General features: G+C 67.7%; 54 protein-coding genes and 2 tRNA genes (1 of these 56 only partly in view). 37 read left to right on the forward strand and 19 right to left on the reverse strand.

What is annotated here, in order from left to right; translation table 11 throughout:
• Positions 1-492: 492 nt before the first annotated feature.
• Positions 493-1,230 (forward strand): Stp1/IreP family PP2C-type Ser/Thr phosphatase, encoded by a 738-nt coding sequence (locus ACFSXZ_RS34080; protein ID WP_378269897.1) that lies wholly within the window; start codon positions 493-495, stop codon positions 1,228-1,230.
• Positions 1,231-1,280: 50 nt separating this feature from the next.
• On the opposite strand, the gene ACFSXZ_RS34085 is transcribed toward ACFSXZ_RS34080, so the two are convergent.
• Entirely contained in the window at positions 1,281-1,529 is a 249-nt protein-coding gene (locus ACFSXZ_RS34085) for a S1 RNA-binding domain-containing protein (protein ID WP_378269898.1), read from the reverse strand.
• A gap of 723 nt (positions 1,530-2,252) precedes the next feature.
• A complete protein-coding gene (locus ACFSXZ_RS34090) occupies positions 2,253-3,329 on the reverse strand; it encodes a LacI family DNA-binding transcriptional regulator (RefSeq protein ID WP_378269900.1) in 1,077 nt (358 codons plus the stop codon).
• 136 nt (positions 3,330-3,465) lie between these two features.
• On the opposite strand from ACFSXZ_RS34090, the gene ACFSXZ_RS34095 reads away from it, so the two are divergent.
• Complete coding sequence (locus ACFSXZ_RS34095) at positions 3,466-4,677, forward strand: MFS transporter (RefSeq protein WP_378269902.1); 1,212 nt, start codon at positions 3,466-3,468, stop codon at positions 4,675-4,677.
• 1 nt (position 4,678) lies between these two features.
• The gene (locus ACFSXZ_RS34100) at positions 4,679-6,706 is read left to right on the forward strand and encodes a cytochrome c oxidase assembly protein (RefSeq protein WP_378269903.1); all 2,028 of its coding nucleotides are present in this window, start codon (positions 4,679-4,681) and stop codon (positions 6,704-6,706) included.
• Positions 6,707-6,731: 25 nt separating this feature from the next.
• Here ACFSXZ_RS34100 and ACFSXZ_RS34105 read toward each other — a convergent pair whose 3' ends face one another.
• Positions 6,732-7,457, reverse strand: a complete 726-nt coding sequence (locus ACFSXZ_RS34105) for an AfsR/SARP family transcriptional regulator (RefSeq protein ID WP_378269905.1) — start codon at positions 7,455-7,457, stop codon at positions 6,732-6,734.
• A gap of 453 nt (positions 7,458-7,910) precedes the next feature.
• Positions 7,911-8,165, reverse strand: coding sequence for a hypothetical protein (locus ACFSXZ_RS34110; RefSeq protein ID WP_378269906.1), 255 nt, complete (start codon positions 8,163-8,165; stop codon positions 7,911-7,913).
• A 195-nt stretch (positions 8,166-8,360) separates the two neighbouring features.
• Between ACFSXZ_RS34110 and ACFSXZ_RS34115 the strand changes: the two genes are divergently transcribed.
• From ACFSXZ_RS34115 to ACFSXZ_RS34165, 11 genes are all read left to right on the forward strand, one after another.
• Positions 8,361-8,555, forward strand: a complete 195-nt coding sequence (locus tag ACFSXZ_RS34115; RefSeq protein ID WP_378269908.1) for a hypothetical protein — start codon at positions 8,361-8,363, stop codon at positions 8,553-8,555.
• Positions 8,556-8,695: 140 nt separating this feature from the next.
• Positions 8,696-8,866: a hypothetical protein gene (locus ACFSXZ_RS34120; protein ID WP_378269909.1), complete on the forward strand. Its 171-nt coding sequence runs from the start codon at positions 8,696-8,698 to the stop codon at positions 8,864-8,866.
• Positions 8,867-8,959: 93 nt separating this feature from the next.
• Positions 8,960-9,145: a hypothetical protein gene (locus ACFSXZ_RS34125; RefSeq protein ID WP_378269910.1), complete on the forward strand. Its 186-nt coding sequence runs from the start codon at positions 8,960-8,962 to the stop codon at positions 9,143-9,145.
• 266 nt (positions 9,146-9,411) lie between these two features.
• Complete coding sequence (locus ACFSXZ_RS34130) at positions 9,412-9,615, forward strand: hypothetical protein (RefSeq protein WP_378269911.1); 204 nt, start codon at positions 9,412-9,414, stop codon at positions 9,613-9,615.
• A gap of 242 nt (positions 9,616-9,857) precedes the next feature.
• Positions 9,858-11,318: a hypothetical protein gene (locus tag ACFSXZ_RS34135; RefSeq protein ID WP_378269912.1), complete on the forward strand. Its 1,461-nt coding sequence runs from the start codon at positions 9,858-9,860 to the stop codon at positions 11,316-11,318.
• A gap of 205 nt (positions 11,319-11,523) precedes the next feature.
• Complete coding sequence (locus ACFSXZ_RS34140) at positions 11,524-11,997, forward strand: single-stranded DNA-binding protein (protein WP_378269914.1); 474 nt, start codon at positions 11,524-11,526, stop codon at positions 11,995-11,997.
• 171 nt (positions 11,998-12,168) lie between these two features.
• A complete protein-coding gene (gene ettA, locus ACFSXZ_RS34145) occupies positions 12,169-13,845 on the forward strand; it encodes an energy-dependent translational throttle protein EttA (protein WP_378269915.1) in 1,677 nt (558 codons plus the stop codon).
• A gap of 55 nt (positions 13,846-13,900) precedes the next feature.
• Positions 13,901-16,396, forward strand: coding sequence for a hypothetical protein (locus ACFSXZ_RS34150; protein ID WP_378269916.1), 2,496 nt, complete (start codon positions 13,901-13,903; stop codon positions 16,394-16,396).
• A gap of 186 nt (positions 16,397-16,582) precedes the next feature.
• On the forward strand, positions 16,583-21,553 hold the full coding sequence (locus ACFSXZ_RS34155) for an NAD-glutamate dehydrogenase (RefSeq protein ID WP_378269917.1): 4,971 nt from the start codon (positions 16,583-16,585) through the stop codon (positions 21,551-21,553).
• An 89-nt stretch (positions 21,554-21,642) separates the two neighbouring features.
• Positions 21,643-22,032 (forward strand): acyl-CoA thioesterase, encoded by a 390-nt coding sequence (locus ACFSXZ_RS34160; protein WP_378269919.1) that lies wholly within the window; start codon positions 21,643-21,645, stop codon positions 22,030-22,032.
• Positions 22,025-22,663 carry a hypothetical protein gene (locus ACFSXZ_RS34165; RefSeq protein ID WP_378269921.1) on the forward strand — a complete coding sequence of 213 codons (639 nt, stop codon included), beginning with the start codon at positions 22,025-22,027 and terminating at the stop codon, positions 22,661-22,663. The genes ACFSXZ_RS34160 and ACFSXZ_RS34165 overlap by 8 nt, the downstream gene beginning before the upstream one ends.
• Before the next feature lie 28 nt (positions 22,664-22,691).
• On the opposite strand, the gene ACFSXZ_RS34170 is transcribed toward ACFSXZ_RS34165, so the two are convergent.
• The 3 genes from ACFSXZ_RS34170 to ACFSXZ_RS34180 are packed head-to-tail and all read right to left on the reverse strand — an operon-like array spanning position 22,692 to position 24,981.
• The gene (locus tag ACFSXZ_RS34170; RefSeq protein WP_378269923.1) at positions 22,692-23,507 is read right to left on the reverse strand and encodes a glycerophosphodiester phosphodiesterase; all 816 of its coding nucleotides are present in this window, start codon (positions 23,505-23,507) and stop codon (positions 22,692-22,694) included.
• Positions 23,508-23,531: 24 nt separating this feature from the next.
• Positions 23,532-23,921 (reverse strand): globin, encoded by a 390-nt coding sequence (locus ACFSXZ_RS34175; protein ID WP_378269924.1) that lies wholly within the window; start codon positions 23,919-23,921, stop codon positions 23,532-23,534.
• Between the two features lie 28 nt (positions 23,922-23,949).
• Positions 23,950-24,981 carry a mechanosensitive ion channel family protein gene (locus ACFSXZ_RS34180; protein ID WP_378269926.1) on the reverse strand — a complete coding sequence of 344 codons (1,032 nt, stop codon included), beginning with the start codon at positions 24,979-24,981 and terminating at the stop codon, positions 23,950-23,952.
• Positions 24,982-25,124: 143 nt separating this feature from the next.
• Here ACFSXZ_RS34180 and ACFSXZ_RS34185 point away from each other — a divergent pair, with 143 nt between their 5' ends.
• The gene (locus ACFSXZ_RS34185; RefSeq protein ID WP_449224300.1) at positions 25,125-25,841 is read left to right on the forward strand and encodes an HNH endonuclease; all 717 of its coding nucleotides are present in this window, start codon (positions 25,125-25,127) and stop codon (positions 25,839-25,841) included.
• A 110-nt stretch (positions 25,842-25,951) separates the two neighbouring features.
• On the opposite strand, the gene ACFSXZ_RS34190 is transcribed toward ACFSXZ_RS34185, so the two are convergent.
• On the reverse strand, positions 25,952-26,275 hold the full coding sequence (locus tag ACFSXZ_RS34190) for a hypothetical protein (RefSeq protein ID WP_378269927.1): 324 nt from the start codon (positions 26,273-26,275) through the stop codon (positions 25,952-25,954).
• A gap of 255 nt (positions 26,276-26,530) precedes the next feature.
• On the opposite strand from ACFSXZ_RS34190, the gene ctaJ reads away from it, so the two are divergent.
• Positions 26,531-26,779 (forward strand): aa3-type cytochrome oxidase subunit CtaJ, encoded by a 249-nt coding sequence (gene ctaJ, locus ACFSXZ_RS34195; RefSeq protein WP_378269929.1) that lies wholly within the window; start codon positions 26,531-26,533, stop codon positions 26,777-26,779.
• Positions 26,766-27,251: a DUF5130 family protein gene (locus ACFSXZ_RS34200; protein ID WP_378269931.1), complete on the forward strand. Its 486-nt coding sequence runs from the start codon at positions 26,766-26,768 to the stop codon at positions 27,249-27,251. Before ctaJ ends, ACFSXZ_RS34200 begins: the two co-directional genes overlap by 14 nt.
• An 80-nt stretch (positions 27,252-27,331) precedes the next feature.
• Here ACFSXZ_RS34200 and pepN read toward each other — a convergent pair whose 3' ends face one another.
• The gene (gene pepN, locus ACFSXZ_RS34205; protein ID WP_378269933.1) at positions 27,332-29,908 is read right to left on the reverse strand and encodes an aminopeptidase N; all 2,577 of its coding nucleotides are present in this window, start codon (positions 29,906-29,908) and stop codon (positions 27,332-27,334) included.
• 141 nt (positions 29,909-30,049) lie between these two features.
• On the opposite strand from pepN, the gene ACFSXZ_RS34210 reads away from it, so the two are divergent.
• Positions 30,050-30,655, forward strand: coding sequence for a DsbA family protein (locus ACFSXZ_RS34210; protein WP_378269934.1), 606 nt, complete (start codon positions 30,050-30,052; stop codon positions 30,653-30,655).
• Here ACFSXZ_RS34210 and ACFSXZ_RS34215 read toward each other — a convergent pair.
• Positions 30,642-31,445 carry an MBL fold metallo-hydrolase gene (locus ACFSXZ_RS34215; protein ID WP_378269936.1) on the reverse strand — a complete coding sequence of 268 codons (804 nt, stop codon included), beginning with the start codon at positions 31,443-31,445 and terminating at the stop codon, positions 30,642-30,644. The two genes, ACFSXZ_RS34210 and ACFSXZ_RS34215, sit on opposite strands and share 14 nt — an antisense overlap.
• Before the next feature lie 133 nt (positions 31,446-31,578).
• Between ACFSXZ_RS34215 and ACFSXZ_RS34220 the strand changes: the two genes are divergently transcribed.
• Positions 31,579-32,052 carry a ribose-5-phosphate isomerase gene (locus ACFSXZ_RS34220; protein ID WP_378269938.1) on the forward strand — a complete coding sequence of 158 codons (474 nt, stop codon included), beginning with the start codon at positions 31,579-31,581 and terminating at the stop codon, positions 32,050-32,052.
• 61 nt (positions 32,053-32,113) lie between these two features.
• A complete protein-coding gene (locus ACFSXZ_RS34225) occupies positions 32,114-32,923 on the forward strand; it encodes an Fpg/Nei family DNA glycosylase (RefSeq protein ID WP_378269940.1) in 810 nt (269 codons plus the stop codon).
• An 11-nt stretch (positions 32,924-32,934) separates the two neighbouring features.
• Here ACFSXZ_RS34225 and ACFSXZ_RS34230 read toward each other — a convergent pair whose 3' ends face one another.
• Positions 32,935-33,756, reverse strand: a complete 822-nt coding sequence (locus tag ACFSXZ_RS34230) for a hypothetical protein (RefSeq protein WP_378269942.1) — start codon at positions 33,754-33,756, stop codon at positions 32,935-32,937.
• 116 nt (positions 33,757-33,872) lie between these two features.
• On the opposite strand from ACFSXZ_RS34230, the gene ACFSXZ_RS34235 reads away from it, so the two are divergent.
• From ACFSXZ_RS34235 to ACFSXZ_RS34250, 4 genes are all read left to right on the forward strand, one after another.
• On the forward strand, positions 33,873-34,745 hold the full coding sequence (locus tag ACFSXZ_RS34235; protein ID WP_378269944.1) for an LLM class F420-dependent oxidoreductase: 873 nt from the start codon (positions 33,873-33,875) through the stop codon (positions 34,743-34,745).
• On the forward strand, positions 34,742-35,188 hold the full coding sequence (locus ACFSXZ_RS34240; protein ID WP_378269946.1) for a nuclear transport factor 2 family protein: 447 nt from the start codon (positions 34,742-34,744) through the stop codon (positions 35,186-35,188). The genes ACFSXZ_RS34235 and ACFSXZ_RS34240 overlap by 4 nt, the downstream gene beginning before the upstream one ends.
• Positions 35,189-35,273: 85 nt before the next feature.
• Positions 35,274-35,510: a hypothetical protein gene (locus ACFSXZ_RS34245; protein WP_378269948.1), complete on the forward strand. Its 237-nt coding sequence runs from the start codon at positions 35,274-35,276 to the stop codon at positions 35,508-35,510.
• A gap of 92 nt (positions 35,511-35,602) precedes the next feature.
• A tRNA-Gly gene (locus tag ACFSXZ_RS34250) sits at positions 35,603-35,673 on the forward strand.
• A 307-nt stretch (positions 35,674-35,980) separates the two neighbouring features.
• On the opposite strand, the gene ACFSXZ_RS34255 is transcribed toward ACFSXZ_RS34250, so the two are convergent.
• From ACFSXZ_RS34255 to ACFSXZ_RS34265, 3 genes are read right to left on the reverse strand one after another with little or no spacing between them, the layout of a single operon-like run.
• Positions 35,981-36,394, reverse strand: coding sequence for a Zn-ribbon domain-containing OB-fold protein (locus ACFSXZ_RS34255; protein ID WP_378269949.1), 414 nt, complete (start codon positions 36,392-36,394; stop codon positions 35,981-35,983).
• 11 nt (positions 36,395-36,405) lie between these two features.
• The gene (locus tag ACFSXZ_RS34260; RefSeq protein WP_378269950.1) at positions 36,406-37,569 is read right to left on the reverse strand and encodes a thiolase domain-containing protein; all 1,164 of its coding nucleotides are present in this window, start codon (positions 37,567-37,569) and stop codon (positions 36,406-36,408) included.
• Positions 37,566-38,975, reverse strand: coding sequence for a 3-oxoacid CoA-transferase (locus ACFSXZ_RS34265; protein WP_378269951.1), 1,410 nt, complete (start codon positions 38,973-38,975; stop codon positions 37,566-37,568). The genes ACFSXZ_RS34260 and ACFSXZ_RS34265 overlap by 4 nt, the downstream gene beginning before the upstream one ends.
• Before the next feature lie 247 nt (positions 38,976-39,222).
• Between ACFSXZ_RS34265 and ACFSXZ_RS34270 the strand changes: the two genes are divergently transcribed.
• From ACFSXZ_RS34270 to ACFSXZ_RS34320, 11 genes are all read left to right on the forward strand, one after another.
• Entirely contained in the window at positions 39,223-40,257 is a 1,035-nt protein-coding gene (locus ACFSXZ_RS34270; RefSeq protein WP_378269953.1) for an ABC transporter substrate-binding protein, read from the forward strand.
• 32 nt (positions 40,258-40,289) lie between these two features.
• On the forward strand, positions 40,290-41,213 hold the full coding sequence (locus ACFSXZ_RS34275; protein WP_378269955.1) for a hypothetical protein: 924 nt from the start codon (positions 40,290-40,292) through the stop codon (positions 41,211-41,213).
• A gap of 34 nt (positions 41,214-41,247) precedes the next feature.
• A complete protein-coding gene (locus ACFSXZ_RS34280) occupies positions 41,248-42,099 on the forward strand; it encodes a DUF6282 family protein (RefSeq protein WP_378270097.1) in 852 nt (283 codons plus the stop codon).
• A gap of 74 nt (positions 42,100-42,173) precedes the next feature.
• On the forward strand, positions 42,174-42,890 hold the full coding sequence (locus ACFSXZ_RS34285; RefSeq protein ID WP_378269957.1) for an HpcH/HpaI aldolase family protein: 717 nt from the start codon (positions 42,174-42,176) through the stop codon (positions 42,888-42,890).
• Positions 42,891-42,910: 20 nt separating this feature from the next.
• Positions 42,911-44,041 (forward strand): ABC transporter ATP-binding protein, encoded by a 1,131-nt coding sequence (locus ACFSXZ_RS34290; RefSeq protein ID WP_378269958.1) that lies wholly within the window; start codon positions 42,911-42,913, stop codon positions 44,039-44,041.
• Complete coding sequence (locus ACFSXZ_RS34295; protein ID WP_378269959.1) at positions 44,028-45,752, forward strand: ABC transporter permease; 1,725 nt, start codon at positions 44,028-44,030, stop codon at positions 45,750-45,752. The genes ACFSXZ_RS34290 and ACFSXZ_RS34295 overlap by 14 nt, the downstream gene beginning before the upstream one ends.
• A 17-nt stretch (positions 45,753-45,769) precedes the next feature.
• On the forward strand, positions 45,770-46,546 hold the full coding sequence (locus ACFSXZ_RS34300) for an enoyl-CoA hydratase/isomerase family protein (protein WP_378269960.1): 777 nt from the start codon (positions 45,770-45,772) through the stop codon (positions 46,544-46,546).
• Positions 46,547-46,550: 4 nt separating this feature from the next.
• Positions 46,551-48,644, forward strand: coding sequence for an acetate--CoA ligase family protein (locus ACFSXZ_RS34305; RefSeq protein WP_378269962.1), 2,094 nt, complete (start codon positions 46,551-46,553; stop codon positions 48,642-48,644).
• Entirely contained in the window at positions 48,607-49,545 is a 939-nt protein-coding gene (locus ACFSXZ_RS34310) for an IclR family transcriptional regulator domain-containing protein (protein WP_378269964.1), read from the forward strand. The genes ACFSXZ_RS34305 and ACFSXZ_RS34310 overlap by 38 nt, the downstream gene beginning before the upstream one ends.
• 438 nt (positions 49,546-49,983) lie before the next feature.
• A tRNA-Pro gene (locus ACFSXZ_RS34315) sits at positions 49,984-50,057 on the forward strand.
• Between the two features lie 329 nt (positions 50,058-50,386).
• Entirely contained in the window at positions 50,387-50,659 is a 273-nt protein-coding gene (locus ACFSXZ_RS34320) for an SHOCT domain-containing protein (protein WP_378269965.1), read from the forward strand.
• Between the two features lie 59 nt (positions 50,660-50,718).
• Here the strand turns inward: ACFSXZ_RS34320 and ACFSXZ_RS34325 are convergent, their stop codons facing one another.
• From ACFSXZ_RS34325 to ACFSXZ_RS34335, 3 genes are read right to left on the reverse strand one after another with little or no spacing between them, the layout of a single operon-like run.
• Positions 50,719-51,591 (reverse strand): helix-turn-helix domain-containing protein, encoded by an 873-nt coding sequence (locus ACFSXZ_RS34325; RefSeq protein WP_378269967.1) that lies wholly within the window; start codon positions 51,589-51,591, stop codon positions 50,719-50,721.
• Positions 51,592-51,626: 35 nt separating this feature from the next.
• Positions 51,627-52,334 (reverse strand): SDR family NAD(P)-dependent oxidoreductase, encoded by a 708-nt coding sequence (locus ACFSXZ_RS34330; protein WP_378269968.1) that lies wholly within the window; start codon positions 52,332-52,334, stop codon positions 51,627-51,629.
• 36 nt (positions 52,335-52,370) lie between these two features.
• Positions 52,371-52,661 carry a winged helix-turn-helix transcriptional regulator gene (locus tag ACFSXZ_RS34335; RefSeq protein ID WP_378269970.1) on the reverse strand — a complete coding sequence of 97 codons (291 nt, stop codon included), beginning with the start codon at positions 52,659-52,661 and terminating at the stop codon, positions 52,371-52,373.
• A 70-nt stretch (positions 52,662-52,731) separates the two neighbouring features.
• Here ACFSXZ_RS34335 and ACFSXZ_RS34340 point away from each other — a divergent pair, with 70 nt between their 5' ends.
• The gene (locus ACFSXZ_RS34340; protein ID WP_378269971.1) at positions 52,732-53,103 is read left to right on the forward strand and encodes a hypothetical protein; all 372 of its coding nucleotides are present in this window, start codon (positions 52,732-52,734) and stop codon (positions 53,101-53,103) included.
• A gap of 10 nt (positions 53,104-53,113) precedes the next feature.
• On the opposite strand, the gene ACFSXZ_RS34345 is transcribed toward ACFSXZ_RS34340, so the two are convergent.
• Together ACFSXZ_RS34345 and ACFSXZ_RS34350 are read right to left on the reverse strand one after the other, a co-directional pair.
• Positions 53,114-53,518 carry a VOC family protein gene (locus tag ACFSXZ_RS34345; RefSeq protein ID WP_378269973.1) on the reverse strand — a complete coding sequence of 135 codons (405 nt, stop codon included), beginning with the start codon at positions 53,516-53,518 and terminating at the stop codon, positions 53,114-53,116.
• Positions 53,519-53,628: 110 nt separating this feature from the next.
• Entirely contained in the window at positions 53,629-55,998 is a 2,370-nt protein-coding gene (locus tag ACFSXZ_RS34350; protein ID WP_378269974.1) for an HAD-IC family P-type ATPase, read from the reverse strand.
• 324 nt (positions 55,999-56,322) lie between these two features.
• Here ACFSXZ_RS34350 and ACFSXZ_RS34355 point away from each other — a divergent pair, with 324 nt between their 5' ends.
• Positions 56,323-56,394 carry the 5' end (the start) of a hypothetical protein gene (locus ACFSXZ_RS34355; RefSeq protein WP_378269976.1) on the forward strand. The gene runs 318 nt beyond the window's last position, so only the first 72 of its 390 coding nucleotides appear in the window; the start codon lies at positions 56,323-56,325; the stop codon falls past the right edge of the window.

Below are 56,394 nucleotides of genomic sequence, written 5' to 3' on the forward strand. Positions count from 1 at the left end.
GGCGACGGCGAGGGAAGTGAAGGAATGAATGTTTACTCCGAAACGTCGCCCGACGCGCTGGGCTCCGTGGTCGTGAATAATTCACGCCGGCGCTCGTCGCATGTGGACGGGATTTCCGGACGCGGGCGCTCGTGCGCGCGGTGTCCGAGCGCTCCTTGCGGTCGGCGCATGCCGGTCGCATCAACTCGCACGACCTGCCAAGAACGGTCGACCACGATGGCGCAGACGGCCGGTTCCGCTGTTCGGCCGATAGCGCGCCGACAACAAGATCACCCGATCGGGGCAAATCGTGGCAGGTAAGACAATCCACAGCGGACGAGGGCACCCCCGCCACCCTTGCCGGGACGGCACGAGCCCGTAACTTGCCCGCACCTGGCCGACGCTGTTCGCGGGGTGACCACGGGGGGAGCGAAAGACGAGATCATCGAGCCCGTGCGCGTGTCGTGGGGTGAGGCCGTGCCGTGCTCCACGCACCACTGCTTTACTTCTCCTATGGAACTGACCCTCCGGTACGCCGTGGCTTCCGATGTCGGGCAGCGGCGGGAAGCGAACGAGGACTCCGTCTACGCCAGTCCGCGCCTGCTCGCCGTCGCGGACGGCATGGGCGGACACGTCGCCGGCGAAGTCGCCAGTTCGGCGGCCATCGCCGCGATCTCGGACCTCGACAAGAGGCTCACCGCCGACGCCGACCCGTTGGAGGAGTTGTTCGGCGCGGTGCGGGACGCGGTCGTCCGGCTGACCGACCTCGCGGAGGACGACCACGCGTTGCGGGGGATGGGGACCACGCTCACCACGCTGCACTGGAACGGAAGCCGCCTCGCGGTCGCGCACGTGGGTGACTCCAGGGCATACCTCCTGCGCGAGGGTGAACTCGAGCAGATCACGCGTGACCACACGGTCGTCCAGGAACTGGTCGACCAGGGACGGATCACCCCCGAGGTCGCCGCGTCCCACCCGAGCCGTTCGGTGCTGACCCGTGCGTTGCAGAGCGGTGGGGAGGCCGATCCGGACCTGTTCTTTCTCGAAGTCCGCCCGGCCGACCGCTATCTGATCTGTTCGGACGGGTTGTCGGATGTGGTGCCCGCCGATGCCATCCGGGAGGTTCTGGCTACCGAGACGGACCCAGAGCAAGCCGCCCAGCGGCTTGTCGAACTCGCCAATGCCGGTGGCGGCCCGGACAACATCACCTGCGTCATCGCCGACATGGTCGAACAGCACGCCGCCCAGTAGGTTGTGGGTGTGCGGGGCAGTCTCAACCTACCCCGCACACCTTCGGCCCGTCAGGCCGGGGTGAAGCTCATCCGCCGGTTTTCGACGTCGAGATTCGCGATCCGGACCGGAATGGCCGAACCGGTTTCCGGTGTGGTGGACCAGGCGGACCGGGGAAGCAGCCCGTGAATTCCTGGCGCGGCCTCCAGCAGGGCACCGAAGGGAAGAACCTTCGTCACCCTGACCGTGAGCACCCCACCGTCGCCGTGCTCAGCGAGGAATTGCTTCCAGCCGAGCGGGGATATCTGTGATTCGGACATACGCGTTTCACCTCCTCTCGCCATTACCCGAAATACGGAACAATCCGCACAAGGACGAAAATGGGAGAAGAGAGGGGCGGGCCTCGGGCCCGCCGGGTGATCACGGCGCGGCCGGGAACCCTATCCGCTCGCGGCTGTTCGCCGACCCGGCAGTCACGGGATGACCGTACCAGCGCGTTCACGGACTGTCGACCACCCGCGAAACCACGCTGCGGGCAACCCGCGGGCGCGCCCGGGTTGGGGGCGGTGGCGCGCCCGCGGGCGGGGCCGGCTGGGGTTCCGGCCCCTCAGGCACCCGGTCGCCTTCCCCAGGAGGGACGGCCGGTGCCCTGGTTCACGAGACCGCTGCGCACGAACGCGCTGCGCACGAACGCGCTGCGCACGAACGCGTGGCGTCGAACAGCGATCGCCTCCGATCCGCGAAACTCAGATCGAGCAGGACGCCGCCTCGGCGACTCCGGCGCCGGCGAAGAGGCCGAGTACGGTAAGGACGAGCAAGCTCGGCAGATAGGCGCGCAACTTCGAGTTCACGACTTCGACTCCCTCGGAAATGGTTGTGCGGCCGAATGGCGGCCGCGTGTGCTCACGCGATCCACAATGACGGATCACGTACCGGTGTGACAGCCCTGTTTTTCTTTCTGTGGACAACTCGGTTCAGACGTTCGACGCGGGACTTGCTGTCCACAGAAATCAGAATAGTGTTGCGTGTTCTGAAGATTTTTGCTATCGGGCAGGGCCCGACGAACCGCGCACGACGAGTTCGACGTCCAAAGTGGCCGGCTCGGGCGGTCGTTCTCCCGCCAGCAGGCGGAGCGCGAATTCGCCCGCCAGTCGCCCCTTCCGCACCAGGTCCTGCCGGACCGTGGTCAGTCCGGGTTCGGCCCAGCGCGCCGGGGGAGTGTCGTCGAAGCCCACAATGGACAGATCGGCGGGAACCGCCAGGCCGTGCCGATGAGCCGTGGCCAGCGCCGCGAGCGCGAGTTCATCGGACATGCACAGCAGGGCCGTCGGCCGTGGCGTGCGGTCGAGCAGGCCCCGGACGCCGGCCATCGCGTCCTCACGCGAGAGTCCCGACGTCTCCCAGATCGGCACGTGCGTGCGCGGTATACCCGCTTCGGTGAGCGCGTCCAGGTAACCCGTCAGCCGTTCGCGGTTGTCACGGAAACGGGAACGCAAAGCCTCGTCCGCGTCCAGCGGGCCGCCCCTCGGGGCGGACAGACATTGCGCGGAAAGGACACCGAAACGCCGGTGCCCGAGTGCCAGCAGATGCCGTGCGGCGGCTGCCGCGCCCCCGCGATCGTCGATGCCGACCCTGGCCGCGCCCGGGACCACGGGATGGTCGATCACCACCAACGGAAGCCCTCGCCGGCGGACGGCCCGCAGTGCGGGCGCGCCGTCCGCCAGTGAATAGGCGACCGCGAGATCCGCCTGTGCCGTGAGCACCCGGTCCGCCCGTGGTCCGCCGTCGTCACCACCGGGAAGCAGGAGCAGCGCGTGCCCGGTCGGACCCACTGTGGTGGCGAGCGCGTCCAGCGTGATGGACAGTGCCGGGTCGGAGAAGGCCGCGGACAGGCCCGTGTCGAGCATGAACGCGATCGCCCCGGTGCGCTGGGTGGCGAGACTGCGGGCGACCGGGTCCGGTCCCGCGTAGCCGAGGCGGTTGGCCGCGCGGAGAACCTCCTCCCGTAGGCCGGGGGAGAGTTGGTCCGGGCGGTTGTAGGCGTTGGACACCGTCGCGCGCGACACCCCGACGGCACTCGCGACATCGTCCAGGGTCGGCCGACGGCGGTTACCGCTCATGGGATTTTCCCGGCCTGCGCGCGTGCCGGCGCACGAGGGACGTCATGTGCCCAGCATATCGGTGGACTTTCTGAAGCGCTTAAGCCATTGTGGGGCTTGGAAAGCGAGACGCACCAGCCGAAATGGGGTGGCGGGGGTGGCCGGCGCACGGGTGGCGGTTTTCGTGGTCTTCGGCCTGTGCGGCGCGGTGAACGCCTCGTGGGCGCCGCGGGTGCCCGCGCTCGCCGCGCAACTGCGGGCAGGTCCGGGCCAACTGGGCCTGAGCCTGCTGGTGATGACGGCCGGCATGTTGATGACCGCGGCGGTGTCCGGCCGCATGGTCGAACGCTTCGGTTCCCGCTCGGTGATCGTGGGCTCGGTGCTGTTGTCCTGTGTGGTCCTGCCGATTCTCGGGACGCTGCACTCGATGATCGGGTTCGCGATCGCGATGGCGGGCGTCGGCGCCGCCAGCGGCGCGCTGGACGTATCGATGAACGTGGCCGGGGTGGGCGTGGAACGCAGGCTGGGGCGGCCGATCATGCCGATTTTCCACGCCGGTTACAGCTTCGGAGGCCTGGCCGGTTCCGCCGCCGCCGGGCTGGCCGCGGCGGGCCACTGGTCGCCCACCCGGCATTTCCTGGTGGCGGCCGTCGCGGTGGCGGTGGTTCTGGTCGTCGTCGTGCGTGGCCTGCCGCGCTCCGCGTCGCGGGCCGGCGGGCCGGCGCCCGCGCCGCGGGTCGCGCCCGGGCGCCGGCCGGTGCTGTGGCTGCTCGCGGCCATCGCGTTGCTCTCGGCGATCGCCGAAGGCGCGAGTTCGGATTGGTCGGCTCTGCTGCTGGTCACCGCGCACGGGGTCGGGCAGGGCACGGCCGCGCTGGCGCTCTCGGCATTCTCGCTGGCCATGGCACTCGCGAGGCTGGGCGGAGCCTGGGTACAGCGCCGGTTCGGCGCGACCCGGAGCCTGGCCGTCGGCGGGCTGCTGGCGGCTCTCGGCCTGGTCACGGCGGCGACAGTGCCGGTCACCGCGCTCGCCATCGCCGGTTTCGGCCTCGCCGGTGCGGGCCTGGCCGCGTCGTTCCCGATCGCGCTGGGGCTGGCCGGGGCGGCGGGCAGGCGTGACGACGGCGGTGGGGGCGAACGGGAAGTCGCGTTCGTCACCACGATCGCCTACACCGGTTTCGTCGGCGGGCCGCCGATGATCGGCGGCATCGCCCAACTGACCTCGCTGTCCGCGTCGTTCGTCGTGGTCGGCGCCCTGGCGGTGCTGATCGCGCTCGCGGCAGTGGGGGCCGAGCGGGCCCGCCGTCGCGAACTCGCCGCTAACCTCGGGCGGGAGCACGGAGTCCGTGGTACGGGCCTAGTCTCGTAGCGTGGCCTCCGAAAGTTCTTCCCAGCGCAAGGTCGGTCTGCTGCCACTCCTGGTGGTAGCCGTGCTCCTTGCCGCCGTAGTGGCGGTCGCGCTGCTGGCGCTTTCCGGCGGCGCCACCTACTTGATCGCCGGGCTGCCGGATCCCGGGCTGGTCACCCATTACGGCATCGGTGTGGTGCGGGTACTCGCCGACGCCGCGTCGGTCGTGTGCGTCGGTTCGTTGCTGCTTGCCGCGTTCCTGGTGCCACCGCAGCGCTCGGGGGTGCTGGCCCGCGACGGCTACGCGGCCCTGCGTACCGCCGGGATCGCGGCGTGGGCCTGGTTCGCGACCTCGGTCGGGGAGGTCCTGTTCAGCGCCGCCGACGGAGCGGGCAAACCCGTCGGCGAGCTGTTCTCACCCCAGACGCTGATCGCTCTCGTCGACGCCATCGAGCAGCCCAAGGCCTGGCTCATCACCGCGGCGATCGCGCTGCTCCTCGCGTTGGGTTGCCGGGTGGTGCTGACCTGGGGCTGGACGGCGGTGTTGTTCTTCGTCTCCGTCGTCGGGCTGGCTCCGGTCGCGCTCACCGGCCATTCGGCCAGCGGCGGATCACACGACCTGGCCACCAACAGCCTGCTCTACCACCTCGTCGCCGTGGCCCTGTGGGTCGGTGGCCTGTTCGCCCTGCTCGCCCACGGACGCCGGAGGGGCGAGCACCTCGCGCTCGCCGCCACCCGGTTTTCCAAGCTGGCGCTGGTCTGCTGGACGGTCATGGCGGTCTCCGGCGTCGTCAACGCGTTCGTCCGGGTCCCGCTGGACGAGTTGCTGACCACTGGTTACGGCCTGCTCGTGCTGGCCAAGATCGCTGCGCTCCTGGTGCTCGGTGTGTTCGGTCACCAGCAACGCACCCGTGGTGTGCGGGCGCTGACCGACGGTCAGGGCGGCGGGCAGTTGCTGCGGCTGGGCGCGGTCGAGTTGCTGATCATGTTCGTCACCATCGGCATCGCCACGGCGCTCGCCCGCACCCCGCCGCCGCCGGGTGCGCTCACCCAGCCCTCCAACGCCGAGTTGCTCATCGGCTATGACCTGCCGGGGGCGCCCACCACGTTGCGCCTGCTTTTCGACGGCCGGTTCGATCTGGTCTACGGCACGCTCGCGATCGTGCTGGCCGTGCTCTACGCGGTCGGTGTACGCCGGCTGCGGCGCCGTGGCGACAGCTGGCCCGCGGGCCGCACGGTCGCGTGGCTGGCGGGATGTTTCGTCCTGTTGCTGGCCACTTCGTCCGGCATCGGGCGGTACGCGCCCGCCATGTTCAGCGTGCACATGGCAACCCACATGCTGCTGTCCATGGTCGCCCCGGTGCTGTTCGTGCTGGGCGCCCCGGTCACCCTCGGGCTGCGCGCGCTGCCGGTGGCGGGCAGGGGCGCACCGCCGGGCCCCCGGGAATGGCTCCTCGCGTTGGTGCGCTCGCCAGTGGCGAAGGTGCTCACCCATCCGGTCGTGGCGCTCCTGCTGTTCGTCGGCTCCTTCTACGCGCTCTACTTCTCCGGGCTGTTCGACACCGCGTTGAACTACCACTGGGCCCATCTGCTGATGAACGCGCATTTCCTGCTCGCGGGGTACGTGTTCTACTGGCCGGTGATCGGGATCGATCCGGCGCCACGGAGGCTTCCGCATCTCGGCCGGCTGGGGTTGCTCTTCGCGGCGATGCCCTTCCACGCGTTCTTCGGTGTCATCCTGATGTCGAAGCAGACGGTCATCGGTGAGACCTTCTACCAGTCACTGCGGTTCCCGTGGCTGGCCGACCTGCTCGGCGACCAGCGTCTCGGCGGAGGAATCGCGTGGGCCTCGGGTGAGATCCCCGTGCTGCTCGTGCTGATCGCGCTGCTGGTGCAGTGGGCGCGCGCCGACGACCGCGAGGCCCGGCGCAACGACCGCCGCGAGGAAGCCAGCGGTGACGCCGAACTCGCCGCCTACAACGCCATGCTCCGGCAACTCGCCGAAGGTCCGCGATCCACGACGGGGACCGCGGACACCGCACAGCAGTGAAGCCGCGCTCACGGGCGGACCGGGTTCAGCTCACGATTCCGGTCAGGTGCGGGTGGATGAGCTCCTGCAGTGCCGGTGACGGCTCGACCCCGAGTTCTTCGACCAGTTGAGCGCGGTAGTGCCGGAAATGCCGGATCGCCTCGGCGGTGTTGCCCTCGCTGAGGTACGCGCGTACCGCGACCGCGTGCGCACTGTCCCGGAAGGGCTCGAGCGTGGTCGCCGTGAGGGCGGCGCGCAGCGCGTCGCTGGGCCGTTGATGGTCGAGCAACTGTTCCGCGAGGGCCTCCAGGGCCCGCACGTGCTGCAGCCGGACCCGCTCGCGTTCCATCAGTACCCAGTCGTCGTACCAACCGGGCAACAGCTCGCCGGGTGAGGCGAGGACGTCGAGGACCGCCTGCGGGTCCAGAGGAGGAGGCTTCGGGCCGTTCCCGTCGAGGAAATATTGCGCTATCTCGGCGAGTTGCTGGATGTCCACCACGACGTCGGCGTGCAGGTCCACGTCATGCCGGGTGGGGGCGAGTACTTCGGGCGCACGGGATCGCACCCGCCAGAGGGTGGTCCGCAGACTGGCCAGCGCGTGCTCCTGCGACTGCTCCGGCCACAGCATGCTGGCCACGTAGCCGCGGGGATGGCGTTGATGGAGTGCGAGGAACGCGAGCAGGCGCTGGCCGCTCGGCGCCAGCCGCACCGGAGATCCACCACGCCGCAACGAAAAACCCCCGAGGAGGGTGAGCTGGAATCCTTCGCTCACCGTTTCCGCCCTCGGCCATCCGCTCCGTTGACTCGGAATCCGTGTCATTGTCTCCCTTTCATGACGTGTTCAGGCCGCCGCGCACGGAGCCGGGGGCGAAAGGAACATGCGAAGCCGACCGTGAACGCCGGCCCGGCGTGTCTGGCGGCGGGCGGCGGCGCACGCCGTCACCCGTGGCACCGCCGGTCAAGACAGGAACTCCAGGCGCATAGACCCTCGCACCGCCGTTCGAGCACTGTTACATGCCGGGGCCGACTGTCGAGGTCCAGGACGCTGTTAGCCGCCGAATTCCTTGCCACATCCAGGGAAAGCGTCTCGGCGAAGTGATAACCTTCGCTCACGCTACCTCCCCGTCGGGCCCGCTTCAAACGGTTGGGACCACCGGTCCGCCGCCCGGCCGCGACTTCATCCTTTTGGTCGGACCGGATTCCCTTTCGGGCGGCCCTCGTCCGATCATTGGGTGGCGCATTCCTGCAGCCAGGTCTCGACGAGGTGACGTACCTCGTCGATGGACGAGACCAGACTGCTGTTTCGTGGTTTGCGGGCGACGTCGGCGGTTCTGCTGACTCTCGCCCGGAAGCCACCCGGCCCCTGGTACTCACGCCAGAACCGGATGACCAGAACGCCATTCGAGCTCGCCTCCGGAATGTGGGCTCCGTCCGCCCCGAGGTCCTTCGGCTGATGTGTGTTCGGTTCGATCCGCGACATCGGTCCACCTCTCGCCGGGCGAATACCCACGCTCTCAAAAATCCGCGGGCCGCGGGATTCACTAGATGGAGCCAGGATAGGCAGGCATCGTCTCCGTTTCGGGGGAATCGTGACGACTTGGTGACGCCCGAAGCACTTAACTCTGACCGTGCGGTACTCGCCGTGCGAACCAATGATTGGAGAAAGGAGAACCACATGCGCGTGCAGTCGTCCGATCTTTCCGCGCAGGAGGTGGATCTGCTGCCCGAGCGTGAGGCGTTGCAAACGTCGCCGTACAACTCGGTTTTCCAGGCGATCCAGTCCGCCCTGATCCTTCCCGAGCAGGTGTCCGGCAGTGTCCAGCACGGTGGTCTGCTCCACGGCGGCCCGAAGCCGTTGCCCGGAATCTGATGCGCCGCACGATGTCTCGATCCGCTCGACCGGGGATACCCCGTTCGTGATGGAGCGGTGACCTCGGGAGTGCCTACTGATGTTGTGCACGGCGCCGCCGCGCACAACAAAGGAAGAAGCTCCCGAGAGGAGAACGGACAATGATCGAAGTGTCGACGCAGGAATTGTCCCTGCAGGACGCCGACCTGTTGCCGACCCGTGAGGCGCTGTCGTTCATTCACGCCACCAACGTGGCTGTCGCGGTCGGCCGCCATGCCGTGGCGAATGCTCACCAGACCATCGTCGTGATCCTTGGCGGCCACGAGCGCTAAATCACCAACTGATCGTGGGCCGCCGGCTCGCTTTTCATTCCAGTCGGCGACGCCGGCGGCCCGCGATCTCAAATTAACCCAAGGAGATTACCTGTGAAGGAAAACCGTCTATCGCTGGCCCTGCTCGATCGCGAAGAGGCAGAACTGCTGCCGACCCGCGAGGCTCTTGACGGTCTCACCATCAACAACATTATCGGCATCAACATCGCCATTGCGGTCGGCGGAATCGCCGGCAAGGTGGAGGCGGCCGCCGGCCAACTGTTCGGCGGCGACGACTGACACTGGTAGCGTTCACTTCGCCCCGCCCAGGTTCCGCAGGACCCGGGCGGGGCGAAGTGCGTGCGGGGGAACGGTGTCTCGCCGTGCCATCATGCCGGTATTCGCCACGAATTGTGGGCACCGGCCGGGCGTGTGCTGAAAGCGTGCGCAGAACCGCGAAAATATCGCGTGACGCATTGGTGACGGCTCCTGTGCGTTAATTGTGCCGGTACACGGCCGCTATGCCGGGTACGAGGAAATCGATTATCCGCCGAAAGGAATAGAAAATGATCGAACTTTCGATGCTGGAGCTGCAGGACGCGGAACTGCTGCCCGCTCGTGAGGCCCTGCAGGGAGCCGGCAGCGTCAATCTCTCGATCGTCGCCTTCAACACCGCACTGGCCCTGCCGGAGGAGGACGGCAACGCGATCGCGAACGCGCACCAGACCATCGTCGCGATCCAGAGTGCCGGCGGCGGCGACGAGGACTGATCCAGCGGGCGGGTGGGCGGTCGGTTCCTCGCCGACCAGGAAACCGGCTGCCCATCCCGCCCACCCTGACGATGCCTGGGTGTCGTCACAGCAGCGCCGAGCCCGGTGGCCAGGGGAATCTCCGGCCGCCGGGCCTCTCGGTCGTTCCGGAACGGATTCGGCCACCGGCCCGCAGCCGGTGGCCTTGACGCCCGCAGAAGGGCAGACGCGCGGCGATCGTGGCCGTGTGAGGAGGAAGCTCGATGACCCGACAGACGCCGCCGGACGCGACGGGCCAAGCGGCCGTGCCGTACCCGCCGGACCCGCCTACCGGCCCGATCCCGGTAGTGGACCCGCCCACTGAGCCGATCTACTCCGCGACGCGAACGCTCATGCCGCGCCGCACGAAGGGCGTGTCGCTGCTCGGGGAGTACGAGGGCGGCGGCTACGACGAACCCCGGTACCTGGTCGACCGCGGCGACGGGCAGATGGTGCTGGTCTCCAGGATGCTCAATGCCGTTCTCGGCGCGGTGAGCGGCGATCGCACCCTGGAGCAGGTGGCCGACCGCGCGAGCCGGGATTTCGGCAAGGTGCTCACGCCCGAGGCGGTGCGATATCTGATCGAGCGCAAACTCGAGCCCCGCGGCCTGGTTACCCTGGGCACACCGCCCGAAGCCGCGCCGCGCGCCAATCCGCTGCTCGGACTGTCGCTGCGCCGGGTACTGCTGCCGGTCAAGGTGGTCCGCCGGCTCGCCGCGATCCTGCACCCGTTGTTCCTTCCACCGGTCGTGGCTGTCGTCCTCGTGGCCTTGCTCGCACTGGACATCTGGCTGCTGGCCACCGGCCATACCGATACCTCGATCCGGGCGTCGGTCGGCTCTCCCGGCCTGATGCTCACCGCGTTCGCGGTGCTGCTGGCGAGCGCCCTTTTCCATGAATGCGGTCATGCCGCGGGGTGCCATTACGGCGGCGCGCGGCCCGGGGCGATCGGAGTCGCCATCCTGATCGTCGTTCCGGCCTTCTACACCAATGTCAACGACGCCTACCGGCTCGACCGGCGTGGCCGGCTCCGCACCGACCTCGGCGGTATCTACTTCAACTCGGTCTTCGCGCTGGTCCTCGGCGCGATCTACCTGACGACGGGTTTCGCCCCCATCCCGGCGATCATCGTGCTGATCCACCTGACGATGCTGCAGCAGTTGGTCCCGCTGGTCCGGCTGGACGGGTACTACATCCTCGGGGACCTGGTGGGCGTGCCCAACCTGTTCGAGCAGATTCCGCGTGTCCTCCGGCATGTGGTCCTGCGGCGTGAGGCCTCACCGGCGATCACCGGCCTCCGGCCGCGCGTGCGGTTGATCATCACCGCCTGGGTCGCCGTGGTCGTGCCCGCCCTGGTCGCGGCGCTGGTGAACCTGCTGATCTACGTGCCCGGCTATCTGCGTGCGGCGACGATCAACATCGCGCTGTACTGGCGGTCCTGTCTCATCGCGTTCGATCGCGGGGATGTCGGGGTCATCGCGCTTTCCCTGCTCTCCATAGTCATCCTCGTCGTGCCCTGGGTGGGTCTGACCTCCTTGCTGCTCCGCACCGTGGGCAAGGTGCTGGCCGTGGTAGCCCGGCGGAGGGAACGCGCCAGGAAGAGGTACTACGACCAGGTACCGGGCGGGGAAGCGGCGGGATACGAGCAGGTTGGTGCGGCCGACGCTCCGGGCGACAACCGCTGAATCGTTCTGATCGACGGCCCGTGCGAGAGCGCCATATAGCAGTGGCCCCCGACAGTTCCGGGGTTCTTGCCGGCTTCGGAGCCAAGTTGTCCACACCCTCCTTGTTGTCCACAAGCGCCCCGGCATCCACTTTCCCGCTCCGGAGCACCGGAGCAGGCTGGTGTCCGGACGGGATCGAAACCAGCAGAGGGAAGGGTGCAAGGCGATGACGATAGGGGAAACACAGGTCACCGTGCTGGGCACGGTGATCACCGACGTGACACTGAAGCGCGTGGGCGACAACGACCACGACCTCGCCACGTTCCTGGTGCGCGCCGCCGAGCGGAAGTACGACCGGGAGAAGGCGTCCTGGTACGACCACCGGCATTTCTCCATACGGGTGAAATGCTGGCGCAAGCTGGCGGCGATGACGCATGCCGTGCTGCGCCGCGGTGATCCGGTGATCGTGTCGGGCCGCTTGTTCGTCAGCGACTACGAGACCGAGGACGGACAGCCCCGCTCGATGCCGGAGATAGAGGCTTGGGCGGTCGGACCGAACCTGATGCTGTGCAAGGCCACCGTGGACCGAACGCGGCGCTACGAGCCAGGTGGGACCGCCGGGCAGGGGCCGTGGCAGGCTCCGGCCTCCGCCGAACGGACGGCACGGGCCGAGGAGGACGAGCCCATGCCGATCGGTTGAGGGCCGCGAAGGGCGACGCGGGTGCCGGCCGCGCCTCCGCTGGTCACGGCAGGGTACTGACCGGTCACGCCCTTCCCTCACCCGGCGCTGGTGCCTTCCGTCGCGCGCGGAAACCGCCCGGCACAGTGACCGCCGTCCGGGCGAACTGAGGGCGGCTCTACGATCGACTCTATGGCCGAGTTCATCTACACCATGAAAAAGGTGCGCAAGACCGTCGGGGACAAGGTCATTCTCGACGACGTCAGCACCGCGTTCTACCCGGGTGCCAAGATCGGCGTCGTGGGTCCGAACGGGGCCGGCAAGTCCACCGTGCTCAAGATCATGGCAGGGCTCGACCAGCCGAGCAATGGTGACGCGTTCCTTCAGCCGGGTGCCTCGGTGGGCATCCTCCAGCAGGAGCCGCCGCTCAACGAGGACAAGACCGTGCGCGGCAACGTGGAGGAGGGCCTCGGCGACATCAAGGTGAAGCTCGACCGCTTCAACGAGATCGCCGAGGAGATGGCCACCGACTACAGCGACGCGCTGATGGAGGAGATGGGACGGCTCCAAGAGGAGCTCGACCATGCCGACGCCTGGGAGCTGGACTCGCAGCTGGAGCAGGCGATGGACGCCCTGCGCTGCCCGCCGCCCGACGAGCCGGTCACGCATCTCTCGGGTGGCGAGCGGCGGCGGGTCGCGCTGTGCAAGCTGCTGTTGTCCAAGCCGGACCTGCTGCTGCTGGACGAGCCCACCAACCACCTGGACGCGGAGAGCGTGTTGTGGCTGGAGCAGTTCCTGGCGAGCTATCCGGGCGCTGTCCTCGCCGTGACCCACGACCGGTACTTCCTGGACAACGTGGCCCAGTGGATCATGGAGCTGGACCGTGGCCGGGTGGTCGGCTACGAAGGCAACTACTCGACGTATCTGGAAAAGAAGCGGGAACGGCTCGAGGTCCAGGGCAAGAAGGACGCGAAGCTGGCCAAGCGCCTCAAGACCGAACTCGACTGGGTGCGCTCGGGAGCCAAGGCGCGCCAGACCAAGTCCCGCGCTCGCCTGGAGCGCTACGAAGAAATGGCGACCGAAGCCGAGAAGACCCGCAAGCTCGACTTCGAGGAGATCCAGATCCCGCCGGGGCCCCGGCTGGGCAACGTGGTGGTGGAGGTCGAACACCTGCGCAAGGGCTTCGACGACCGCCTGCTGATCGACGACCTGTCGTTCACCCTGCCGCGTAACGGCATCGTGGGTGTGATCGGGCCGAACGGGGTGGGTAAGACGACCCTGTTCAAGACCATCGTCGGCCTGGAGCGGCCCGACTCGGGCGAGGTCAAGGTCGGCGAGACGGTGAAGCTGTCCTATGTGGACCAGAACCGTGCGGGCATCGAACCGGACCGGACGGTGTGGGAGGTGGTGTCGGACAAGCTCGACTACATCCACGTCGGGCAGACCGAAATGCCGTCGCGCGCCTACGTCAGCGCGTTCGGCTTCAAGGGGCCGGACCAGCAGAAGCCGGCCGGGGTACTCTCCGGTGGCGAGCGCAACCGGCTGAATCTGGCGCTGACCCTGAAGCAGGGCGGCAACCTGATCCTGCTGGACGAGCCGACGAACGACCTGGACGTGGAAACGCTGGGATCGCTGGAGAACGCACTGGAGCAGTTCCCGGGCTGCGCGGTGGTCATCTCCCACGACCGGTGGTTCCTGGACCGCGTGGCCACTCACATCCTGGCGTGGGAGGGCACGGACGAGAACCCGGCGCAGTGGTTCTGGTTCGAGGGCAACTTCGAGGGCTACGAGAAGAACAAGATCGACCGACTGGGACCGGAGGCGGCGCGGCCACACCGGGTGACTCACCGCAAGTTGACCCGCGACTGAGCGCGCGCCATGGAGCCGCGCCAGTCGCCTGAGCCAGCCTGAACCGGAGTCCGGAGTGGTAGCCACCAAGCACAGCCGACCGCACCCGCTCGTCCCGCGCCGGGGTCCCTGGGCGGGACGAGCCTCCGGTGCCGACGCGCCGCACGAGGTCGGGCACCTGCTCGAGCAGGTGGCCATCCTGGGTACGCGGGCGCCCGAACTGGTTCTGGTCCTGGGTGAGCGAGCCGCGGCGCTCGCGGAGACGGCCGGGTCGGGTGAGCTTTGGGTGCGGGCGGAGAGCCTGGTGGTTTCCGCCCGGGTCCGGCTGGGATTGCGCGCGGCCACGGTCGGGCGCGCGGTGGCCGCTCTCCGGGCCGCGGAGGACCTCGGAGACATGGTCCTCGCGGCCGGCCTCCGGACCGACCTGGCGGTGTGTGCCCGGAGCGTGGGCATGCCGTTGACCGGGATCGCCGCGCTGCGGCCCGTCCTGGATTTGGCCGGCTTCTCCGGAGCCTCGAAGGCCACCGCGTTGTGTCATCTCGTCGGCTGTCTGTCCCAGTTCGGCCGCAAGGCCGAACTCGACCGGACCTTGACGGAGGCGGACCGGCTGTGCGGCGCGGACGAGGGCCTGGACGGTGACGGCCGGCTCCTGGCGCGTGCGCTGCTGCGGGTCGGGGTGTCGTCCCACCGGCGCCGGCACGGGGACATCCTCGGCGCGGCCGATGCCGCGCGTACCGGGCTCGGTTTCCTGGAACAACTGGAAGATCCGAGCGGCGACGGGGGAGTGGTACGCGTCCGGCTGATGCTTCAGCTGGTGTGCTCACTACTCGACCGGGGCGACACCCGGAACGCGCTGGAGATCGCGCAGCCGGTGCTGGACGAGCCGACGCGCGTGGCCGCGGTGGCACCCATGGGCTGGCTCCGGCTCGCCGTGGCGTCCCGGATCCTCCTCCCGACGGGAGCCGCCGAGGCCGCCGCGGAGGTGCTTCGGGACGGCGTGCACAGCACCGAGCGGCACGGCTTGCACGCCCTGAGCGCTCAGCTCTGGGCGGAGCTGGCCTATGTGGAGGATCGGCTCGGCAGGCCGTCCGAGGCGATCGAATGCCTGCATCGTGGTCGTGCCGCGGAGCATGTGCACGCCCGGGCACGCCGGCAGGCGATCAGTCTCCTGGCCGGAGAGTTCGGCAACGGGACCCAGGCGGAGGTGAACCTGGACGACGTCCTCGGTGCGGCGCCAGGGACGCTCAGCGGCACGCGCGGCGCCTCGTACGACAGCGAAGCGACGGGCCGGCCGCTCGTGATCGAGCAGCCTGCCGGTACTACCGGGGCCGACGCGAGTCCGGCACGGACCGCTTCGGCGGGTTCCGAAGCGGCCGCGATCAGGTCCGTCTCGACGCGGTCCACCGGTGACGAGCGCTCGTCCGCTCCGGCGGCCACCGCGGCGTCCACGGGCGGGCCGGTGGTGGTTCGCGGGGAACGGCCCGGGGGACCGGTGGTGTTCATCCGGCCCGCGTCGGCCTCGCCCGCGGATGTTCCCGAGTCCGGGACGTCCGCCGCGGAGGCCGCACCGCGCCGGGCTTCCACCACTGGCGAGGAATCGACGTTGACTTCCGCCCAGGTGAGTGAGTTCCGCGCCGCCTGGCAGGCACTGGCGGCCCGGGAGGCGCGGGGAACCAAAGAGGGGGGCGCCACCCGGAAATGGGGCATGGTCGGGGGACCGCGCCCGACCGGAGAACAGAGCACCAGGAAACCTGGCGAGACCGGCAGGTCGCGCGCCGAGCGGCGGGCCCTGGAAAGCTCCACACCCAAGACCCGCCACGACGTGGACCACGGTTCGGTCACGGCCCGCTCGGTGCTCGACCGGATGGGAATCAGTGCCGGGGCGGGTGGTGGCCGCCGTCGCGCCGAGCCCGAGAATGCGCGCGAACACGGGAAGCCGGACGCCGGCCGGACCGAGCGGGAGGATTCCCGGCACTCCGAGCCCGGAGGAACACACCGGAGCGGATCGGACGACGGAGCGCTGCCGCGCATCTCTTTCACGCCGCCAGGTGAACCCGTGCCCGCGGAGCAGGAGCGCCCCCTCGCGCAAGAACGGGCTCGTGACGAGGCGAAGGAAGCAGCCGGGTTTTCCTCCGCGGTGTTGGATTCCCCGGTCCAGGAAGAGTCTCCGGCGGACGAGGCCGGCGAGACACCACACGTCGTCCTGCACGAAGAGTGGTTGCCCCGGCTGAAGCTGCCGCCGTCGCTGGCGCCGTTCGACGACTTTTCCCTCGACGACGACCCACCAAGCCTGAAGCCGGAAACCGGGGTCGGTCATGCGTCCGGTGCCAAGGACGAGGACCTCCCATCGTCCGAACCGGAAGGACCGCCCGACGACGACCTGCCTCCTGACGCGGGGCTGGCCGATCTGCTCGCACGGGCACTCGCCGAGCACCGGGCCGGGACCGCGAGCGCCGCGGCTCTGGTGAAACGACTCGGCAGCGGTGGCGAGTCCGGTGAGAGCCGCACGGTCAATGGTCATGGCCGACACAACGGACATGGCCACAATGGTGACTCCAGGCCGCATTCCTGAGTCGGTGCGCCTTCGGCGGGACCGTCCCCGGCGCCTGGCGCGGCGGGAGGCGAGTACGCTCGCGTGCCCCGCTCGCGGTGAGGTGGTGAACCACCTTTCCCTTTCGTGCGGCCAAGTATTTGGCGAAGTGTCAAGGCCGTAGGGTGGGACTGTTCGGCTTAGTCGTCTGTAGTGGAGTTGCCTGAAATGACGTCCTCGACCAGAGTCTCTTCGCTCACCGCCGCGTCGGAGACGCGGCAGCGACCGGTGAATCCGGAAGAGCGCCGGGACGAGTTGATCGAGGCCGCCGCCGAGCAGGCTCCCGACATCGCCGAGCTACTCAGGTTGTACTACCGGCACATCCCGGCCGAAGAGGTGGTCGGCGACGACCCGGTGGATCTCGTCGGCGCGGTCCGCTCGCACCTGGAGTTCGCCGGGGTCCGGATGCCGGGCAGGCCGGCCGTCCGATTGGTCAACCCGACCATCACCGAGGACGGCTGGACGCGGGACGCGACGGTCGTCCAGATCGTCACCGACGACATGCCGTACCTGGTCGACTCGATCACCGCCAAGCTCGCCAGGGACGGGGTCCAGGTACAGCGCCTGGTGCACCCGATCGTCGTGGTGAGCCGGGACATCACGGGCAACCTGCTGGAGATCCACCCGGGGGCGGACGCGTCGAACCCGCCGGAGGGTGCCGCGGTCGAGTCGTGGATGTATGTCGAGGTCGATCTGATCACCGACCCGCACCGGGCGCGCGACCTGGACACCTCCCTGACCTCGGTGCTCGCGGACGTCCGCGAGGTCGTCGAGGACACCGAGAAGATGGTGCAGGCGGCGCTCGACGTGGCGAGTGAACTGGACTCGACCCCGCCGCGACTTCCCGCCGGTGACGTCACCGAGGCCGCCGAGTTGTTGCGATGGCTCGCCCGCGGCCACTTCACCTTTCTGGGGTACCGCCGCTGCGAACTCGTCGAAGACACCGAGCCCGGCACGATGGAGCCGGCCTGGCGTGCCATTCTCGCCTCGGGGCTCGGCGTGCTGCGCGAGGACAATCTCGCCGCGCGCAGCCTGACCGTGGGTCCGGACGCGAGCGCCGTGGCGCGGGAGCGCGTCCTGCTGATCCTCACCCAGGCGAGCGCGCCGTCCACCGTGTACCGGCCGGTCTACCCGTACTACGTCGGCGTGCGGACCTTCGACAAGAACGGCAACGTCAGCGGCGAGCACCGCTTCCTCGGCATGTTCACCACGAGCGCGTTGCACGAGGACGCGTTGGACATCCCGGTGGTGCGGAGGAAGGTCCACGAGGTCATCCACCGGGCGGGCTTCCCGATGGAGTCGTTTTCCGGGCAGCGCATGCTCGAAGTGCTGCAGAACTGGCCGCGCGCGGATCTCTTTTCCGCGGACGAGGATTCGCTCTACAGCACGGCGATCGGTGCGATCACGCTGTCCGACCGTCGGCGGCTGCGGTTGTTCCTGCGCCGGGATTCCTACGCCCGGTTCTATTCGTGCCTGGTCTTCCTGCCTCGCGACCGTTACACGACCCGGTCCCGGCTCGCCATGCAGGAGGTGCTGCTCACCGAACTGGAGGGAACGCACCTCGAGTACGACACCCGGGTCGGCGAAACCGCCTTGGCGCAGCTGCATTTCATCGTGCACACCGATCCGTCGAGCTCGATCACGCCGGACACCCTGCGGATCCAGGAACGGCTCAACGCGGCGGTACGCGGCTGGGACGACCTGATGACCGAAGCGATCCTCGCCGAGCGCCGGGAGCGCGCGGGTGGTGCGAGCCGCATGCCGGGACCACTGGGCCAGGAGTCGGCGACCGAACTGGGCCAGCGCTATGCGGGCGTGTTTCCGGAGGCCTACAAGGAGGATTTCAGCGCCGTCGAAGCGCTGGCCGACCTGCGCAGGCTGGAATCGCTGTCGGGCGAGCGGGATCTGGCGATGTCGTTCTACGTGCCGGCCGAGGCCGAGCCGGGGGAGCGGCGGTTCAAGCTCTATCTGCTGGGCGGGGGCGTCACGCTCTCCGAGGTCCTGCCGATGCTGCAGCGGATGGGTGTCGAGGTCGTCGACGAACGGCCGTACGAACTGCGGCGCGAGGACGGCACCAGGTCGTGGATCTACGACTTCGGCCTGCGTATCGGGCAGCGGGAGCTCGGCTCGCTGGCCGACGAGGACGAGGAGGACCTGCGCGTCCGGTTCCAGGACGCGTTCGCCGCGGTGTGGCGGGGTGACGCCGAGGTCGACGACTTCAACGCGCTGGTGTTGCGTGCCGGACTGAACTGGCGGCAGGCGGCGGTGTTGCGGGCGTACGCGCGGTATCTCCGCCAGGCGCGGACACCCTATTCGCAGGAGTACATCCAGCAGGCGGTACTCGCGCACACCGACATCGCGACCCAGTTGGTGCGCCTGTTCGAGCACCGGTTCGATCCGCACGCGGGACAGAACCGGGACGAGCAGACCGAGGCGATGGTCGCCGAGATCTCCACCATGATCGACGCGGTGACCAGCCTGGACTCCGACCGCATTCTGCGGCGGCTGTTGGAGGTCATCGGCGCCACCTTGCGCACCAACTACCGGGTCACCGACGCGGACGGGAATCCGCGTCCCTACCTCGCGGTCAAACTGGACCCGCAACGCGTGCCGGATCTTCCGGAACCCAGGCCGCGGTTCGAGGTCTTCGTCTACTCACCCCGGGTCGAGGGCGTGCACCTGCGGTTCGGCGCAGTCGCGCGGGGCGGGCTGCGGTGGTCGGACCGGCGGGAGGACTTCCGCACCGAAATCCTGGGACTGGTCAAGGCGCAGGCGGTGAAGAACGCGGTGATCGTGCCGGTCGGCGCCAAGGGCGGTTTCGTCGTGCAGCGACCGCCTGCCCCGACCGGTGACCCGGGTGTGGACCGCGACGCGTTCCAGAACGAGGGCATCGCCTGCTACCGCATGTTCATTTCGGGACTGCTGGATCTCACCGACAACCTTGTCGAGGGCAGGACGGTTCCGGCCAAGGATGTCGTCCGCTACGACGGCGACGACAGTTACCTGGTGGTGGCCGCCGACAAGGGCACGGCGACCTTCTCCGACATCGCCAACGAGGTCTCCGCGGACTACGGTTTCTGGCTGGGTGACGCGTTCGCTTCGGGTGGTTCGGTCGGGTACGACCACAAGGCGATGGGCATCACCGCCCGGGGCGCGTGGGAAAGCGTGAAGCGGCACTTCCTCGAACTCGGTGTGGACACCCAGTCGCAGGACTTCACCGTGGTCGGTATCGGCGACATGGCCGGCGATGTCTTCGGCAACGGAATGCTGCTGTCCGAACACATCCGCCTGGTGGCCGCCTTCAACCACCTGCACATCTTCCTCGACCCCGAGCCCGACGCGAAGTCGTCGTTCGCCGAGCGGCAGCGGCTGTTCGAGCTGCCGCGTTCGTCGTGGGACGACTACGACCGCTCGCTGATCAGCGACGGCGGCGGGATCTACCCGCGCACCGCGAAGACGATCGCGATCACGCCCCAGGTGCGGCGTGCGCTGGGCCTGGCGGAGCACATCACCAAACTGGCGCCGTCCGAGCTGATCCGGGCGATCCTGCTGGCGCCGGTGGATCTGCTGTGGAACGGCGGAATCGGCACCTATGTCAAGTCGCACCAGGAAAGCCACGCCGACGCCGGCGACAAGGCCAACGACGCGGTGCGGGTCAACGGCAGCGATCTCCGGGTGAAGGTGGTCGGCGAGGGCGGCAACCTGGGTCTGACCCAGCTCGGCCGGATCGAGTTCGCCCGGGCCGGGGGCAAGATCAACACCGACGCGCTGGACAACTCGGCCGGCGTGGACTGCTCCGACCACGAGGTCAACATCAAGATCCTGCTGGACCACCTGGTCAGCGTCGGCAGGCTGGAGCACACCCAGCGCAACGAGCTGCTGCACGAGATGACCGACGAGGTCGGGGATCTCGTGCTCGCGGACAACTACCGGCAGAACGCCGTGCTCGGGGTCAGCCGGGCCCATGCGGCAGCGATGCTGTCGGTCCACGACCGCCTGGTGGACGCGCTGGAGGCCGACGGGGCGATCGACCGCGACCTCGAGGCGTTGCCGGGCAAGGAGGGTTTCCGGGAGCTGGAGAAAACGGGCGGGAGCCTCACCTCGCCCGAACTCGCGACGCTGCTCGCGCACGTCAAGCTCGACCTCAAGGACGAGTTGCTGGCCAGTGAACTCCCCGACACCGAAGTGTTCGCGCAGCGGCTGCCGGAGTACTTCCCCAAGCCCTTGCGAGAGCGCTTTCCCGACAGCATCGGTGAGCACCCGCTGCGCCGGCAGATCGTCGCGACGTTGCTGGTCAACGAGGTCGTGGACGGGGCGGGGATCTCCTACGCCTTCCGTTTGGCCGAGGAGATGAACGCGACGGCGACCGACGCGGTGCGTGCCTACACCGTGGTCACCCGCGTGTTCGGCCTCGATGCGCTGTGGGAGGCGATCGACGCGCTGCGCGGTAGCGTCCCGGCCGAGGTCGCCGACGGGATGGTGCTCGAGTCGCGCCGCCTGCTCGACCGTGCGGCCCGCTGGTTCCTGGCCAACCGGCCGCAGCCGCTCGCGGTGGGGGCCGAAATCGCCCGGTTCGCCCGCAATGTCGCCGACCTCGCGCCGCGCGTGGCGGGGTGGCTCGGCGGACGCGGGGCCGAGGACGTGCGGACCCAAACGGAAGATCTGGTCTCCCAAGGCGTTCCGCGCGATCTGGCGAGCCGGATCGCGATTCTGCTCGACGCCTACGGCCTGCTGGACGTCACCGAGGTGGCCGAGTTGGCCGAGCGCGAGGTCGGAGTGGACACCGAACGCAGCCCGCACGAGACGGCCGAGCTCTACTACGCGTTGGCGACCCATCTCGACGCCGACCGGCTGCTCACTTCCATCAGCGCCCTGGAGCGGGGCAACCGCTGGCACGCGCTCGCGCGGCTTTCGCTGCGGGACGACGTGTACGCCTCGCTCCGCGCGATCACGCTGAACGCCTTGCGGCACACCGATTCCGGGGTCTCGCTGGAAGAGAAGATCGCGCAGTGGGAGAAGACGAACGCTTCGCGGCTGTCCCGCGCGCGGGTCGCGCTGGATGAGATCGCCAGGTCGGGCAGGCTCGACCTGGCGACGCTGTCGGTCGCGGCACGGCAGTTGCGGAGCACCGTGCAGTGACACTCCGACACGATCGCGGGGGTGAGCAAGCTCGCGGAGGAAGCACACCGACGACCTATGTGTCGATGGTGCGGCCGCGGTGGTCGGACATGGATGCCTTCGGGCACGTCAACCATGCCAGCATGGTGACGTTGCTGGAAGAAGCCCGGATACCGCTGCTGTTCCACGAGGCGTCCGGGGCCGGGCTCACCGGCTTCGCGGCGGGCATGGTCGTGGTCAGCCTGTCCGTCGACTACCACGCGCCGGTGGTGGCGGGCCGCGAGATCCGCGTCGAGGTGAACCTGCGCGAGTTGAAGTTCGCGTCGGTCACCCTCGGCTACACTGTCCACAGTGGACCATCAGAGGCGGATGCGGTGGCCGTCACGGCCAAGACCGTGCTCGCTCCCTATGACGTGGGCAGTGGACGGCCGCGCCGGCTGACCGACCCGGAGCGGGCGTTCCTGGCCGAGAGACTGGGCATGGCGGAAAACGATGAGTGAGCTGCGCGTTCCTGATCCTGACGACCGGGAGACCCTGAGCGCGTTCGTGGCCAGGGCGGTCAGGCTCGACGGCCAGGCGGTGGTGCGGTTGCGCAACCGTGGTGGCGGCGGTGTGGTCGAGGCGTGGGTCGCCACTCCGTTCGAGGTGCTGGCGACGCGCGCGGTGCACGGCGAGGTGGTGCCGGGCGATGTGACCGTCTCCGGCAACGAACTCCTCGCGGCGCTGACCATCACGCCGGGCCCGACCATGGATCCCGGCCCCTCGCGCGATCTGATGTGGCATTCCGAACTGCCCGCCGGGTCGGATTGGCGCGATGTCGACCTGTTGCCGGCCAAGGTGGTGGCCGAACTCGCGGACAAGGGCGTGGCACTGGCGCGCGACAACGCGGGGCCGCATGGCACGCCTCCGGCCTCGCTGATGGACCAGGCGGTGCTCACCGTGACCGAGGGCAGCCTGGAGGTCAAGGTGCCGATGCGGTGCCTGTTCGCGTTGTCCGGCATGGGATTCGTCGATTCGTCGATCCCGGACGATGTCGTCCGCGTGACGGCGACGAGTTCCTGGCTGCGCCTCGACGCCCGCTACGGCGCCGTGCTCCGGCGTCGCCACGCCCTGCTGCCCCTGCTGTTCTGAGCCGGTTTTTGGAAGCAAGGAGCGTTTACTACGGATCATCCGTAGTAAACGCTCCTTGCTCGCGTTCAAGTTGGACAGCGGCAGGCGTGAGGGCGGCTATGGCGTCGGGGACGTTGTTGACGCACAGGGCGTCCACCCCGGCTTCGAGCAGACGCTGGGCGAACTCGACCTTCGGGCACCAGGCGAGGAACTCCCGTCCGGTCTCGTGCACCAGGTCGATCACGTAGTCCAGCGGGCGCTGCACTTCCTTCGGCTCGATCTCGTTGGGGCGCAAGGAACCCCAGTGCGGGGCGAGCACCTGGACATCGAGGTGTGCGGCCGCGGCGACGGCGTGACCGATCGGGAAGCCGACCCAGGTGAGCAGGCCGCGCGGCACACCGGGGGCGAGCCGCCGGGCGATGTCGAGCGCGCCCGGATCGAACGAGGTGATCAGCACCTCGCGCCGCGAGGATTCCCGCACCGCGATCGCGGCGAGCCGCCCCATCGTGGTGCCGGATCCCGGGCGCGTGGCGTCCTCCATCGCGGTCTTGACGTCGAAATCCACGCCCACCCCGGCGGGTAGGGCTTCGAGCAGCTCCTCCAGCCGCAGGGCGCCCTTGTCGGCCGCTTCACGCGAGGTGATGTCGACGTAGAACACCCCGTCTTCGTCCGCCGGGTCGTGCACGACTACGAGGTGGTCGTCCGAGGTGCGGCGAACATCGACCTCCACCCAGTCGGCACCGGCGTCGACCGCGGCGAGGAATGATCCGAGGGTGTTCTCGAGATGACCGTCGACGGTGCCCCGGCCGCAGCCCCGATGTCCGAGGATCACCGGTGCTTGGCCGAAAACGCTGTTTCCACCCATCGTTGACCTTAGTAATCGAAAGGCCTACGCCCAGGTGTTCATCAGGCTCTGCGCGGCCATCTCCAGGTAGCTCCACAGCTCGTTTTCCAACGGCTCGGGGAGTTCGGCCTCGTCCACCGCGACGCGCATCGCTCGAAGCCACGCGTCCCGCTGGACCGGCCCGATCGAAAACCCCGCGTGGCGCATCCGTAACCGGGGATGGCCACGACGTTCCGAATAGGTGTGCGGTCCGCCCCAGTACTGCATGAGAAACAGCCGCAACCGTTCCTCGGCCGGGCCGAGGTCCTCCTCGGGATAGAGCGGGCGCAACACCTCGTCGTGGGCGACTTCCTGGTAGAAGCGCGCGACGATCTTGCGGAACGTCGGCTCTCCACCGACGGCCTCGTAGAACTTTTCCGGCTCCAGGGAACTCATACCTGTCCCTTCGCACGTTCGAGGCGGGTCATGACCTCATTGTGCCGGTTCCCTGTGCCGTGTTGGCGACGCCGGTCTGGCCTACGCTCACCTGGCTCATGAAGCGGCCCATCGGCGGTTCGAACCCGGCCTGCTCGAGTTTGGCGATCACGCCCGCCCGCAGGGCACGCTGCACGACCCACTGCTTGCCGGGCCGCACCTTCACGGTCAGGCGGATCGTGATCCCCTCGGGCGTGACGTTCTCGACGCCGAGAACCTCTGGTTGTTCCAGGACGTTGAGGGAGAGCGGTTCGACGCCGACCACCGCGGTGGCGGCGTTGGTGAGCACCTCGACGGCACGGTCGACATCGGTGGTGTAGTTCAGCGGGACGTCCACCACGGCGACCGCGAAGCCCTGACTCGAGTTGCCGACGCGCTGCACCTCGCCGTTGCGGACGTACCAGACGGTGCCCTTGATGTCGCGCAGGGTGGTGATGCGGAGACCGACCGACTCGACCACACCGCTGGCCTCGCCGATGTCGATCACGTCACCGACGCCGTACTGGTCCTCCAGCATCATGAACATGCCCGACAGGAAGTCCTTCACCAGGTTCTGCGCACCGAACCCCAGCGCTACCCCGACGATGCCCGCCGAGGCGAGGATCGGGCCCAGGTCGTAGCCCAGTTCGCCGAGGATCTGGATGGCGGCCAGGCCGAAGACCACGAACGAGGTCAGCGACTTCAGGACCGAGCCGATCGTCTTGGCGCGCTGGGCGCGGCGCTCGGTCAGGGTCGGGCCCAGGATGCCGGGCGCGCGTTCCCGCAACGGCCGGAGCAGCGTGGGCAGCCTCCGGCCCGTCTTACCGTTGTGCGGCATGGCGGTGACCCGGTCGATCAGCCTGCGCACGAGCAGCCGGACCAACGCGGCGACCAGGACGATCAGGAGGATCTTGACCGGCTTGGCGACGAGCCAGCCGGCGGAGGCCGCCAGCCACTCGTTGTGGGTGACCTGGAAGACCTGGTAACACCAGCTTCCCTGGTCGTTGATGCAGGTCGGGGTCTCGCTCAACAGCGGGTTCACGGCGATGCGAGGTCCCTTTCTCTCGGCGTTCGGTCCTGCGTCACACTAACGTCGGGCGGATATCACAGGACACGTCTTCTAACACAGGTGCATTTCGGGTGCGAAGTGTGGTCGACTATGCCTGCACCGGTGGAGGTGGTCGAGTGCCAGACCGACAACCCATCCCCCTCGGCGCCCCCGAGCACAGCGTGGCCGGGCCGGCGCCGGAGGGAGTCCTGTGCGCCTATCCGGGCGGGGTCGCCCTAAACGGCCCTCAACCCAGTGGGCCACCCACCCGCAGCGTCCGCCCCGGGCGTTCGCACGGACAGCGTAGAGGGCGGGACCCGGCGACCGGTCCGGCCCCCCTGTGGGGACGCAGGAGGGTTCTTCTGCTCAACGCCACCTACGAGCCCCTCACGGCGCTGCCGTTGAGGCGGGCCGTGGTGCTGGTGATGTGCGGGAAGGCGGAGGTCGTGCACGGCGACCCCGGTGGGCTCAGCCTGCACGCGGCGACGTTCTCACTGCCGGTGCCGTCGGTGATCCGGTTGTCGAACTACGTCCGGGTGCCCTACCGGGCGCAGGTACCGCTCACGCGGGCCGGGCTCATGCACCGGGACCGCTACCGCTGCGCCTACTGCGGCGGCCGGGCCGACACCATCGACCACGTGATCCCGCGCAGCCGCGGCGGGGCGCACAGCTGGCAGAACTGTGTGGCCTGCTGCGCCAAGTGCAACCACCGCAAGGCGGATCGTCTGCTCTCGGAGCTGGGCTGGCACCTCCGCGTGGTCCCGACCGCGCCGCACGGGCCGCACTGGCGGCTGCTCGTGCACTCCGGCGACGCGGACCCGCTGTGGCGGCCATATCTCGGCGTGGCGGCTTAGTGAGAACCCGCTCGAGCTGACCGGCCGGGCGGAAACCGCACGGGCTCAGGACGGCGCCCCGGCAGCCGATGGCGGCCGGGGCGAGCCGACGTGGCGACGTCCGTGGTGCTTCAGGCAGCGGTGACGCGCGTGCCGCAGGTCACTCGGGTACCTCGCGTCACCCGGGTGCCGCGGGTGACCCGGGTACCACCGGTGACCCGGGTTCCGCGCGTCACCCGAGTGCCGGCAGTCACACGGGTGCCCCGCGTGACCCTGGTGCCGCGCGTCGCCGCGGTGACCCTTGTGCCCTTCGTCACCCTTGTGCCACACGTCACACGGGTACCGGAAGTGACTCGGGTGCCGCGCGTCACGCGGGTGCCGCGGTGTGCCGAAGCGACGACCAGTGACGGAACGTGGCCACCATTGGTCTGAGCGGGGGTAAGGGTCGGGTTCATGATCGTTCCTCCAGGGACCCGTGGGTTACGCGATTGGTCTAGTCGGCCGGGCGCAAGGCCCGTACAGGTGAAAAGTACGAGGAATTGATCGGCGGAACAAGATGAGGGGGCCGGTTAGGTCCGGCCGTACGGTGTTTTGCGACCTTTCGCGTGGTGTCGCTTCAACCCATCGAGTGAATGAAGGCTCGGCACACGGCCGACGGGCGTGCCCGACGCCACGACGAGCCGCCGGAACGCAAGGGCTAGTCTGAGCGCGTGAGCATCGTGCAGACGATCCTGGTGTACGCGCTGATCCCGGCGGCCATCTACGGGGTGGTCGCGCTGATCACCTTGCGCTCGAAGTTCGCCGGGACCCCGAGGTACCGTCCCGGGCAGTCCTGGGACTATCCGCCGATGTGGTGGAGCGGGAACCCCGAGGGTATCGGTGCGGCCCACCCGCATCCGGAAGTGAGCTCCGGCGACCGGGCCGGAACGGCGGCAGGAGGTGCCCGTGGCAGCTGGTGAACTGACGAAGCAGGCTGAGGTCGAGGAGCCGGAATTCGGCGTCGCGATCACGACGACGGGCCGGCGGTCCGTCGCCAAGATGTACCGGCAGTCCGCTCCGGTCACGCCGTTCAGCACCGTGCAGCTGGCACGTCTCGACGAAGCGCTCACCCTGGCCAGTCGCGAGACCGGCCTGAACTTCAGCGTCTATATCGGCGAACTCGACAGCGGTGACACGAGGCAGGCCGCCGAGAAGCTCCACGCCTCCATCGGCGAGGGAGCGGGCGATGCCGTGCTGATCGCGCTTTCGCCGGGGCAACGGGTCGTCGAGGTCGTCACCGGCACGGCTGCCTTCCAGCGTCTGCCCGACCGTGGCGCCAAGCTCGCCGTGATGAGCATGGTCGCCTCCTTCAAGGAGGGCGACCTCATCGGTGGCCTGGTCTCGGGCCTCCGCATGCTGTCCGACCAGGCGGGCTCCGCGCCCCGGCACTGAGCCGGAACCTCGTCGAATCGAAGCAAGGGGCGTTTACTACGGACTTTCCGTAGTAAACGCCCCTTGCTTCATATCCCGGCTCAGGACTGGTCGAACTCGCGGGCGGCGAGGGCGCGGAGGATTCCGGCGCGGCCCTCGGAGACGAGGCGCCGGAGTGCGGCCGGATGCTCCTCGGCGAGCCACGCGTCGGCGGCCTCCACGGTGGCTCTTTCCACGGCCCAGGCCGGGAACAGCCCGACCACGGTCGGCTGCGCCCGCTCGCTCGACCGCCGCCGCCATACGTCGTCGATCGCCTCGAAGTACTGGCTCACGTAGTCGCCGAGCAGGCCCTTCTGACTGGGGTGGGAGAACCCGGCGATGATCGAGGTGTTGACCGCGTTGGGCAGTTCGTCGTCGTAGACGGCCTTTCGCCACGCTTCGGCTTTCGCCTCCGCCGTCGGCCGCAGGGCACGCGCCTGCTCGGCATGGCGACGGCCGGTCGCCGTGTCGTCCCTGGCGACTTCGGCCTCGATCTCCGCGTCGCCGGCCTTCCCGTGTGCCACCAAGGCACGCAGCAGGCGCCACCGCAGATCCGCGTCGACGGTCAGACCCTCCAGCGCCGACGACCCGTCGAACCAGCCGGCGAGCACGTCCAGAGTGGCGTCGTCGAGCACCGAACCGGCGAGCGCGTTGACGAAGGCGAGCTGGTGGTCCGAGCCGGGTTCGGCGGCGCGGGCCAGTTCGAGGAGCCGCGCCGTGATTTCCGGCCAGCCCCGGCTCTCCGCCCACGCGGGCTCGGCGTAGGAGTTCACCGCGGTCTGCGCCTGCAGCAGAAGCCGTTGCACCACACCGACTTCGGTTTCGGCTTGAATGCCGTGCGAGACGATCGCGACGAAATCGCGGGCCTTCAGCTCGGCCTCACGGGTCATCTCCCAGGCGGCCGACCAGCACAGCGTGCGGGGGAGCGGTTCGGTGATGTCGGCGATCCGGTCGACCAGCGTGGTCAGCGATCCGGTGTCGAGGCGCATCGTGCAGTAGGTCAGGTCGTCGTCGTTGACCAGCACCAGTTTCCCGGACGGGCGGCCCACCAGGGCCTGGACTTCGGTCTGGGCGCCGGTCACATCCAGTTCGACCCGCTCGGTGCGCACGAGACGGCCTTCGGCGTCGTCATCGTAGACACCGATCGCGATGCGGTGCGTACGAAGCTCGCCCGCACCCGGCTTCGCGCCGGTCTGGACCACTGTGAACGAGGTGAACTTTCCGTCGGCGTCGGTGGAGAACCTGGGCCGCAACGAATTGAGCCCCGTGGTTTCCAGCCACTGCGCGCTCCAGCCGGACAGGTCGCGTCCTGACGCACGTTCGAGCGCCGCCAGGAGATCGGCCAGCGTCGCGTTTCCCCAGGCGTGCTTGCCGAAATACACCCTGAGCCCGGCGAGGAAGTTGTCCAGACCGACGTAGGCGACCAGTTGCTTGAGCACGCTGGCGCCCTTGGCGTAGGTGATCCCGTCGAAGTTCACCTCGACCGCCTGCAGGTCCACGATGTCGGCCGCGATCGGGTGCGTCGACGGGAGCTGGTCCTGCCGGTAGGCCCAGGACTTCTCGATATTGGCGAAACTGGTCCAGGCGTGTTCGTACTCGGTCGCGTCGGCCTGCGCGAGCACGCTGGCGAAGGTGGCGAAGGACTCGTTGAGCCACAGGTCGTCCCACCAGCGCATGGTGACCAGGTCGCCGAACCACATGTGCGCCATCTCGTGCAGCAAGGTCTCCGCACGGCGCTCGTAGGCGTAGCGGGTGACCCTGCTGCGGAACACGTAGTCCTCGAGGAAGGTGACCGCGCCGGCGTTCTCCATCGCGCCCGCGTTGAACTCCGGCACGAAGAGCTGGTCGTACTTGGTGAACGGGTACGGCGTGTCGAACGCCTTGTGGTAGAAGGCGAAGCCCTGTTTGGTCTCGGTGAAAAGGCGCTCGGCGTCCATGTGCTCGGCCAGCGAGGCCCGGCAGTAGATGCCCAGTGGGATCACCAGGTCGCCGTCGTCGGTGTGCTCGACGTACTGGTCATGCCATTCCGCGTAGGGACCGGCGATCAGCGCGACGATGTAGGTCGAGATCCGGGCAGACGGCGCGAACACCGTCCTGGTGGCACCTTCCGCGGTCTTTTCGGCCGACTCGGCCTGGGCGTTGGAGATCACCTTCCACTCGCTCGGCGCGGTCACCGTGAGCCGGTAGGTGGCCTTGAGGTCGGGCTGGTCGAAACAGGCGAACATCCGTTTCGCGTCCGCGGTTTCGAACTGGGTGTAGAGGTAGACGGAGTCGTCGACCGGGTCGACGAACCGGTGCAGCCCCTCACCGCTGTTCATGTAGCGGCAGTCGGCCTCGACGACGAGTTCGTTGACCTCGGCGAGGCCGGGCAGAGCGAGACCCGTGTCCTCGACGTAGGACGAGACGTCCAGGGGCCGGCCGTTGAGCGTGGCCGAGCGCACCCGGGCCGCCACGATGTCGATCCAGGAACTTTCTCCGGGACGGGAACTGGTGAACCGGACCGTGGTTCGCGAGTCGAACGTCCTCTCCCCGGGCCCGCCGTTGGCGTCGGTGAGATCGAGGGCGATGTCGTAGGAGTCCACGGTGAGCAGGCCGGCACGTTGTTCGGCTTGGTCGCGGGTCAGGTTTGGGGCGGGCACGTGCACCTCTGGTCGCGCTGATAGGAGACGGTTCTTGCTGTTCCAACCATCCAATCATGGATGCGCCCGGGAACAAGCGTCACTCGCAAGCTGTTGGGCCGGGTTGAGGGTTTGTGGCCACTTCGCGGACTGGAGAGCCTGATGAGCAAGACACGCGTGGACTTCTATTTCGACCCCGTCTGCCCGTTCGCCTGGATCACCTCGCGATGGATCCTGGAGGTCGAAAAGCACCGGGACCTCGACCTGCGGTTCAAGGTGATGAGCCTGGCGGTGCTCAACAGCGGCCGGGACCTTTCCGAGAACTACCAGGAGATGATGAAGAAGGCGTGGGGCCCGGTACGAGTCGCGGTGGCGGTCGCGCAGGAGAAGGGCGAAGCGACGCTGCGGGAGTACTACACCGAGTTCGGCACCCGTTACCACAACCAGGGCAACAAGGACATTCCCGACGTCCTCAAGCAGTCGCTGGACGCGATCGGGGCGTCGGCCGACCTCGCGGCCGCCGCGCAGTCCACGGACTACGACGAGGCTCTGAAGAAGAGCCACCACGAGGGCATGGACCCGGTCGGGATGGACGTCGGAACGCCGACCATCCACGTCGACGGTGTCGCCTTCTTCGGTCCGGTGCTCACTTCGATCCCGCGGGGTGAAGACGCGTTGAAGATCTTCGACGGTGCGGTCGCGATGGCGAGCTACCCCGACTTTTTCGAGTTGAAGCGGACCCGCTCCCGCGACCTCAAGTTCGACTGACGCGTTCGAGGACCGGACGGACCATGTCCGGCGGGTAGGGCGAGTGCCACAAAGCCTTCTCGACGGACATCCGCCCGGCCTTCACACCGCGATAGAGAGCCGAGAAATGGTGCAGTTCGTCGCGCTGTTCTCGGACGACCTCCTGATCCATCGGCGTGCCGTGGCCCGGTACGACCTCGGACGGCTCCAGGGCAAGGATCTTGTCGACGGCTCGCGGCCATTCGACCGGATGCGAGTCTTCGCCGATCGCGGGCGGTGCGCCCTCCTCGACCAGGTCTCCGGCGAAGACGACTTCGGCGTCCGGGACGTGCACGATGAGGTCGTGGCCGGTGTGCCCGGGGCCGGGATGGACCAGGGTGACGCTGCGGCCGCCGAGGTCCAGTTCGGTCTTGCGGGTGACCACGTCGCTGGGGAGCACGAGCTTGGCGTTGTGGAGCCTGTCGGCGAGTTCGTGCTCGCCGTCGTCGGCGAACTTGGCCGCCCAGCGCGCTCGCTGCGCGTCGGCGCCGGAGGCCATCGCGTCGCGGCAGCCTTCCTGAGCCCAGACCGGGCAGGGCAGGAACGGGGCGGTGCCGAAGAAGTGGTCGAAGTGCGCGTGCGTGATCGCCACGATCCACGGCACCGACGTCACCTGCCGGATCGCCGCCGCGAACTCCTCGCCCTGCACCTCGTCGCCGCCCGTGTCGATCACCAGGCACCGCTCACGGCCCACGACCAGACCGAGTGTCTGGTCGAGATGCTCGTACCGGCGCGCGTACACGTTCTTGCCGACGTTCTCCCACTCGGCCACGGTGGCCTCCTCCCTCCCCACAGTGAAGCAATGAATACTTACTACGAAACAGCCGAGCACCCGGGACACCACGCGGAGCGGCCGTCCGCGCCCGCGGTCGGGTACGCGACGGCGGGATGGCACACTCCACACCGTGCGTGTTTATGTGGGATCCGATCATGCCGGTTTCGAGTTGAAGAACCACCTGGTGAGCCACCTCGAGAAGGAAGGCCACGAGGTGACCGACGTGGGCCCGTCCGTCTACGACGCGGCCGACGACTACCCGCCGTTCTGCATCGAGACGGCGCGTCGCGTGGTGGCCGACGAGGGCAGCCTCGGCCTGGTCATCGGCGGTTCGGGCAACGGCGAGCAGATCGCGGCGAACAAGGTGCGGGGCGCTCGTGCGGCACTGGCGTGGAAGCCGGAGATCGCGCGGCTGGCCCGCGAACACAACCACGCCCAGCTCATCGGTATCGGGGCGCGGATGCACACCGTCGAAGAGGCGGTCGAGATCGTGGACGCTTTCCTGTCCACCCCGGTCTCGCCCGAGGAGCGGCACAAGCGCCGGATCGAGCAGTTGGCCGAGTACGAGCGCACCGGGACGCCGCCGGCGCTGCCCTCGGCCTGACCGTGATGAGCGGCCGCCGGGTCGTCCCTTCTTCATCACGTCCGCCGCGCGGCGGTGCCTGATGCCCGAAGGACACACCCTGCACCGGCTCGCCCGCCTGCATCAGCGGCGATACGCGGGCGCGCCGGTGCGGGTCAGCAGCCCGCAGGGAAGGTTCGCCGCCGAAGCGTCCACTCTGGACGGTCAGGTGCTGGTGCGGGCCGAGGCCTACGGCAAGCACCTCTTCCACGATTTCGGCGACGCCGGCACGGTGCACGTCCACCTCGGCCTGTACGGGACCTTCACCGAGGCGAAACTGCCGGTCACCGCACCCGTGGGGCAGGTGCGCCTGCGGCTCGCCGGGAGTACACATTGGACGGACCTGCGCGGCCCCAACCGGTGTGAGCTGCTGACGCCGGACCGGGTGGAGGCGATCAGGTCCCGCCTGGGTCCGGATCCGTTGCGCCGTGATGCCCGGCCCGAACGGGCCTGGGAAAGGATCTCCGCGTCCCGCGCGCCGCTGGCCGCGCTCCTGATGGACCAGGCGGTGATCGCGGGAGTGGGCAACGTGTACCGGGCGGAAGTGCTGTTCCGGCACGGAATCGCCCCGATGCTCCCCGGAAGATCGCTGGATTCCGTGCAGTGGAAGGAAATCTGGACGGACCTGGTCACCCTGATGCGGGCCGGCGTGCGGACCGGGCGCATCGACACGGTGGCCGCGGAGCATCTACCGGAGGTCACCGGGCGGCCGCCACGGCAGGACCGGCACGGCGGCGAGGTGTACGTGTACCGGCGTGCGGGGGAGCCATGCCTGGTGTGCGGCACGCCGGTAGCGCACACGGAGTTGGCGGGCCGCAACCTTTACTGGTGCCCCGCTTGCCAACCTGCCTGACGGGGTTCGGCTCACCAGTCGTTGCCGCCCATGTCGAAGCCCCCACCATCGAAGCCACCGCCGTCGAAACCGCCCCCGTCGAAGCCGCCGTCGTAGCCCCCGCCGTCGTAGCCGCCGTCGCCACCGAAGTCGCCCGCGGCGTCCATGCCGGAGTCTCCGCCCATGTCGGCCATCGCGTCGGCCTGTCCGGCGTCGAACCCGGACTCCCACGCCTCGGCGCTCGCGATCCCGCTCATTCCGTCGAACAGGGCGCTGAACAGGAACGCCGAACCCAGCCCCCAGGCGCCTGCGACCAGTGCGGTCTTCCACCATGGCTCGCTGTACCAGCCCTGGGGCACCGGCCGCCCGGCGACGCGGCCACCGGGGTAGTAGTACGGCGTGCCGGAGCCTGGGTCTGGTGACGCTTCGTAGCGGCGGCCCTCGACCTCGACGTTCCGGTGCTCGGTCACCTTGCCGGCGCGCTCCCGTTCGAGTTCCTCGGGCAGCTTCGGGCCGGGGTCCAGACCCATCGCCGTGCGTGCCGCGCGCACGTAGTAGAGCCCCTCGAGCGCGGTCTCCTTGACCAGTCTGGCCTGCTCGTTGGTCCGGGCCTGGTCCAGCTGCGAACCGGCGGCGGTGTACCGCTCCGCGGCGTCGGCCAGTGCCTGCTTCGACGCGGCATCGGTGCCGGTCAGGTTCAGCACCTGGCCCCCGAGCCGTTCCACCAGGCGCCGCGCGTCGGCCTTGGCGTCGTCGAGCTGGCGTTGCCGGGCTGCCGCCTGTGACCGGGCGAAGTAGGCGATCCCGCCGACGACCACCAGCAGGAGCACGATCACGAAGACCAGCGTGCCCATCGTTTTGACTCCCTGCGAACTTGGCTGTCTTGAAGCGGACAACGCGGACGGCACGCGCATCGTTCCCCTGGTCGATGACCCTCGACCAAAACTAGAACGCGTTATAGTCTAGTCGCATGAAGTTCACGCTCTCGGTCGCGATGAACCCCCTCGGCCAGTACGCCGAACTCGCGCGCACCGCCGAGGAGAACGGCTTCTCCTCGATCGCGCTGCCGGATTCGCTGTTCTACTCCGAGTCGGTGTCCGCCAAATACCCCTACACCCCGGACGGCAGCCGGTTCTGGAACGAGGAAACGCCGTGGGCCGATCCGATGGTCGCGGTCGCCTCGATGAGCGCCGTCACCAGCCGGATCTTCTTCTACACCTCGGTGCTCAAGCTCGGCTCGCGCAATCCGGTGCTGCTCGCCCGCCAGGTCGGATCGGTCGCGGTGCTCAGCGGTGACCGGTTCGGCCTCGGCCTCGGAGTGGGCTGGACGCCGGAGGAGTTCGAGTGGTGCGGCGCGCCCTACGCGCAGCGAGGCAAACGGGTGGACGAGGCGATCGAGGTGCTGCGGCTCATCCTCGACGGCGGCATGGTCGAGTACCACGGCAAGTTCTTCGACTTCGGGAAGCTGCGCATGAGCCCCACGCCCGAGAAGCGGGTGCCCTTCTACATCGGCGGGCACACAGAGGTCGCGTTCCGGCGGGCGGCGCGCTACGCGGACGGCTGGTCCTCGGCGATGATGAAATTCGACGACCTGCGGGACACGATCGGCAAGCTCAGGGGGCACCTCGCCGAGGCCGGCCGGGAGGACGACCCGTTCGAAATCCAGGCGGTCTGCATCGACCGGTTCGGAGTCGACGGCTACCGCCAGCAAGCCGACATCGGCGTCACCGACGTGATCACCCAGCCCTGGGTTTTCGACGGGATCGGCTTCGACGGCCCGATCGGGCCGAAGAAGGACGCGATCAAGAAGTTCGCCGACGAGATCATCGCGAAGCTCTCATGACCATCGACGTGTGCTGGGACCCCGAGGCCACGCAGCATCCCGCGCGGGTGGCGGCGTGGCGGTCGATGAACGCGACCTGCCGGGGCGCCAAGGAGGAGTGGCTTTCACTGTTCGCGCCGGACGCGGTCATCGAGGACCCGGTCGGGCCCTCGATGTTCGACGCCGAAGGCGCCGGCCACCACGGGCGTGACGGGATTTCGGCGTTCTGGGACAAGGCGATCGCCCAGGTGGAGCGGTTCGACTTCGTCATCCGCGACTCGCACGCCGCCGGGAACGAAGTGGCCAACGTCGGCACCATCACCACGTTCCTCCCCGGCGGCTACCGGGTCGACACCGACGGCGTGTTCGTCTACCGCGTGAACGACGAAGGGCTGGTGCTGTCCATGCGTGCGTTCTGGGAGACCGAGCGCGCCATGGCGACCGCCCGGCGCGTCGCCGAGTAAACATTGCGCGCACACGCGTAAGCGGTGTGTTACCCCACGGCGAGTCATGACGGGGGCGTGACACGCACAGGCCGACCATGCGGCGATGGACGGTAGAGTTTCCGAGTCCCATCGGGCCGATCTGGCCTCACTGCGCTCCTGTTGGGGCTGGCTGCCCGACAGTGACGCCGTCGCGACCCACTGGGTCGCCCCGGCGCTCGACTACCACCCCCGCACCGGCCTGCGCGCCCAGTGCGGACGCCGCTGCCTCCCCTCGGACCGCACCCACCCCTGGCGCAAGCTCCCGCGCTGCGCCGAGTGCCGGGCTCTGCTCGGCTGCTGAACCGCCCAGCGCCACGCCGGTTCACGGGGTGCTTCGATCACGGAGACGGCAACCGCTAGAATGGTGACGCGCCCGGGCTTCCCGGGCGCAATGCGGGCGTAGCTCAATGGTAGAGCCCCAGTCTTCCAAACTGGCTACGCGGGTTCGATTCCCGTCGCCCGCTCCGAGATGGGCTCACCCTGCTCACGCTTCGCGTTTCGCGTGGTCTCTCCGCCTCTTTTCCGGGGGTCGAACCCCCGGACCCCCGCCAGGGGGTGAACCCCCTGGACCCCCAGCGCGGTGCCGGTTGTGAGCCCCCGGACCCCCGCCAGGGGGCGAGCCCCCTGGACGCCCAGCGTGGTGCCGGTTGCGAAGGCCCTGGACGCCCAGCGTGGTGCCGGTTGTGAGCCCCCGTCCAGGGGGCAGGCCCCCTGGACGCCCGTCCGGTGCTGGTTTCGTTCGGTGTGCTGGTCGTGTTCTGTTGCGGCTTGTTACGGGGGTGTCGTGGGGGTGAAACGCGGGAGGGCGGCTGTCTCGTCCACCGGTGAGAATACGACCGTCACGGGTTGGCCGACGTACACCTCCGTCGCGCCGACTATGTTGGTCATGACATCGACGCCCTCTTCGAGTCGCACGTAGGCGAGGAAATAGGACTCGATTCCCTTGTACGGTTTCGCCGGTACGTGGCAACGTGTGTAGCTGTACACCACGCCACGCCCGGTGGCCTCGGTCCAGGTCAGGTTTCGCCCGCCACAGGCGGTGCAGACGCGTCGTGGGTACCACACTGAGGTTCCGCAATCATCGCACCTGGGGATGAGCAGCCGCCCTTGCGCGGTCGCGCGCCAGAAGAGCTCGGTCTCAGGCGTCACCGTCGGGGGTGGAGCGGGTAGTTGTTCGCCGGTCATGGATTCTCCGATCAGGCGTCGGCACGCCCGAGTAGCACCGTGGCACTGGCCATTCGCGTGCCCAGTGAGCCGCCTGCCCCATGGGCGAGTGCGATCTCGCAGTTCGGGACCTGGACCTCGGGATTGGCCTCGCCGCGCAATTGCCGCACCGCTTCGATCACCTTCGTCATTCCCCCGCGGTTGGCGGGATGGTTGTTGCACAACCCGCCTCCGTCCGTGTTGACCGGCAGCCGCCCGTGCGGTGCGATGAGCGAACCGTCCAGGACGAAATCGCCACCCGCCCCTTTTTCGCAGAACCCGAGGTCCTCGAGGCTTTCGAGGACGGTAATGGTGAAAGAATCGTAGATCGACGCGTAATGTACGTCGTGGGGACGAAGGCCGGCTTCGTCGAATGCGCGGGGACCCGACCATTTCGCACCCGTTGAAGTGAGATCGACACGCCCATCGCGGGCGTGATAGGCGCACTCGCCGTGTCCGAGAATCTTGACGCAGTCCCGCTCCAGGTTTCCGGCTATCTCCGGCGACACGACCACGAGCGCGCCGCCGCCATCCGTGATGACGCAGCAGTCGAGACGATGGAGCGGGTCGCTGACGACGGGGGAATCGAGGACCTCCTCAACGGTTACTTTCCTGGGGAGAAACGCGCGCGGATTGTATTGAGCGTGCGTCGACGCGGCGACCTTGATGGCCGCGAGCTGCTCTGGTGTGGTCCCGTACTCGTACATGTGCCGCCTGGCCGCCAGGGCGTACAGCGACGGGTTGGTGGGACCGAAAACCTGCTCGAAGTTCGCTTCCGGTCCTTGGCTACGCGGCCGCGCTTCGGCAGGCGCCGACCGTGGCCGTCCGGCCAGCACGATGAGCGCCACGCCGCAACGACCTTCGGCGATCGCCATCGCCGCGTGTCCGACGTGGGTGATGTACGACGCGCCACCCATTTCCGTCGTATCGATGTAGCGTACGTCGCGAAGCCCCAGATACTCCAATGTGGAAATTCCCCCGAAGCCGGGCGCGTCTCCCGCGCAGAGGAAACCGTCGACATCCTCCCGCGACAGTCCCGCGTCCTCGAGCGCGCCCGCCGCGACCTCCGCGAAGATCTCCATGGTCGTTCTGTCCGTGATCACCCTGCCGGGGTGTTCGTAGGCGCCCGCGATGAATGCCCTGCCTTTGATCGTCACGATCGCACTCGGTCGACGCCGACGGCGGTAAGTTCGCGAGACACATCGAAGTCGAAGCCGGACAGTTGCCGGAGGTCGTCGACGCTGAACGGGCGGGCTATCCGCTCGAGGAGATAACGTTCCCCCACACGCCGGAAAGCGCCGAGGTCGGTGACCACGAGGTCAACGGGTCGCGACGTGGTCAAGGGAAAGGTGCATCGAGGGATCAGTTTGGGACGCATGTTCTTGTCACAGTGTTCCATGACCACGACCAGCCTGCCCGCCCCGGATGCCAGGTCCATCGCACCCCCGATGCCGCCTCCGGTCATGCTCGGATTGGTCCAGTTCGCGAAGTGGCCGTCCGCGTCCACCTGGTAGGCGCCCAGCACCACGACGAGCCTGGCGGATCTCGCCATCTCGAACGACGTCACACTGTCGAAAACCGAAGCGCCGTGGCGAAGGCCCACGAACTGTCCGCCGGCGTTGTAATAGTCGGGGTCGCGCGCGTCGCCCGTCACCGGGCCCGCGTGTCCCAACAGGCCGTTTTCCGCGTGAAGCATGAGGTCTCGCCCCTCTATGCACCTCGCTATCAGGAGGGGTAGTCCGACACCGAGATTGACGTAGGACCCATCGGGGATCAGGTCCGTGGCGAGTTGGGCCGTTTCGAGCCGGCTCAGTCCTTCTCCGTAGCGGTCATAGTTCCTCCGTCGCGTGACGTCGGGCTTCCTCGGCGGTGGGACGCTTTCCATCCCTGGGGTTACCGTGGTCTTCACCAGTCCGCTCACGAAGATTCCGGGCAACCCGATCTCGGCTGGATCGAAAGTCCCCGGTTCCACGATCTCGTCGACTTCGGCGATCGCGAACGTCGCTGCCTTGGCGAAAGCGGGATTGAAATTGGCGCTCGCGCCGCGGAACTTGAGATTGCCGAGCGTGTCGGCCTGATACGCTCGGATCAGCGCGTAGTCCACCCGCAACGCACGCTCGAAGATGTAGGGTTCGCCGTCGAAGTACCGCGTTTCCTTCCCGTCGGCGATGAGCGTCCCGGCTCCGGTACGCGTGAAGAACCCGGCAATGCCGGACCCGCCGGCGCGCAGTCGTTCGACGAGCGTGCCCTGCGGAACCAGTTCGAGAGTCATCTCGCCGGCGTCGATGAGATCTTCGGCCAATGACCGCGAACCGGGTCGTGCCGAGAAACACGCGATGAGCTTGCTGACCTGACGGCTTTCGATCAGTGCCACGGCGCGCAACGAACTGTCCGAGCCCAGGGAGTTGCACACCAGGGTCAGATTCTTGGCGTCGGTGTCACGAAGTGCGCGGATGAGGCTCGAAGGGAACCGGTGGTCCAAGCCGAACCCCGAAACCGCGACGCTCGCGCCGTTGGGTACTTCGGCGACCGCTTCCTCAGGTGAGCCGTAGATCGTCGGCATTCCGACCTCTTCTCTGTGGTCCGCATACCGTACTTACGTTCTCTTTGCGAACATAAGTCGAAGCCAGGAACTTGTCAACGGGTGTTCGCGTGTTCCAGGTCAGCGCGCTGACCTGCAGAGGAGTCGCGTGTAGGTCTTGACAACCGCTGTCGGGCCGATCTACGTTCGAGAACCGAACATCAATCCGACATCCGAACACAGTGGCGTGTCAGGGCCGAAGGTGGCCCGTCGTGGATGGAGATGAACGATGTCCTGGTCTTTCCTACGTCGACGCCTCATTGCGCCGCTGGCCCTGCTACTCGTCGCCGGTCTTGCCGCCGCATGCGGATCCGGCGGCGGCGAGGCCGGAGGCAACGGGGTGAGCGGCCCCTGGAGCTCTGTCGTCGACGCGGCCAAGAAGGAACACGAGCTGGTCGTGTATGGATTCACCTCGCCGTCCGTGCAGGCCGCTATCACCGCGTTCGAGGCCAAGTACGGCATCAAGGTGCAGCTGGTCTCCGGCCGGCCCACGGATCTCATCGCGCGCATTCAGTCCGAACAACGCGCCCAGAAGTTCCTCGGCGACGTGTATCTTCCGAACCAGTGTTCCGTGGCCGGCGAGGCGAAGCTGGGTATGTATGCCCCGCAGCGGGAACTGCCGAACTTCAGCCGGCTGAAGCCGGAATATGCGAAGGCGCTGAAGGCGAGCCCGTGGGGAGCGCCATTCCAGCTGAACTACCTGGCGTTGCTGACCAACAAGGGGCTCGTGCCCGAGGGCGCGTTCTCAAGCTGGCAGGGGCTTACCGACCCGAAATGGAAAGGCAAGCTTCTCTCGGACTCGATGTCCATCCCCGGGGTCGGCTCCCTGTGGTTCCAGCAGACTTACGAAGTGCTGGGCGCGGACTTCCACAAGAAGGTCGCCGCGCAGGAACCCGTTGTCGGCCGGCAGACCGCCGCCAACGAGCGTTCGGTGGCTTCCGGCGAATTCGCCGCCTACTTCCCGTTCCTCTACTCCCACTCGGACGACGTCAAAGGGCTCCCCGTCCGCGTGGTGGTGCCCGATGAAGGTCTGCCGTTCGATCTGGGCTGGGCGGTGACGCTCCGCAATGCGCCACACATCAATGCGGCCCAGGTCTTCATCAACGAACTGCTCAGCCAGGAATTCCAGGACACCTTGGTCAAGATGCCTTACGGCTCGGTGACGGGCCCCGGAGTGGACCCGGTCAAAGGAATCGGACCGCGCAATTGCGATGCCGTCGAGAAGGCGGCGTCCGACGCTGTCTCGATCTACGGAAAAAAGTAGTGACACGAAATAGCGAGAAGGGGAGCTGTCGAATGACTCAAACGACCGATCCGCGCGCGACACTGAGCAGTAGCGGGTCCACCAAGGGGCTGGACGAGCCGATCGCGGAACTCGAGACGTTCGAGTTCGAAAACCTGCCGCCGCAGGAGGTCACGGCGGCAGGCAGCAAGACCTGGTTCGTCCGCGGTCAGAACCTGATCGTCGGGTTCTCTCGCGTTACGGCAGGCGATACCCTGGCCCGGCCCGAGACCCAGTCCGGCGAGTATTTCGTCCTGCTCGCACAGGATTCGTTGACGGTCACCGTAACGGCGGGCGGTCAACGCGAGGATGTGGCCGGCCGCGCCGCGATAATCGTACCGCCAGGGGCGAGTTCCGTTACCGCGCGAAGCGACATGGAAGTCATTCGCCTCTTCGACATCCAAGAGAAGGATCTCGCCGAAAAGTGCAGCAACGCGGCCTCCTACGCGGAGCCCCACCCTCGAGTGGCGCCACTGGAGCCATGGCCGGAGCCGAAGGGCGGATACAAGCTGCGTGTCTATCGCTGCGACGACTATCCCCGGGTGGAGGGAAGGCTCGGCAGGATCTTCCGTACCCGGACGATCATGGTCAACTTCGGTGACCCGCGGGAGGTTCCGAGGAACCCGAACGCGATGTCACCACATCACCACGACGACTTCGAGCAGTGCTCGCTGACGGTTCTCGGGGACTACGTGCATCACGTGCGCACGCCGTGGACCAAGCGGCTGGGCGACTGGAAGGAGGACCAGCACGAGCTGGTCCACAGCCCGTCCGCGGCGATCATCCCGCCCCCCACGGTGCACACGAGTCAATGCATCAGTGCGGGCCGCAATCATCTGATCGACGTCTTCAGCCCGCCCCGCGTCGACTTCTCGAGCAAACCCGGCTGGGTCCTGAACGCCGACGAATACCCTTCGCCCGACACGATCGGCCAGTGACGTGGACGCGTTGTCGCACCTGCTCGAAGGTGTCGTGGACCTCCACTGCCACTCCGGACCGTCGCCGATGCCGCGTCACTTGACCCATGTCGAAGCGGCTCGGATGGCTGCCGAGGCAGGGATGCGGGCCGTTGTCGTCAAGTGTCACTATCACGACACGGCGTTCGACGTGCACGCGATGGAACCCGCGCTCGCTCGTATCAAGACGAGCGTTTTCGGTGGGGTCGCGCTCAACAGTCCCGTCGGGGGAGTGAATCCGCACGCTGCCGACCTGAGCCTGAAGATGGGCGGCCGGATCATCTGGTTTCCGACTATTTCGTCGGCCGCTCACCTCGATCACGCGTCGTCCAACGAGGGGCTTCGTCGCCATTTTCAGTCGCGCGGGGTACTCGCCAGCAATGAAGTGGACATTCTCGGGTCCGACGGCGAGCTGTTACCCGAGGTGCACACGATCATCGACCTCGTCAAGGAGAGCGGCGCGGCGCTTTCGACCGGTCATCTGGCGCCCGATCGAGCGCTGGTGCTGGTTGAGGCCGCGGCGGCCGCGGGCCTGGACCGCCTCATTGTCAGCCACCCCAATTTCGTGCCCAAGGCCGATCCGCAGCAGGTCGTGGAGCTGACGAAGCTGGGAGCGACGATCGAGCACGAGATCGGGATGTATGACAACGACCGGCGGTTTCCGCTCGGTGACCTCCTGAAGTGGATCGATCTCGTCGGCCCGGACCACACGTCCCTCGCTTCCGATCTCGGCCAGGCCGGAAACCCTTTGCCGGTGGACGCCTATCGCCGCGTGCTGCCTCGGCTTCTCGACAGCGGCATACGGGAACGAGACCTGCGCACCATGACGGCAGTCAACCCCGCCAGGCTGATCAGCCTGGACGATTGACCCTATCGGAAAGGCGTGAGCAGGTGACATCGCTTCGTGAATTCGGTCCCGGGCGGCCGGCGGTGGGAACATTCGTGAAAATCCCGGCACCGGAGGTTTCGGAAATCGTCGCGGGCGCGGGGTTCGACTTCGTCGTCATCGACACCGAACATGCCCTTCTTTCGGTCCGCGACGTGTACACCATGATCGTCAACTACTCCTCGTTCGGCGTGCTGCCGCTGGTGCGGGTCACCGATCACGGATACGGCGACGCACAGCGGTATCTCGACGCGGGTGCGGCGGGAATCTTCGTCCCGCACGTGTCGAACGGCTCGGTGGCCGAGGACGTGATGAGCCCTCTCCTGTTCCCGCCGAAGGGGTCGCGAGGTATGGGATTCTCGTCGAGGGCCGGCAAATGGGGGTCGCTCGATGGAGGCCGCGCGGAGTACCTCCGTTATGGCGACGAGGACGCCGTGCGCGTGGCCATGGTCGAGGAGCGGGAGTCGATAGACAAGATCGCGGACATTCTCGCCGCTCCGGGTGTGGACGCGATCTTCGTCGGGGCCGGAGACCTGGCGGTCAGTATGGGCGTCCCCGGTGGCGACAGCCAGGTCAAGAATGCCGTCGACCATGCCATCAACGAGGCAGTGAAGGCGGGCGTACCCGTCGGCGCCGGAACACGGGGCGCGGAAGACGCCAGGAAGCGCAGGGAACAGGGATGCAGTTTCATCATCGCCGGCAATGACGCGGGAATGCTCGTGAAAGCGTCGAAAGCCACCGCGTCGAGTATGCGTGAAGGTGTGTCGAGATAGGCTGAAAAGGAGAACCGGCCATGGCCGAAGTCCGGATCGAAGGAATAGCGCGCGACTATGGCGGGACCGGAAATCCGGCTGTTCGCGACCTCACTCTCGACATCGCCGACGGTTGTGTCGTGACGTTGCTGGGTCCCAGTGGGTGTGGGAAGACGACGACCCTGCGCATGATCGCCGGGTTGGAACGACCGGACGCGGGAACCATCCGGGTCGGAGACAAGGTAGTCGCTTCTGCCGAGAAAGGGACCTTCGTGCCACCAGAGCGGCGTGACATCGGCATGGTGTTCCAGAGCTATGCGTTGTGGCCCCACCTCACGGTGCTCGAGAACGTTTCGTATCCACTCAGGATGCGTCGCGTGGCGAAAAGCGAGATGCGGCAGCGGTCGATGAAGGTACTCGAGCAGGTCGGCCTTCAGGACAAGGCTGATTCCTACCCCTCACGGCTCAGCGGCGGGCAGCAGCAGCGCGCCGCCATCGCGCGGTCGCTGGTGTTCGATCCGCAGTTGCTCCTGATGGACGAACCATTCTCGAACCTGGACGCCCGGCTACGGGAACGCATGGGTGAGGACCTTCGCGAACTGCACGCGAAAGTCGGCGTGACGACGGTGTACGTCACCCACGACCAGGCGGAGGCGATGGTCCTCTCCGATGAAGTTGTCGTGATGCACGAGGGACGGATACTGGACCAGGGGTCGCCTCAGAAGATTTCTCTCCAGCCGGCGACCGCGACCGTGGCCTCGTTCCTCGGATACAACACCGAACTGCGAGGGGTTGTCGATGAGGTCGTCTCCCAGTCCGAGGATACGCAGGTGGTGCGGGCGTCGGGCGTCGACTGGAGTGGCTGCTGCCTGAGTGCGCCCGACCTGGTGAAGGGAGACCAAATCACTTTGGCCATCCGCACGAGGGTGCTGACGATGACCGACAAACCTGACGAAAGCGGGATGTCCTGCGGCTGGCTCGGCGTCGTGAAGGCGCGCCGCAGCGTGGGCGACAGGGATCGGGTGACGATCGCGTGCGCGGACACGACCTTCGTCCTCGAAGTCGACACAACGTGTACCGAGTGTCGCGTCGGCACCAAGGTCAATGTCCGTGCCGCTGCCGACAAGGTCTGGGCCGTGCGAAGCGGGAGTGACCTCGATGGCAACCACTAGCTTGACCGCAGGCACCGGACGTGGGGAGGCGCTGCCCGCCCGGAGGCGACGATCGCTGCCTGTGGGTCAGGCCCTGCTGTGCGTCGTCCTGCTGGCGCTCGGCGCCTATCCCCTCGTGTGGATCGGGTACAAGTCCTTCGACGCCGCTGACGGATCCGGGCTGAACCTGGACGGATACCGGAACATCCTGCAGACCTCGGCAGACGTGCTCGTGAACACGTTCGTGCTCGCGGTCGGTCATACGGTGATCGGGGGAGCGATCGCCGTCGTCCTCGCCTGGTCGGTCGTGCGGACGGATCTGCCGTTCAAGCGAACCCTCGAACTGCTCATCGTGTTGCCGTTCTTCCTTCCCGGGCTGGTGACCGCTGTCGCGTGGCTCATCCTCGGTGCCCGGAAGTCCGGGCTGATCAACGCCCTGTGGCGCGAGCTGACCGGAACGCAGGGATCGATCGTCAATATCACCTCGATTCCCGGAATCATGTGGGTGATGGTGCAGGCGGCGGTGCCGTTCGTCTTCCTCTTGACCGCCGCGGCGATGAGAAGGATGGACGCCACCATGGAAGAGGCCAGCAGGATGAGTGGCGCCTCGCGGTGGATGACGTTCCGTCGCGTGACGCTTCCACTGCTCGCGCCCGTCCTCACCAGCGCGATGATCCTGTCCCTGATCCGTGGCTTCGAGAACTTCGACACGCCGCTCGTTCTCGGCACGCCGGCGAACATTCAGGTGGCCACGACGGCGATGTACGACTCGATCTTCTCCAACATCCTCCCCGACTATCAGACCGCGAGCGCGTTCGGGGTGGTGCTGGTTCTCGCGATGATCCCGTTGATCCTGTGGCAGTTCCGGGTGCTGGGGCGAGCCTCCTTCGTAACCGTGAGCGGTAAGGGATATCAGCCCCGGATCGTACGCCTGCGCCGGCTGAGGTGGGTCGCGTTCGCCGGTGTGGCGATTTATGCGGCGATCACGACTATCCTGCCGATAGGTTGTATTGCGTACGGGACGGTAAGCCCGTTCCTGGGCTTCTTGAACAGCGCGCTGACCCTCGACCACTATCGAAGCGTGTTCGGTGACAGCGGGTTCGTGAGCGCTCTGCTGCAGTCGATATATCTGGGAATACTCTCGGCCACGCTGGTGATGGTCCTGACGTTCGTGGTCGCTTACGCGATCATGCACAGCCGGTCGCGTTTGCGGAAAGTGACGGAGTTCCTGGCCTGGCTGCCCTGGCTGATGCCCGGGATCGTGCTGGGTCTGGGATTCCTGTGGGTCTTCTCCAGCCTGCCCCCGATCATCGCTCCTAACGGGACGATCTGGGCGCTTGTCGTCGCCTACGTAGCTTTGGGTGTCCCACTGGGAAGCAGGATCGTGCACAGCAGTCTCCTCCAGATCGGGAGCGACCTCGAAGAGAGCGCCCGGGTTCATGGTGCCTCCGCCATTCGAACCGTCCGGACGATTCTCCTGCCGCTGATCTGGCCCTCGTTCGCGACCGGCTGGATATTGATGTTCGTGACCGCGCTGAGAGAACTCAGTGCGTCTGTCCTGCTCTACCCCCCGTCCCAGCCCGTGCTGTCGGTTTACATGATCAATCTGCTCACGAACGGGAGTCTCGAGCAGGTGTCGGTCGTCGCCATGGTGATGCTTGCGCTGGTCGCGGTACTGCTCTTCGCACGGACCCGAGTCGCGCGGAGCGCCGACATTCCGGCGTCTTGGTAAAGGGCGAGGAGAGTTCTGTGGCGGATGTGCACTACACGGTTTCCGGCGGCACTGCCAGGATTACGATCTGCCGCCCGGAGCGCGCGAACGCGCTGTCGAACGACGTCCTGGTGGGTTTGGTGGAGCACCTCGAACGAGCGGCCGGGGACAACGCGGTCCGCGTCGTGGCGATCACCGGCGAGGGGGCGGTTTTCTGTGCCGGCCGTGATCTCAAGGAGGAGAGCGGTGGCTCCGGGAATGGCGCGTTCAGCCCACTGCCGATGCGAGGCGTCCACCGCAATGTGCTCGAGGTGCTTCTCGAGGTTCCGAAGCCGACGCTCGCGATCGTGAATGGCCCCGCGGTGGCCGGTGGCTGCGAGTTGGCGCTGGCCTGCGACCTCCGTGTCGTCAGCGACCAAGCGTTCTTCCAGTTGCCGGAGGCAAAACGTGGCCTCGCCGCCAATTTCGCGAGCGTCGTGCTGGCCGGAATGGTGCCGCGTGGCGTGGCGGCCGAGTGGCTGTTCACCGGACGCCGGATTCCGGCGGCGGAGGCGTGGAAATGGGGACTGGTGAACAGGGTGGCCGGTCCGGACGAGGTGGCGCGGGCCGCGGAGTCACTGGTCGCGGAGATCGTGGACAACGCGCCGCTTTCGCTCCAGCGTATGAAGGAAATGATGGTCAAGAGCGTGGGACTGCCTGTCCCGGCGGCTCTGAGGATAGGCAGTCTGGGGTCGAACCCCTATTCATCCCTCGATCGCGCTGAAGGAGCGCGCGCGTACTTCGAGAAGCGCGCTCCTCAATGGGAAGGTCGGTGACATCGTGCCCGAAGGTACGCTGGCTCGAGCGGTGCTCCAACCGCGATCGGTCGCGTTGGTGGGCGTCAGCGCGGACGTCGGTAAGGTGTCGAGCCTCGCCGTGCGGAATCTGCGCAAAGCCGGTTACCGCGGTGAGATCCATCTGGTGCACCCCCGAGGAGGCACCATCGGTGGTGTCGCCGCCTACGAGAGCATCGCGCAGCTACCGCGCGATATCGACCTCGCGATGTCGGCCGTCGGCGCGGACAGAGCCGTCGAGGTAGTGCGGGGTTTGGGCGAACGCGGCGTCAAGGCCGTTGTCGTCGTCTCCAGCGGCTACTCGGAGGCGGGCGTGACCGGCGAGGTTTTGGAACGTCAGCTACTGGAAGCGGCACGAGAGCACGGCACCCGTCTCATCGGCCCGAACTGCAACGGCCTGTATTCGGGTCCGTCCGGTTTGTCGCTGGGGATCAATCGCTCGCACGGTGAGGCGCATCGGCCGGGCGGAATCTCGATCGTCTCACAGAGCGGTGCGCTCATCGGGACCGTCACCGACCTTTGCGCCCGCGGCGGCGGGGGCTTGCGTGCTTTCGTCTCGACCGGCAACGAGGTCGATCTGACACTGACCGATCTGCTGGAATTCCTTGTCCCCGACGAGGAAACGAGTGTCATCGCGCTGATCCTCGACAGGGTCGGAGACGGGCAGCGCTTTCGGGAGCTCTGCCGGCGGGCGCGCGCGGCGGGCAAGCACGTCCTCGCCTTCAAGTTCGGGAACTCGGCGCCCGGCCGGGAGGCGTCCCGTTCGCATTCGGCGCGCCTGGCGGGCGACAGCAGCGTCTACGACGTGTTGTTCGAGCAGGCAGGCGTGCGTCGGTGCGCCACCCTGGCCGAACTGGCGGCCACGGCCGCGTTGCTGGACGCGCGGGGCGCTCCCAGATCTTCCGGCGTCCTCGTGGCCAGCATGTCGGGTGCGGGCGGCGCGCTCATGGTGGACGCCCTCGACGAGCGTGGCGTCCCGTTGGCCGAAATCGAGCCGGCGGTCGTCAAGTCGCTGGAGAAGTCGCTGCGATTCGTGCGGCCGGGTAATCCGGTGGACGTCGGCGCGGGCGGGTCGGCGAATTCACGTCGCAATTTCGAAATCCTGCGGCCGATCGCCCGAGGGCGTGTTTCGGTCATGTTGTATACCCCACCGCCCACGAAGGAGTACGCCGCGCTCTATGCGGAGGCGGTGGCCGATTTCGCCACGCACGGTGAACGGGACGGCAGCTGCGTGATCGCCGTCGTGATGGACCACAGTGATCCGGAAGTGATCGCCACCTGGTCGGCAGCGGGTATCGCGGTCGTCCACTCGCCGATCGACGCGGCCGCCGTCGCCGCGAATCTCCTGGACGCCGGGGGAGTGCGGGCCGGCCCCCAAGAGCGGGCCGCCGAATGGCACGACGATTCGGTCATGGACGAGATCGAGACGACCGAACTGCTCGCTGATTCCAAGATCTCGTTTGCTCCGTACGAACTTGTCAGCGAGGTAAGTCACGCCCGCGCTGCGGCCGACAGGATTGGCTACCCGGTCGTGGTGAAGGGAATTCTGCCGGGGCTGGCGCACAAGGCCCGGCATGGGCTGGTCGCCTTGAATCTCGAATCACCGGACGCGGTCGAGGAGGAGACCGCGCGGATGATGCGGTCGATGCGAGAAATGGTCCCCGGAAACGGTGATAGCTGCCGGGTATCGGTAGCGCGGCAGGTCCGGGACGGCGTCGATCTTTTGGTCTCGATACGACGGGACCAGGAATTCGGCTGGGTGGCGGTCGTCGGAGTCGGCGGAACCTTCGTGGAACGTATCGCGTCCGTGCGGATCCTGCTTCCGCCGGTCGGTGACGAGCAGGTCCGAGAGGCCCTCGTGGTGACGGGCGCGGCGGCACAACTCGATTCGATCGGTATGACGGTGGGGGAGGCGGTTGACGTGGTCGGTGCTGTGATCGAGCAACTGGCCGAAGTGCTGCACGGGGCTGGACGGCACCTGGAGACGATCGAACTCAACCCGTTACGCCTTGGACCGGCGGGGAGCGGGGCCGTCGCCCTGGATGCGCTCGGTATCGTCGGCCCGAATCTCGGAAAGTGAACCAGACTTGAGCCTAGGTAAAGACGAAGACGGCATGTTCGACCCTCAAGTCGGCGATGGCGTGACGGGCGAGCCCAAAGCGGCCGAGCGAGATTCGGAGTTCGTTCAGTCGCTCGCGAGAGGCCTCGCGGTCATCCGCGCGTTCGGCCAGGAAACCCCGGAGTTGACGCTGAGCGAGGTGGCCCGTTCGGTCGAATTGACTCGTGCCGCCACCCGGCGGTTTCTCCGCACGCTCATGGAACTGGGTTACGTGCATTATGACGGGCATCTTTTCCGGCTGAAGCCGAAAGTGCTCGAGCTGGGTTATTCCTACCTGTCGAGCATCGGTCTTCCCCAAATCGCGCACCCCCATCTGGCCGCCCTGATGGAAAAGGTCCGCGAGACGGTTTCGATGACTGTGCTCGACGAACGCAACATCGTCTATGTCAGCCGCGTCCCGGCACGCCGGTTCATGAGGACCGCAATGGAGGTCGGAACGCGGGTTCCCGCCTACGCGACATCGTCGGGCCGGGTCCTGATGGCGGAGCAGCCAGACGAATGGATCGACGAGTATTTGAAGGAAGTCGACCTGCAGCCGCTTTCGCCGCGGACCACCACCGATCCGGACCGGCTGCGTGACATCTTCGCCGATGTCGTCGAGAACGGCTATTGCATTGTGGACCAAGAGCTCGAACTCGGAATAAGGTCCATCGCGGTGCCCGTGCACAATGCGGAGGGGGCTGTCCTGGCTGCCGTGAGCGTTTCCGGTCACGCCAGTCGCGTCACCCACGCGGAGCTCCGCGAAGACTTCCTCCCAGCGATGCTCCAGGCCGTCAGTGCCATCGAGGCCGACCTGCTGGGTTCGCACCTCTCCGCTCCGCGACCTCCCCGCAGGCCGAAGAAGAGCGCAGGCGGTTCCTAGCCGCGATCTGACCGCGAAAACCCGTCTCCGACGCGCGGACGCGACATCGTCGAGGCTCGGCATCGGTGTTTGGGCGATCGAGGCGGTACTCGCCGATACGGGCACTGTGGGGGGCTTCCTGGGACGAGACGATCACTCCGAGTCACGATTTCGCGAGCACCACGTACGAGTTCGTTCTAGTGACGCTCGTGGTGGTTTTCACCTGGGCGGCGGTCTGTGACGAACGCGCTCGCCTTGCCGAAGCGGACGGAGGAGGGTCCTCCGGCGAGCCGGGTGAGGCCTGGGGCGCCGGGGCCGGTGGTGCCGCCGGGCAAGGTCGGCATCCGGTGTAAAGTGTCAGCGGAGTGGGCGCACAGTCACCCGAACCGCCAGGCAGTTCGGGTTCCGGTCGCCCGCTTGTCGTGAGTGCGCTGCGTGATGCGGGGTGCGCTCGTCGGACGGGATGTGGCGCAGCTTGGTAGCGCATCCGCTTTGGGAGCGGAGGGTCGCAGGTTCAAATCCTGTCATCCCGACACATGGGGCCGTGCCCTCGGGTGCGGCCTTCTTCGTCTCGGTCCGGAATTTACGCGGCGTTTTCCCGACGCGCTGCGCGGCAAAGTGCCGGACGACGATTTTTCGCGCATCGCCGCGGGCCAATCAGTCATCCGGCGGAACTCACGTTCCGGAGCCGGCAGGCGGACTGTGCTTTTCCGATACGGGAGAGCGGAGAACCGCCTGCCGGGTGGGGAGGACCTTTTGCCCCAGTGGTGACGACGTTGGGCCGTCGCCGTCCGGCCGGTGGCCGGCGGACCCTGGCTAGCGCCACCGCGGTCCACGACACTCCGCGACAAGGAGATTCGCCATGATGTACTGGTACGGCCATGGAATGGGCGGCTGGGGATTCGCGCTCATGACCGTCAGCCAGATCCTGTTCTGGGCACTGATCATCGCCGGAATCGTCGCTCTGGTCCGCTATGTCGGCCGGAGGAGCCAGCACACCGGCTCGTTCGGGGCCTCTCGGCAGACTCCGGAACAACTGCTGGCCGAGCGGTTCGCCCGGGGCGAGATCAGCGAGGAGGAATACCAGCGCGGGCTCGATCTGCTTCGCCGGCACCATTCCACCCCGGGATCCTGACGGTTCAGTCGGATTCGACCCGGGGCGGCACGACGAAATGCATCCGAGACGAGGAGTCCTCAGGTGTGCGGACTCGGCGGCGTCACCCGGAGATCCGACCTCGTCTGCGGCGGTTTCTCGGTGAGGGAGCTGAGGAGCCCGAGCTTCTCGGCCGCCGGGCTTGCCGGGCCGGCGTGGTAGATGACGAGCATCTGGCCCGAAGTACCGCTGATGGCGAGCTTCTCGCGCCGGAGACGCAACTCGCCGAGCTGCGGATGCTCCAGCCGCATCTCGGCGCCCTCCCGTGTGCGCACGTCGTGTCGTGCCCACAGGGTCCGGAAGCGAGGGCTGGCCAGTGACAACTCGCCGACGAGGTCGATGAAGCGCTGGTCGTCGGTATCGGTGCCGACGGACTGCCGGAAGCCGGCCACCAGTCGCTCGGTCGCGCTCTCCCAGTCTGGATAGAGATCCTTTTCGGCGGGGTCGAGGAAGACGTCTCTGAGCCGGTTGCCGCCAACGACCAGGCGCGGCGACAGCGCGGTGGCCGGTGGGTTGGCGGCAAGGACGTCGAAGTAGCGGCCCTCCACGAACGCAGGCAAGGGAAGCGTAGCCACCAGCATGGCGACGCCCGCAGGGACCGACTCTCGGCGTGGCGCACGCCGCCGGCGTCGTGGTCGTGGCTCAGCGAGGCTGAGGAGATAGGCCGTTGTGTCGTCGTCGAGTTGGAGGACACCGGCGAGCGACTCAAGGACCGAGAGGGAGGGGCTGGAGTCGCGGCCCTGTTCGAGGCGGAGGTAGTAGTCCACGCTGATGCCGGCGAGCCTCGCGACCTCCTCGCGGCGCAGCCCCGGCACCCGGCGCGTGCCCTGCCCAGGTAGGCCGGCCTGCTCAGGAGTGACCAGGTCGCGACGGGCGCGCAGGAACTCGCCGATTCGGTTCGCTTTCTCGGTCATGGGTTCTGTTCCTCGATCGAGTGGCCCGCGACGCCTCACCACGCGATGGGGCCGTGGACGGAACTGTAGGTGCCGGTGGGGCCGTCGGGTGCGACCTGGGCCATTCGGACGATGACCTCGGCGCCATCCTCGACGGTTTGGGTGCCGGTGCGGCCGTTGAGATCGGTGTTGGTGAATCCCGGCTCGACGGCGTTGATCCGGATCCGCGGGTACTGCTTGGCGTACTGGATTGTGATGACATTGACGACGGCCTTGGAGGCTGGGTAGCTGATGCCAGGGTAGAAGTGAGTATGGCCGGCAGGGTCGGCGAGCCCGGAGATCGACGCCAGCCCGCTGCTGAGGTTGACGACGACCGGTGCGCGCGACTCCTGCAGCAGCGGCAGGAAAGCACGCAGCACGCGCAGGGTGCCGAAGACGTTTGTCTCGAAGGTCTCCTTCATCAGCTCGGGCGTCTCTTCGGCAGCCGTCGGGATGGCGTTGCCGTCAAGCCGCGGCTCCACACCCGCATTGTTGATGAGTACGTCGAGCCCGCCATCGGCTGCGATGGCCGCGACCGCCGCGGCGACCGAGGCGTCGTCGTTGACATCGATTCGGACGAAGCGAGCGCCGAGCTCGTCGGCGGAGGCCCGGCCGCGCGCCTCGTCGCGTGCGCCGGCGTAGACGGTGTGCCCGGCCTTGATGAGCCGGCGGGCTGTCTCCTTGCCGAGGCCCTTGTTGGCCCCGGTGATCAGTGTTGTGGTCACGGCTCCAGCCTGACTCACGCGACATGCTCGCGGCAGTCACCTGTCCTTCCCTAGGACCAGAAGGGCCACCCTGCTGTGGCCCAGCGGTGTCAGTTCGTAGTCGACCCGAGGCGGGACAACCGGATGCACCGTTCGCCGGACCAGTCCGTCGCGTTCGAGGTGGCGGAGGGTCAGCGTCAGCATGCGCTGGCTGATCTCGTCGATCTCCCGGTGCAGCTCGCCGAACCGGCGTTCGCCCGTGCCGAGGAACTCGACGACCAGCAGGGACCACTTGTCGGCCAGGCGGTCGAGCAGGTCCCGGATTTCGCAGGAGGCGGTACTACACACATCCGTGTGTTTCGGGCAACCGGATGCCGCGGTGCGGCGGGCCACGACCTATGGCGATGGGTGGTTTCTCATGGCGCCGCCCGACCGCGTCGGTGCTGAGCGAGCACGGCTGGAGAAGGCGGCCACCGCCGTCGGGCGGACAACGCCGGAGATCACGATCAGTGCCATGGTGGCCATTCACGGCGACCCCTCGCTACCCGGCCACGAGGCGATCACGCGGGCGGTGTCCGATCCCGACGGGATGTTCGGCGTACCGGCTGATCTCGCCGAGAGCGCTGTGACCAGCGGTGGACCGGAGGTCATCGCCGAGCATTTGGCCTTCTTGGCCGACAGTGGTGTGCAGCGGGTCGTGGTGGTCTTCGCCGCCGGTGACTGGTTCCGTCAGACCGACCTGCTCGCCGACGCCGTCCGCGTCCTGGACGGCGGGCGGTCGTCTTCCTGACTCGAAACGGTCAGCGGGACTGCCTCGCGCGGGCTTCGGCGGACTGTGGTGTGAAGAAGTTGACCAGGTTGCCGTCGGGGTCCCGGAACAGCAGGGAGCGGTTTCCCCACGGCATCGTGGTCGGCTTCTGCACGATTTCGGGTGCGGCGGCCGAGTTCGTCAGCCGTTCGTAGTCGCGGTCGACATCCTCGACGAGGAATTCGAGGATCACTGTCCGGTTCGACCCGGGTACGGCCGCCCCGGGGCTGAACAGCGCCATCGTCTCGGCGCTGCCGATCGCGAGTGTGCACGCCGGGCCCACGAGTTCGGCGAACTGTTCGGCGAGCCATCGGGCGTTGATGCCGGTCGCCTGCTCGTAGAACTCGACGAGACGGGCGATGTCGCCGGTGATGATGCGGACGGAGACGAATTGCACGGTGGTTCCTTTCGCTCTGCGGCGGAGTGCCGAGGTTCACCGGAGACGCTACGAGCAATAGTGGACAGAAGCCGTCCGGTATCTCCGAGAATCTTGCCGGTCCCGGGCCGTCAGCGAACTTCGAGAGGGCGGAAGCGGCCGTCGGCCCACCAAGCGATCTCGACGAGGGCGATACCGGCTGCGGCGCAAGCGAAACCGGTCAGGGTGAACGATGAGTCGCCGGGATCGAGGGCGAACAAGGTCCGGGTGAACGGCACGACGAACATCAGCGCGGACAGCGTGACCATCGTCGCGACGAGCGCGACTTTCCACCAGGTGTAGGGCCGCGCGACGATGGCGACCACCCACAACGAGGTTGTGATCAACGTGATCAGCGCGGTCGTCGTCGCGCGGGTGAGGTCCGGCGCGGGGGCGGCCGAGCCCGGGTAGACCAGCAGGTAGGAAACGAAAGTGGCCACCGCGACCGCGACACCGGCCGGGACGGCCGAGCGCATGACGCGGGACACGAAACCGGTGCGGGCGCGTTCGTTGTTCGGTGCGAGTGACAGCACGAAGGCCGGGAGGCCGATGGTGAACCAGGAGATCATCGTGACGTGCCGGGGGAGGAACGGGTACGACAGCTTTTCGAATCCCACCAGGCCGGGCGCGACGAACATCAGCGCCAGGAGGACCGAGTAGACGGTCTTGGTGAGGAACAGTTTCGAAACCCGCTCGATGTTGCCGATCACCCGCCTGCCCTCGCCCACCACATAGGGCAGCGTGGCGAACTTGTTGTCCAGCAACACGATCTGCGCGACACCGCGGCTCGCCGGGCTGCCGGAGCCCATCGCCACGCCGATGTCGGCGTCTTTCAGCGCGAGGACGTCGTTGACGCCGTCGCCGGTCATCGCGACGGTGTGCCCGCTTGCCTGGAGCGCGCCGACCATCAGCCTTTTCTGGGCGGGTGAGACGCGGCCGAAGACCGTGTTCCGCTCGACTTCCTTCGCGAGCGCGCCGGAATCGGCGGGCAACGTGCGGGCGTCGACCGCGTGGTCTCCTCCGGACAGGCCCAGGGAACCGGCGACGGTGCCCACCGACACCGCGTTGTCACCGGAGATCACCTTGACCGCGACGTGTTGTCCGGCGAAGTAGTCCAGGGTTTCCTTCGCGTCCGGGCGGACTTTCTGTTCCAGAATCACCAAAGCGGCCGGAGCGACCACGCCGGGAGCGCCCGCCGCGCCGACCGTCCGGTCGCCGCGGCCGAGCAGCAGGACCCGCAAGCCGCGTGCGCCGATCCGCTCGGCCTCGGCACGGTGCTCGTCACCGTCGGGCAGCAGCACGTCGGGGGCGCCGAGAACCCAGGTTCCGTGTGGCGGGAAGTCCGCCCCGCTCCATTTCCTGGCCGACGAGAACGGCGCGACCGATGCGGATCGCCAGTCCGGGGCCGCCGGGTAGGCATCGGCGATCGCCTGGAGGCTGGCGTTCGGGCGCGGATCGGCGGCGGCCAGCGCGGCGAGGGCGTCGGCGACCTCCGTGGTGCCGTCCAACGGATGGACCTCCGCCACGCGCATGCCGGTTTCGGTCAGCGTCCCGGTCTTGTCGGCGCACACCACGTCGACTCGTGCGAGGCCCTCGATCGCGGGGAGCTCCTGCACCAGGCATTGCCGCCGGCCGAGCCGGATCACGCCGACCGCGAAGGCGATCGCGACCATCAGCACCAGGCCTTCGGGTACCATCGGCACGAGCGCGCCGACCATCCCGGTCAGTGCCTGGCTCAGCGGCTGCTGCCCGGAGAGCTGGTTCCACACGGTCAGCGCGCCCGCGGGAACGAGCAGCCACGTGATGAACTTGAGGATCTTGTTGACCCCGGCGTTCAGTTCGGACCTGACCAGGGTGAACTTGCTCGCCTCCTCGGCCAGTTTGGCCGCATACGCGGCACGGCCCACCTTGGTGGCCCGGTAGGCGCCGGTGCCGGCGACCACGAAACTTCCGGACAGCACCTCGTCGCCGGGACTTTTCACGACCAGGTCGGACTCGCCGGTGAGCAGCGACTCGTCGACCTCGATCCCGGCCGCGTCGAGGACCACACCGTCCACGATGACCTGGTCGCCGGGACCCAGCTCGATCACGTCGTCGAGCACGACCTCCTCGGAGCCGATCTCCGTGGCGCGGCCGTCGCGGCGCACCATCGGCCGGGCGCGGCCGACGATCGCCAGCCGGTCCAGTGTCCGCTTGGCCCGCAGTTCCTGGACCATGCCGATCACGCTGTTGGCGATGATGAAGAGGCCGAACGCGCCGTCCACCGGGGAGCCGGTGGCCAGGATGATCGCCAGCAGTACCGCGAAGATCGCGTTGACCCTGGTGAGCACGTTGGCGCGGACGATCTGCCCGACCGTGCGGCTCGCCCGTGCCGGCACGTCGTTGGTCTCTCCTGCGGAGACCCTGCGTGCCACTTCGGCGGCGGTCAGGCCGCTCTCGGCCGCTCGCCGGTCGGTGGTCATGACGCCCGTCGTCCGGAGTCGCAAGCCCGCGGCCATTCCATGCGTCCGATCGTATGCGGACTCCGCACCGGGTCGCGCAAACGCTTTCGTTCGAGAGCAAGGGCTGTTTACTCGGCCGGAGGCGGCAGCGGCGCGCACCGACCACGAGAATCACCCGCCGAAGGCCGCTGCACGCGGCCGGACGCGCTTTTCGGCCGGCTGCCGATTCAACGCTGCTATTCGTAGTAAACAGCCCTTGCTCCACAAACGAGCCGACCTTCGGGCCTTCCGGAGGGGGAGTGTCAGAGGTCACACTGGCGAGCGCAAGCGACCCAGGAGGTTCCCTTGGCACGCCTCGACGCCTGTTCCTACTGTGGGCTCCCGGTGCGGTTGGCCGGCGACCGCCGCCATCCCGGC

This window comes from Amycolatopsis pigmentata (assembly GCF_042684065.1).
GTDB lineage: Bacteria > Actinomycetota > Actinomycetes > Mycobacteriales > Pseudonocardiaceae > Amycolatopsis_E > Amycolatopsis_E pigmentata.

Excerpts from the sequence above, each read along its gene's own strand:
- ACFSXZ_RS34080 (WP_378269897.1), top strand. The coding sequence starts at position 493 with ATGGAACTGACCCTCCGGTACGCCGTGGCTTCCGATGTCGGGCAGCGG.
- ACFSXZ_RS34085 (WP_378269898.1), bottom strand. The coding sequence starts at position 1,529 with ATGTCCGAATCACAGATATCCCCGCTCGGCTGGAAGCAATTCCTCGCT.
- ACFSXZ_RS34090 (WP_378269900.1), bottom strand. The coding sequence starts at position 3,329 with ATGAGCGGTAACCGCCGTCGGCCGACCCTGGACGATGTCGCGAGTGCC.
- ACFSXZ_RS34110 (WP_378269906.1), bottom strand. The coding sequence starts at position 8,165 with ATGTCGCGGATCGAACCGAACACACATCAGCCGAAGGACCTCGGGGCG.
- ACFSXZ_RS34115 (WP_378269908.1), top strand. The coding sequence starts at position 8,361 with ATGCGCGTGCAGTCGTCCGATCTTTCCGCGCAGGAGGTGGATCTGCTG.
- ACFSXZ_RS34120 (WP_378269909.1), top strand. The coding sequence starts at position 8,696 with ATGATCGAAGTGTCGACGCAGGAATTGTCCCTGCAGGACGCCGACCTG.
- ACFSXZ_RS34130 (WP_378269911.1), top strand. The coding sequence starts at position 9,412 with ATGATCGAACTTTCGATGCTGGAGCTGCAGGACGCGGAACTGCTGCCC.
- ACFSXZ_RS34135 (WP_378269912.1), top strand. The coding sequence starts at position 9,858 with ATGACCCGACAGACGCCGCCGGACGCGACGGGCCAAGCGGCCGTGCCG.
- ACFSXZ_RS34140 (WP_378269914.1), top strand. The coding sequence starts at position 11,524 with ATGACGATAGGGGAAACACAGGTCACCGTGCTGGGCACGGTGATCACC.
- ettA (WP_378269915.1), top strand. The coding sequence starts at position 12,169 with ATGGCCGAGTTCATCTACACCATGAAAAAGGTGCGCAAGACCGTCGGG.
- ACFSXZ_RS34155 (WP_378269917.1), top strand. The coding sequence starts at position 16,583 with ATGACGTCCTCGACCAGAGTCTCTTCGCTCACCGCCGCGTCGGAGACG.
- ACFSXZ_RS34160 (WP_378269919.1), top strand. The coding sequence starts at position 21,643 with ATGGATGCCTTCGGGCACGTCAACCATGCCAGCATGGTGACGTTGCTG.
- ACFSXZ_RS34165 (WP_378269921.1), top strand. The coding sequence starts at position 22,025 with ATGAGTGAGCTGCGCGTTCCTGATCCTGACGACCGGGAGACCCTGAGC.
- ACFSXZ_RS34170 (WP_378269923.1), bottom strand. The coding sequence starts at position 23,507 with ATGGGTGGAAACAGCGTTTTCGGCCAAGCACCGGTGATCCTCGGACAT.
- ACFSXZ_RS34175 (WP_378269924.1), bottom strand. The coding sequence starts at position 23,921 with ATGAGTTCCCTGGAGCCGGAAAAGTTCTACGAGGCCGTCGGTGGAGAG.
- ACFSXZ_RS34190 (WP_378269927.1), bottom strand. The coding sequence starts at position 26,275 with ATGAACCCGACCCTTACCCCCGCTCAGACCAATGGTGGCCACGTTCCG.
- ACFSXZ_RS34210 (WP_378269934.1), top strand. The coding sequence starts at position 30,050 with ATGAGCAAGACACGCGTGGACTTCTATTTCGACCCCGTCTGCCCGTTC.
- ACFSXZ_RS34225 (WP_378269940.1), top strand. The coding sequence starts at position 32,114 with ATGCCCGAAGGACACACCCTGCACCGGCTCGCCCGCCTGCATCAGCGG.
- ACFSXZ_RS34230 (WP_378269942.1), bottom strand. The coding sequence starts at position 33,756 with ATGGGCACGCTGGTCTTCGTGATCGTGCTCCTGCTGGTGGTCGTCGGC.
- ACFSXZ_RS34235 (WP_378269944.1), top strand. The coding sequence starts at position 33,873 with ATGAAGTTCACGCTCTCGGTCGCGATGAACCCCCTCGGCCAGTACGCC.
- ACFSXZ_RS34240 (WP_378269946.1), top strand. The coding sequence starts at position 34,742 with ATGACCATCGACGTGTGCTGGGACCCCGAGGCCACGCAGCATCCCGCG.
- ACFSXZ_RS34245 (WP_378269948.1), top strand. The coding sequence starts at position 35,274 with ATGGACGGTAGAGTTTCCGAGTCCCATCGGGCCGATCTGGCCTCACTG.
- ACFSXZ_RS34255 (WP_378269949.1), bottom strand. The coding sequence starts at position 36,394 with ATGACCGGCGAACAACTACCCGCTCCACCCCCGACGGTGACGCCTGAG.
- ACFSXZ_RS34265 (WP_378269951.1), bottom strand. The coding sequence starts at position 38,975 with ATGCCGACGATCTACGGCTCACCTGAGGAAGCGGTCGCCGAAGTACCC.
- ACFSXZ_RS34270 (WP_378269953.1), top strand. The coding sequence starts at position 39,223 with ATGTCCTGGTCTTTCCTACGTCGACGCCTCATTGCGCCGCTGGCCCTG.
- ACFSXZ_RS34275 (WP_378269955.1), top strand. The coding sequence starts at position 40,290 with ATGACTCAAACGACCGATCCGCGCGCGACACTGAGCAGTAGCGGGTCC.
- ACFSXZ_RS34290 (WP_378269958.1), top strand. The coding sequence starts at position 42,911 with ATGGCCGAAGTCCGGATCGAAGGAATAGCGCGCGACTATGGCGGGACC.
- ACFSXZ_RS34295 (WP_378269959.1), top strand. The coding sequence starts at position 44,028 with ATGGCAACCACTAGCTTGACCGCAGGCACCGGACGTGGGGAGGCGCTG.
- ACFSXZ_RS34310 (WP_378269964.1), top strand. The coding sequence starts at position 48,607 with ATGCGCTCGGTATCGTCGGCCCGAATCTCGGAAAGTGAACCAGACTTG.
- ACFSXZ_RS34320 (WP_378269965.1), top strand. The coding sequence starts at position 50,387 with ATGATGTACTGGTACGGCCATGGAATGGGCGGCTGGGGATTCGCGCTC.
- ACFSXZ_RS34325 (WP_378269967.1), bottom strand. The coding sequence starts at position 51,591 with ATGACCGAGAAAGCGAACCGAATCGGCGAGTTCCTGCGCGCCCGTCGC.
- ACFSXZ_RS34340 (WP_378269971.1), top strand. The coding sequence starts at position 52,732 with ATGGCGCCGCCCGACCGCGTCGGTGCTGAGCGAGCACGGCTGGAGAAG.
- ACFSXZ_RS34350 (WP_378269974.1), bottom strand. The coding sequence starts at position 55,998 with ATGACCACCGACCGGCGAGCGGCCGAGAGCGGCCTGACCGCCGCCGAA.